Source organism: Fluviibacter sp. (genome assembly GCF_057744235.1).
Genome location: NZ_JBIJFP010000010.1, coordinates 1 through 57,671, shown reverse-complemented (window position 1 = coordinate 57,671; position 57,671 = coordinate 1). Strand labels below are relative to the sequence as shown.

The 57,671-nt window shown below is 56.4% G+C and carries 51 protein-coding genes and 2 tRNA genes (1 of these 53 running past the window's edge); 30 read left to right on the top strand and 23 right to left on the bottom strand.

Features of this window, described 5'->3' with window-relative positions; translation table 11 throughout:
* The 3 genes in view from eno to AC3GOJ_RS06775 are tightly spaced (at most 22 nt apart) and all read left to right on the top strand, a layout consistent with a single transcriptional unit that may run on beyond the window.
* A protein-coding gene (gene eno, locus AC3GOJ_RS06785) for a phosphopyruvate hydratase (protein WP_488236705.1) crosses the window boundary here: on the top strand, window positions 1-761 show its 3' portion. Its footprint begins 523 nt before the window's first position; the window shows 761 of its 1,284 coding nt (coding positions 524-1,284); its start codon lies beyond the left edge, outside the window; it ends in the stop codon at window positions 759-761.
* Window positions 762-783: 22 nt separating this feature from the next.
* Window positions 784-1,182 (top strand): cell division protein FtsB, encoded by a 399-nt coding sequence (gene ftsB, locus AC3GOJ_RS06780; RefSeq protein WP_488236704.1) that lies wholly within the window; start codon window positions 784-786, stop codon window positions 1,180-1,182.
* Window positions 1,179-1,694 (top strand): FKBP-type peptidyl-prolyl cis-trans isomerase, encoded by a 516-nt coding sequence (locus AC3GOJ_RS06775; protein ID WP_488236703.1) that lies wholly within the window; start codon window positions 1,179-1,181, stop codon window positions 1,692-1,694. Before ftsB ends, AC3GOJ_RS06775 begins: the two co-directional genes overlap by 4 nt.
* Here AC3GOJ_RS06775 and AC3GOJ_RS06770 read toward each other — a convergent pair.
* From AC3GOJ_RS06770 to AC3GOJ_RS06760, 3 genes are read right to left on the bottom strand one after another with little or no spacing between them, the layout of a single operon-like run.
* Complete coding sequence (locus tag AC3GOJ_RS06770; protein ID WP_488236702.1) at window positions 1,691-2,695, bottom strand: hypothetical protein; 1,005 nt, start codon at window positions 2,693-2,695, stop codon at window positions 1,691-1,693. The genes AC3GOJ_RS06775 and AC3GOJ_RS06770 overlap by 4 nt on opposite strands.
* A gap of 5 nt (window positions 2,696-2,700) precedes the next feature.
* The gene (gene mutS / locus AC3GOJ_RS06765) at window positions 2,701-5,388 is read right to left on the bottom strand and encodes a DNA mismatch repair protein MutS (protein ID WP_488236701.1); all 2,688 of its coding nucleotides are present in this window, start codon (window positions 5,386-5,388) and stop codon (window positions 2,701-2,703) included.
* A gap of 27 nt (window positions 5,389-5,415) precedes the next feature.
* Window positions 5,416-6,213, bottom strand: a complete 798-nt coding sequence (locus tag AC3GOJ_RS06760) for an inositol monophosphatase family protein (protein WP_488236700.1) — start codon at window positions 6,211-6,213, stop codon at window positions 5,416-5,418.
* 105 nt (window positions 6,214-6,318) lie between these two features.
* Here AC3GOJ_RS06760 and AC3GOJ_RS06755 point away from each other — a divergent pair, with 105 nt between their 5' ends.
* The 12 genes from AC3GOJ_RS06755 (at window position 6,319) to AC3GOJ_RS06700 (ending at window position 15,164) form a co-directional block, all read left to right on the top strand.
* Window positions 6,319-7,152 (top strand): RNA methyltransferase, encoded by an 834-nt coding sequence (locus AC3GOJ_RS06755; RefSeq protein WP_488236699.1) that lies wholly within the window; start codon window positions 6,319-6,321, stop codon window positions 7,150-7,152.
* 109 nt (window positions 7,153-7,261) lie between these two features.
* Window positions 7,262-8,014: a serine O-acetyltransferase gene (cysE, locus tag AC3GOJ_RS06750; RefSeq protein ID WP_488236714.1), complete on the top strand. Its 753-nt coding sequence runs from the start codon at window positions 7,262-7,264 to the stop codon at window positions 8,012-8,014.
* A gap of 109 nt (window positions 8,015-8,123) precedes the next feature.
* Window positions 8,124-8,597, top strand: coding sequence for a Fe-S cluster assembly transcriptional regulator IscR (gene iscR, locus AC3GOJ_RS06745; protein ID WP_488236698.1), 474 nt, complete (start codon window positions 8,124-8,126; stop codon window positions 8,595-8,597).
* On the top strand, window positions 8,578-9,795 hold the full coding sequence (locus AC3GOJ_RS06740) for a cysteine desulfurase family protein (protein WP_488236697.1): 1,218 nt from the start codon (window positions 8,578-8,580) through the stop codon (window positions 9,793-9,795). The genes iscR and AC3GOJ_RS06740 overlap by 20 nt, the downstream gene beginning before the upstream one ends.
* Window positions 9,796-9,813: 18 nt before the next feature.
* Window positions 9,814-11,025: an IscS subfamily cysteine desulfurase gene (locus AC3GOJ_RS06735; protein WP_488236713.1), complete on the top strand. Its 1,212-nt coding sequence runs from the start codon at window positions 9,814-9,816 to the stop codon at window positions 11,023-11,025.
* 36 nt (window positions 11,026-11,061) lie between these two features.
* Window positions 11,062-11,445 (top strand): Fe-S cluster assembly scaffold IscU, encoded by a 384-nt coding sequence (gene iscU, locus AC3GOJ_RS06730; RefSeq protein WP_488236696.1) that lies wholly within the window; start codon window positions 11,062-11,064, stop codon window positions 11,443-11,445.
* Between the two features lie 26 nt (window positions 11,446-11,471).
* Complete coding sequence (iscA, locus tag AC3GOJ_RS06725) at window positions 11,472-11,795, top strand: iron-sulfur cluster assembly protein IscA (protein WP_488236695.1); 324 nt, start codon at window positions 11,472-11,474, stop codon at window positions 11,793-11,795.
* Window positions 11,788-12,396, top strand: coding sequence for a Fe-S protein assembly co-chaperone HscB (gene hscB, locus AC3GOJ_RS06720; protein ID WP_488236694.1), 609 nt, complete (start codon window positions 11,788-11,790; stop codon window positions 12,394-12,396). Before iscA ends, hscB begins: the two co-directional genes overlap by 8 nt.
* Before the next feature lie 31 nt (window positions 12,397-12,427).
* Window positions 12,428-14,335 carry a Fe-S protein assembly chaperone HscA gene (hscA, locus tag AC3GOJ_RS06715; protein ID WP_488236693.1) on the top strand — a complete coding sequence of 636 codons (1,908 nt, stop codon included), beginning with the start codon at window positions 12,428-12,430 and terminating at the stop codon, window positions 14,333-14,335.
* A 19-nt stretch (window positions 14,336-14,354) separates the two neighbouring features.
* Window positions 14,355-14,696, top strand: coding sequence for an ISC system 2Fe-2S type ferredoxin (gene fdx / locus AC3GOJ_RS06710; RefSeq protein WP_488236692.1), 342 nt, complete (start codon window positions 14,355-14,357; stop codon window positions 14,694-14,696).
* A 9-nt stretch (window positions 14,697-14,705) separates the two neighbouring features.
* Window positions 14,706-14,897, top strand: coding sequence for a Fe-S cluster assembly protein IscX (gene iscX, locus AC3GOJ_RS06705; protein ID WP_488236712.1), 192 nt, complete (start codon window positions 14,706-14,708; stop codon window positions 14,895-14,897).
* A gap of 27 nt (window positions 14,898-14,924) precedes the next feature.
* Window positions 14,925-15,164, top strand: a complete 240-nt coding sequence (locus AC3GOJ_RS06700; protein ID WP_488236691.1) for a DUF2789 domain-containing protein — start codon at window positions 14,925-14,927, stop codon at window positions 15,162-15,164.
* A gap of 36 nt (window positions 15,165-15,200) precedes the next feature.
* On the opposite strand, the gene serB is transcribed toward AC3GOJ_RS06700, so the two are convergent.
* The 3 genes from serB to mfd are packed head-to-tail and all read right to left on the bottom strand — an operon-like array spanning window position 15,201 to window position 20,593.
* Window positions 15,201-16,046, bottom strand: coding sequence for a phosphoserine phosphatase SerB (serB, locus tag AC3GOJ_RS06695; protein ID WP_488236690.1), 846 nt, complete (start codon window positions 16,044-16,046; stop codon window positions 15,201-15,203).
* A gap of 4 nt (window positions 16,047-16,050) precedes the next feature.
* The gene (locus tag AC3GOJ_RS06690) at window positions 16,051-17,121 is read right to left on the bottom strand and encodes a 3-deoxy-7-phosphoheptulonate synthase (protein ID WP_488236689.1); all 1,071 of its coding nucleotides are present in this window, start codon (window positions 17,119-17,121) and stop codon (window positions 16,051-16,053) included.
* A 52-nt stretch (window positions 17,122-17,173) separates the two neighbouring features.
* On the bottom strand, window positions 17,174-20,593 hold the full coding sequence (gene mfd, locus AC3GOJ_RS06685; RefSeq protein WP_488236711.1) for a transcription-repair coupling factor: 3,420 nt from the start codon (window positions 20,591-20,593) through the stop codon (window positions 17,174-17,176).
* A gap of 204 nt (window positions 20,594-20,797) precedes the next feature.
* Between mfd and ispD the strand changes: the two genes are divergently transcribed.
* Genes ispD through AC3GOJ_RS06660 form a run of 5 tightly spaced genes read left to right on the top strand, consistent with a single transcriptional unit; the run spans window position 20,798 to window position 24,057 of the window.
* Entirely contained in the window at window positions 20,798-21,520 is a 723-nt protein-coding gene (gene ispD, locus AC3GOJ_RS06680; RefSeq protein WP_488236688.1) for a 2-C-methyl-D-erythritol 4-phosphate cytidylyltransferase, read from the top strand.
* A 4-nt stretch (window positions 21,521-21,524) separates the two neighbouring features.
* Window positions 21,525-22,046 (top strand): 2-C-methyl-D-erythritol 2,4-cyclodiphosphate synthase, encoded by a 522-nt coding sequence (ispF, locus tag AC3GOJ_RS06675; RefSeq protein WP_488236687.1) that lies wholly within the window; start codon window positions 21,525-21,527, stop codon window positions 22,044-22,046.
* 8 nt (window positions 22,047-22,054) lie between these two features.
* Complete coding sequence (gene tsaB, locus AC3GOJ_RS06670; RefSeq protein WP_488236686.1) at window positions 22,055-22,792, top strand: tRNA (adenosine(37)-N6)-threonylcarbamoyltransferase complex dimerization subunit type 1 TsaB; 738 nt, start codon at window positions 22,055-22,057, stop codon at window positions 22,790-22,792.
* A complete protein-coding gene (gene rimI, locus AC3GOJ_RS06665) occupies window positions 22,793-23,296 on the top strand; it encodes a ribosomal protein S18-alanine N-acetyltransferase (RefSeq protein WP_488236685.1) in 504 nt (167 codons plus the stop codon).
* Entirely contained in the window at window positions 23,296-24,057 is a 762-nt protein-coding gene (locus AC3GOJ_RS06660) for a uracil-DNA glycosylase (RefSeq protein WP_488236684.1), read from the top strand. Before rimI ends, AC3GOJ_RS06660 begins: the two co-directional genes overlap by 1 nt.
* A gap of 49 nt (window positions 24,058-24,106) precedes the next feature.
* Here AC3GOJ_RS06660 and lplT read toward each other — a convergent pair whose 3' ends face one another.
* On the bottom strand, window positions 24,107-25,372 hold the full coding sequence (gene lplT / locus AC3GOJ_RS06655; protein ID WP_488236683.1) for a lysophospholipid transporter LplT: 1,266 nt from the start codon (window positions 25,370-25,372) through the stop codon (window positions 24,107-24,109).
* Window positions 25,373-25,493: 121 nt separating this feature from the next.
* On the opposite strand from lplT, the gene alr reads away from it, so the two are divergent.
* The 3 genes from alr to AC3GOJ_RS06640 all read left to right on the top strand — a co-directional run bounded on the left by alr (window position 25,494) and on the right by AC3GOJ_RS06640 (window position 30,269).
* Entirely contained in the window at window positions 25,494-26,621 is a 1,128-nt protein-coding gene (gene alr, locus AC3GOJ_RS06650; protein ID WP_488236682.1) for an alanine racemase, read from the top strand.
* A 3-nt stretch (window positions 26,622-26,624) separates the two neighbouring features.
* The gene (gene radA / locus AC3GOJ_RS06645) at window positions 26,625-27,989 is read left to right on the top strand and encodes a DNA repair protein RadA (RefSeq protein WP_488236681.1); all 1,365 of its coding nucleotides are present in this window, start codon (window positions 26,625-26,627) and stop codon (window positions 27,987-27,989) included.
* Between the two features lie 96 nt (window positions 27,990-28,085).
* The gene (locus tag AC3GOJ_RS06640) at window positions 28,086-30,269 is read left to right on the top strand and encodes a YgiQ family radical SAM protein (RefSeq protein ID WP_488236710.1); all 2,184 of its coding nucleotides are present in this window, start codon (window positions 28,086-28,088) and stop codon (window positions 30,267-30,269) included.
* Here AC3GOJ_RS06640 and mscL read toward each other — a convergent pair.
* Window positions 30,255-30,707, bottom strand: coding sequence for a large conductance mechanosensitive channel protein MscL (mscL, locus tag AC3GOJ_RS06635; protein WP_488236680.1), 453 nt, complete (start codon window positions 30,705-30,707; stop codon window positions 30,255-30,257). The genes AC3GOJ_RS06640 and mscL overlap by 15 nt on opposite strands.
* 63 nt (window positions 30,708-30,770) lie before the next feature.
* On the opposite strand from mscL, the gene AC3GOJ_RS06630 reads away from it, so the two are divergent.
* Both AC3GOJ_RS06630 and typA read left to right on the top strand, forming a co-directional pair.
* On the top strand, window positions 30,771-31,169 hold the full coding sequence (locus tag AC3GOJ_RS06630) for a group II truncated hemoglobin (RefSeq protein WP_488236679.1): 399 nt from the start codon (window positions 30,771-30,773) through the stop codon (window positions 31,167-31,169).
* A 154-nt stretch (window positions 31,170-31,323) separates the two neighbouring features.
* A complete protein-coding gene (gene typA / locus AC3GOJ_RS06625) occupies window positions 31,324-33,165 on the top strand; it encodes a translational GTPase TypA (RefSeq protein ID WP_488236678.1) in 1,842 nt (613 codons plus the stop codon).
* A gap of 93 nt (window positions 33,166-33,258) precedes the next feature.
* Here typA and efp read toward each other — a convergent pair whose 3' ends face one another.
* From efp to sorA, 12 genes are all read right to left on the bottom strand, one after another.
* Window positions 33,259-33,819: an elongation factor P gene (gene efp, locus AC3GOJ_RS06620; RefSeq protein ID WP_488236677.1), complete on the bottom strand. Its 561-nt coding sequence runs from the start codon at window positions 33,817-33,819 to the stop codon at window positions 33,259-33,261.
* A 72-nt stretch (window positions 33,820-33,891) separates the two neighbouring features.
* Entirely contained in the window at window positions 33,892-35,058 is a 1,167-nt protein-coding gene (earP, locus tag AC3GOJ_RS06615) for an elongation factor P maturation arginine rhamnosyltransferase EarP (RefSeq protein ID WP_488236676.1), read from the bottom strand.
* Window positions 35,030-35,212, bottom strand: coding sequence for a DUF1289 domain-containing protein (locus AC3GOJ_RS06610; RefSeq protein ID WP_488236675.1), 183 nt, complete (start codon window positions 35,210-35,212; stop codon window positions 35,030-35,032). The genes earP and AC3GOJ_RS06610 overlap by 29 nt, the downstream gene beginning before the upstream one ends.
* Window positions 35,213-35,230: 18 nt before the next feature.
* A complete protein-coding gene (locus AC3GOJ_RS06605) occupies window positions 35,231-38,365 on the bottom strand; it encodes an efflux RND transporter permease subunit (protein WP_488236674.1) in 3,135 nt (1,044 codons plus the stop codon).
* Window positions 38,365-39,714, bottom strand: a complete 1,350-nt coding sequence (locus AC3GOJ_RS06600) for an efflux RND transporter periplasmic adaptor subunit (RefSeq protein WP_488236673.1) — start codon at window positions 39,712-39,714, stop codon at window positions 38,365-38,367. Before AC3GOJ_RS06600 ends, AC3GOJ_RS06605 begins: the two co-directional genes overlap by 1 nt.
* Window positions 39,711-41,117: a TolC family protein gene (locus AC3GOJ_RS06595; RefSeq protein WP_488236672.1), complete on the bottom strand. Its 1,407-nt coding sequence runs from the start codon at window positions 41,115-41,117 to the stop codon at window positions 39,711-39,713. Before AC3GOJ_RS06595 ends, AC3GOJ_RS06600 begins: the two co-directional genes overlap by 4 nt.
* 153 nt (window positions 41,118-41,270) lie before the next feature.
* Window positions 41,271-41,346: transfer RNA gene (locus AC3GOJ_RS06590), tRNA-Asn, on the bottom strand.
* Window positions 41,347-41,394: 48 nt separating this feature from the next.
* Window positions 41,395-42,705 carry a Y-family DNA polymerase gene (locus AC3GOJ_RS06585; protein WP_488236671.1) on the bottom strand — a complete coding sequence of 437 codons (1,311 nt, stop codon included), beginning with the start codon at window positions 42,703-42,705 and terminating at the stop codon, window positions 41,395-41,397.
* Entirely contained in the window at window positions 42,702-43,322 is a 621-nt protein-coding gene (locus tag AC3GOJ_RS06580; protein ID WP_488236670.1) for a LexA family protein, read from the bottom strand. The genes AC3GOJ_RS06585 and AC3GOJ_RS06580 overlap by 4 nt, the downstream gene beginning before the upstream one ends.
* 72 nt (window positions 43,323-43,394) lie before the next feature.
* Window positions 43,395-44,753 carry an amino acid permease gene (locus tag AC3GOJ_RS06575; protein WP_488236669.1) on the bottom strand — a complete coding sequence of 453 codons (1,359 nt, stop codon included), beginning with the start codon at window positions 44,751-44,753 and terminating at the stop codon, window positions 43,395-43,397.
* An 11-nt stretch (window positions 44,754-44,764) separates the two neighbouring features.
* Entirely contained in the window at window positions 44,765-45,076 is a 312-nt protein-coding gene (gene sorB / locus AC3GOJ_RS06570) for a SorB family sulfite dehydrogenase c-type cytochrome subunit (protein WP_488236668.1), read from the bottom strand.
* Window positions 45,073-46,272, bottom strand: a complete 1,200-nt coding sequence (gene sorA / locus AC3GOJ_RS06565; protein ID WP_488236667.1) for a SorA family sulfite dehydrogenase catalytic subunit — start codon at window positions 46,270-46,272, stop codon at window positions 45,073-45,075. The genes sorB and sorA overlap by 4 nt, the downstream gene beginning before the upstream one ends.
* A gap of 234 nt (window positions 46,273-46,506) precedes the next feature.
* Here sorA and AC3GOJ_RS06560 point away from each other — a divergent pair, with 234 nt between their 5' ends.
* From AC3GOJ_RS06560 to AC3GOJ_RS06545, 4 genes are read left to right on the top strand one after another with little or no spacing between them, the layout of a single operon-like run.
* Window positions 46,507-47,826, top strand: a complete 1,320-nt coding sequence (locus AC3GOJ_RS06560) for an efflux RND transporter periplasmic adaptor subunit (protein ID WP_488236666.1) — start codon at window positions 46,507-46,509, stop codon at window positions 47,824-47,826.
* Window positions 47,823-50,954, top strand: a complete 3,132-nt coding sequence (locus tag AC3GOJ_RS06555; RefSeq protein ID WP_488236665.1) for an MdtB/MuxB family multidrug efflux RND transporter permease subunit — start codon at window positions 47,823-47,825, stop codon at window positions 50,952-50,954. Before AC3GOJ_RS06560 ends, AC3GOJ_RS06555 begins: the two co-directional genes overlap by 4 nt.
* Window positions 50,900-54,142: an efflux RND transporter permease subunit gene (locus AC3GOJ_RS06550; protein WP_488236664.1), complete on the top strand. Its 3,243-nt coding sequence runs from the start codon at window positions 50,900-50,902 to the stop codon at window positions 54,140-54,142. Before AC3GOJ_RS06555 ends, AC3GOJ_RS06550 begins: the two co-directional genes overlap by 55 nt.
* Complete coding sequence (locus AC3GOJ_RS06545; RefSeq protein WP_488236663.1) at window positions 54,139-55,704, top strand: efflux transporter outer membrane subunit; 1,566 nt, start codon at window positions 54,139-54,141, stop codon at window positions 55,702-55,704. The genes AC3GOJ_RS06550 and AC3GOJ_RS06545 overlap by 4 nt, the downstream gene beginning before the upstream one ends.
* Here the strand turns inward: AC3GOJ_RS06545 and AC3GOJ_RS06540 are convergent.
* Complete coding sequence (locus AC3GOJ_RS06540) at window positions 55,633-56,130, bottom strand: disulfide bond formation protein B (RefSeq protein ID WP_488236662.1); 498 nt, start codon at window positions 56,128-56,130, stop codon at window positions 55,633-55,635. The genes AC3GOJ_RS06545 and AC3GOJ_RS06540 overlap by 72 nt on opposite strands.
* A gap of 38 nt (window positions 56,131-56,168) precedes the next feature.
* Here AC3GOJ_RS06540 and AC3GOJ_RS06535 point away from each other — a divergent pair, with 38 nt between their 5' ends.
* Window positions 56,169-56,795, top strand: a complete 627-nt coding sequence (locus AC3GOJ_RS06535; RefSeq protein ID WP_488236661.1) for an RluA family pseudouridine synthase — start codon at window positions 56,169-56,171, stop codon at window positions 56,793-56,795.
* A 141-nt stretch (window positions 56,796-56,936) separates the two neighbouring features.
* Here the strand turns inward: AC3GOJ_RS06535 and AC3GOJ_RS06530 are convergent, their stop codons facing one another.
* A complete protein-coding gene (locus AC3GOJ_RS06530; protein WP_488236660.1) occupies window positions 56,937-57,233 on the bottom strand; it encodes a hypothetical protein in 297 nt (98 codons plus the stop codon).
* A gap of 88 nt (window positions 57,234-57,321) precedes the next feature.
* Window positions 57,322-57,397: transfer RNA gene (locus AC3GOJ_RS06525), tRNA-Gly, on the bottom strand.
* Between the last annotated feature and the right edge of the window lie 274 nt (window positions 57,398-57,671).

Genomic DNA, 57,671 nt, shown 5'->3' with positions numbered 1-57,671 from the left:
TCCGGGAAGCCCTGCGTTGCGGTGCCGAGATTTTCCACGCGCTGAAGAAGCTGCTGGACAAGAACGGTCACTCGACCGCCGTGGGTGATGAAGGTGGTTTTGCGCCGAACCTGGGTAGCCATTCGGAAGCCCTGGAAGTGATCATGCAAGCCATCCAGAACGCCGGTTATGTGCCGGGTAAGGATGTGCTGCTGGCACTGGACTGCGCCGCTTCGGAGTTCTACAAAGAAGGTAAGTACCAGCTGTCGGGCGAAGCTCTGCAGCTGACCTCGGCGCAGTTTGTCGATTATCTGGCGACGCTGGTCGACAAGTTCCCGATCGTGTCGATCGAAGACGGTATGGCCGAAGGTGACTGGGATGGCTGGAAGCTACTGACCGAACGTCTGGGCAAGAAAGTCCAAATCGTGGGTGACGACCTGTTCGTGACCAATACCAAGATCCTGAAAGAAGGCATCCAGAAGGGTATCGCCAACTCGATCCTGATCAAGATCAACCAGATCGGTACGCTGAGTGAAACCTTTGCGGCCATCGAAATGGCCAAGCGCGCCGGTTACACCGCCGTGATTTCGCACCGTTCGGGTGAAACGGAAGATTCGACGATTGCCGATATCGCGGTTGGCCTCAATGCCGGCCAGATCAAGACCGGTTCGCTGTCGCGTTCGGATCGCATCGCCAAGTACAACCAGCTGCTGCGTATTGAAGAAGATCTGGGCGACACTGCTACCTATCCGGGTCGCGAAGCCTTCTACAACCTGCGTTAATTTTTAGTCACTGTTCATCCCCATGCGTCCTTCAACTGGCATTCTGCTTGGCCTGGTTGTGCTGCTCCAGTACCCGCTTTGGCTGGGTAAGGGTGGCTGGTTGAAGGTATGGGAAAGTGACCGTCAGCTGCGTCAGCAGCGTGAAGTCAACCGTCAGCTGGAACTGCGCAATGCGGGGCTGGAAGCGGAAACACGCAATCTGAAATCCGGCCTGGAAGCGGTGGAAGAACGTTCCCGTTTCGAACTCGGTATGGTGAAGGCTGACGAAGTCTTCTATCAGTTGTCGGCGCGCAAAAAAACTGCCGCACCAGCTTCTGTGCCTGCCGCTGGTGTGGCTGAACCGGTGGCCAAAACCGAACCGGCTGCGCCCCCTTCGGCAACTGCTGCGGACGCACCTGCACCTCCTAAGGAAAATCAATGACTGCTGAACTCGTACATCGCAACACGGTAGTGACACTGGATTACAGTGTGACCGATTCGGATGGCCAGGTGGTTGATGATGGTCGTAACCCCATTCGTTACCTGCACGGTGGCTATGGTGATATTTTCGACCGTATTGAAGAAACGCTGGAAGGCAAGCACGTGGGTGATTCGGTCACCGTCAAGTTGCAACCGGATGAAGCCTATGGCGATTATGATCCGGAGATGGTACAGATCGAACCCGCTTCCCGTCTGCCTAAGGAAACCAAGGTGGGCATGCAGTTTGAAGGCGCTCCGGAAGGCGCCGATGAAGACGATATCGTTATTTACCGTGTGACCGATATTGCCGACGGCAAGGTCGTGCTGGATGGCAATCATCCGTTGGCCGGCATTTCACTGGTGTTCACGTGCACGGTGCGTGATGTGCGCCCGGCCACGCCGGAAGAGATTGAAGAAGAGTCGGTTGCCGACGATGACGAGGCTGACGACAGCAGCCCGGTCATTATCCACTAACTTTGGCCAGGGTCTTCGGTGGGGTCGTCGTTGAGCGGCGGCCACGGAAAAGATTCAAAACGGAATTCCGTGCGGGTGACCGGGTCGTCGCTGCCCTGTTTATTTTTAGCGATACTGACCTCCACCCAACCCTGTTGTAGAGCGCCATAGGTCTCGACGCGGGTGAAGTTCTGATAGGGCAGATCGTTCTGCGGGTTAATCAGCGGGTGATCAATGCGGTGAACGCCTGATCCGCCATGCACCAGCAGGACCTGGCCCTTGAACTGTTCAGTCGCGATTCTCAGCTGATCAATCAGTGGCCGATAGCCTTTGGGGGCTTCGGTTTCACCGGGAATGTTGAACTCCGGGTCACCATGCATCACGATCACCAGCATGCCTATGCCTTTGTCGGCCGCGATGCGGAAGGTGTCCTGCAACCACATTAGGCTCGCGGCATTGCGATCCAGATATTCGCTGCTGGCATCGGCCTTGTTGCCCCAGCGATTGTTGTTGCCGGTGACGTTGAGCGTGGCAAAGATGGCCTTGCCACCGTCCAGTTCCCAGCGCATCAGTTCAGGGTAATCGGGCTGGCGACTCAGAGGCAGGCTGGGCTCGCCCAGGCTGGTGTTGCTCTGGTAATACGTTTTGCGCAGTAGCGCCAGACGATCTTCCGGTGTGAATTTGGTGCAGAGTGCCCATTCGGCATCACCCGGCACGTAAAAGGTGGGTAGCGGTGCCTGTGCAAAGATGGGGAAGGCCGCCAACAGATGCTTGTCTTGGCAACCCTGATCGGTGGGCTTGAGACCGCCGGTAAAAATGGCCAGGGCTTCATTCTTGTCCGCCATGTCGGCCAGCATGCCTTTGAGGTAGCCCTGGTGTTCCGGCGTCATGTAGACATCACCGAAGAGGGCAAAGCTCAGGTTGGCGCTATAGGCCGGGGCTGCCATGAGCAAGCCGGCGGCAATCACGTTGGCGATAACTGCGGCCAGTCGTTTATTGAAGATCGAGGCAGATTGCGTCATGGGTTTCAACTTCTGGCGCGGGCTTTGAGTTGATAGAGCAGATCAAGGGCCTGGCGCGGGGTCAAGCTGTCCGGGTCCATGGCCGACAGTTCGGCCAGTAGCGGATGCGCTTCGGTTGCGGGCTCGGGTTCAGTCACTGCTGGCGCATCCGGGATGTCGAAGAAATCGTTCTGCGGGTGCTCACCGCTGGCCGGTTGATGACGCACGGACTGGGATTCGAGTTCGAGCAGAGTGCGGCGTGCATCGCGCACTACGGCCGAAGGAATGCCGGCCAGCGAGGCCACTTCAATGCCGTAGCTCTGATTGGCTGGGCCAGCCTGCACCCGGTGCATGAAGACAATGCGGTCGTGATGTTCCACAGCATCTAAGTGCACGTTTTCCAGTTGTTTGAATTTTTCGCTGAGACGGGTGAGTTCAAAGTAATGGGTGGCGAACAAGGTTAGCGATTTGTTATGGCGCAGCACTTGTTTGAGTACGGCGGAGGCCAAGGCCAGGCCATCAAAGGTGGAGGTACCGCGACCGATTTCATCCATCAGCACCAGGCTGCGTTCGTCGGCCTGGTTCAGGATGGCGGCGGTTTCGGTCATCTCGACCATGAAGGTGGAGCGTCCAGAGGCCAGGTCATCCGAGGCGCCGATACGCGTGTAGATAGCGTTGATGCGGCCAATGCGGGCTGAGGTGGCGGGGACGTACGATCCGATGCGGGCCAGCAGCACGATGAGTGCGGTCTGGCGCATGTAGGTGGATTTACCGCCCATGTTCGGGCCGGTGATGAGCAGACACTGGCGATCCGGGTGCAGACGGGTGTCGTTATCGACAAAGGGTTTGCCTTCCCGACTCAGAGCTTGTTCCACCACGGGGTGGCGACCTTCGCTGATGTCGATTTCCGGGATCGGGCTGAACGTCGGTCGGCACCAGTTGCGGTCAAGGGCTGTGTGAGCAAAGCTGGCCGTCAAATCCAGTTCGGCAATATCCATGGCCAGTGATTTGAGGGCGATGAGGTCAGGCTGTAGTTGCTGAAGCAGGGCTTCGAACAGCATTTTTTCCCGGGCAAGGGATCGGTCCTGGGCGGAGAGCGCCTTGTCTTCAAAAGTCTTGAGCTCCGGCGTGATGTAGCGCTCGGCGTTTTTCAGCGTCTGGCGTCGACGATAGTGCTCGGGCACTTTGGCCGACTGCGCCTGCGAGACTTCGATATAAAAGCCATGCACCCGGTTGTATTCCACCTTCAGTGTAGAAATGCCGGTGGCCTCGCGTTCACGCGTTTCCAGGGCCAGTAGAAAATCGCCGCAATGGGTCTGGATGTTTCTTAGTTCGTCCAGTTCGCTATCAAATCCGTCGGCAATGACGCCGCCGTCACGGATATGGTTACCGGGTTCCGGGCGGATGGCGCTGGTCAGTAGCTGCCCCACCTGTAACGGCGTTACTGTGTTGGCGAGGCGATCTGCCAGCTGTGACAAGACCAGGCTTTCATCGTTGAGGCTGGCGGCGGCCAGCTGCTGCACCAGTGTGGCGAGCGCCGGCCACTGGATTAAGGTGTCGCGCAATGCGGCCAGTTCACGTGGTCGGACCGAGAGCAGGGCGATGCGCCCGGCGATGCGCTCGATGTCACAAAAGCCATTGAGCAGATCGCGCAGCTCGGTGAGCAGATCTTGACGAGCCAGTAGACTGTCGATCACCTGATGCCGACTGGCTGGCAGATGATCGTCAGCCGACGGGTGATGCAATGCGTGGCGTAGTGCCCGCGAGCCCATAGCGGTGCGGGTGCGATCCAGAATGCTGTACAGCGTGGTGCTCTCGGCACCTGGCTGGCTGGCCAGGCGGAGGGACTCGGTGAGCTCCAGATTGCGACGAGTGATGGCGTCCATCCGCAGATACTGGTTGGGGCGCTCGACAAGGATTGTGCTGATGCCGAGCATTTCCGGTTTGCGGAACTGGGTGGCCTGAATATAGTCGAGCAGTGCACTGCATGCGGCCAGGGCCGGCTGATCTTCGTTCGGATCGATGCCGTAGGCGCTGAGTGCACCCACCTTCAGGGCATGGCACAACGAGCGGTTACCAGTCTCGGCATCAAACAGCCATTCGGCCCGACGCGTGGGATGGCTGAGGACATCCGATAGGGTGTGGTTTTCCGGGACGAGCACTTCAGAGGGGTCGATGCGACCCAGCAGCGTGCCGAGTTGCTCAAGGCTGACTTCTGCCAGCGTCAGTCGGCCGGCGGCCAGCGAGATCCAGGCGGCACCCAGACGGGTGCCTGCCGGATAAATGGCCATGAGATGGTTTTCACGGCGCTCATCCATGAGCGAGGCATCGCAGACGGTACCGGGGGTGACGATGCGCGTGACAGCCCGTTCGACAGGGCCTTTGCTGGTGGCGGGGTCACCAATCTGTTCGCAAATCGCGACGGATTCGCCGGCTTTGACCAGGCGGGCCACATACTGATCGGCTGCATGAAACGGGACGCCGGCCATGCGGATGGGTTCACCATTAGATTGGCCACGGCTGGTGAGCGTAATATCAAGCAGACGGGCGGCCTTGACCGCATCGTCAAAAAACAGCTCGTAGAAATCGCCCATCCGGTAAAACAAGAGGGTATCCGGTACCGTCGCTTTTAACGCGAGATACTGGATCATCATGGGGGTATAAGCGGCGGGCTTTTTATTCCCAGCGGCGTCCGGTGTGGATTTTTTGCTCATGACTGAACGCCGCGCATGACTGGCGTATTAGGCGGCAGGGGCCTTCAGGTGCTTCTGAACAATCTGCAGCAACGGGGTGTGCACTTTGGGGGTGCCGGCCACGATGTCGCCTGACTTGAGGTAGTTACCGTCGCCCTTGAGATCGGTGGCAAATCCACCCGCTTCCAGTATGAGCAGTGTGCCGGCAGCCATGTCCCAAGGGGCCAGGCCGAACTCCCAGAAGCCATCCAGGCGACCGGCGGCGACATAAGCTAGATCCAGCGAGGCGGCACCAGGGCGGCGCATGCCGGCCGTTTTGCTGGTGAGTTCCTTGAAGGCATCCATGTACTGATCAACACGATCAAAGATACGATAGGGGAAACCGGTACCGATCAGCGAGTCGTTCAGGCGGTCGCAACGGCTGACGCGAATGCGGCGGTCATTGAGGAATGCACCGCTACCTTTGCTAGCGGTGAAGATTTCGTTACGCATCGGATCGTAAACCACGCCATGGGCCAGCTGGCCGTTCTGGGTGAGGGCGATGGAAATGGCGTACTGCGGAAAACCATGAATAAAGTTGGTGGTGCCGTCGAGCGGATCGATAATCCACTGGAACTCGGCTTCCGGCGCAGTGGCACCCGATTCTTCGGCTAGAATGCCGTGGCTCGGATAGGCTTCGGTCAGGATTTCCTTGATGGCATCCTCAGCAGCGCGGTCTACCTGGGTAACGTAATCACTCTGGCCCTTACGGGCAACCTGCAGATTTTCGATATCGAGCGCGGCTCGGTTGATGATTTGACCGGCACGACGTGCGGCCTTAACGGCAACATTAAGAAAGGGATGCATATCAGGGACACAGAGCAAAATGGCAAACAGGTTTGTTTGCGCGAATACCCGTATTGTACCTGCTGGGCGGCTGTCGGTCGACCTTGTCTGCATCAATGAATCGATATGAACACAACTTTTTCTTCCGCTGAACCGCCGGTTCTGGCCATCCCCGGCGACACATTCCTGGCGTGCCAGCGCATCGTGTTGTGCCGCCCATCGCATCCCGGCAATATTGGTGCCGTAGCCCGGGCGATGAAAACCATGGGGCTGGTCCATGGCGCGCAGCTGGTGCTGGTCAATCCGCTGTGCGAGATTGACGAGGTGGCGATCCGCCGTGCGTCGGGCGCCGCAGACTTGGTGGATAATTGCCGGGTCGTGAATGATTTGGCTACGGCGCTATCGGGTTGCGCCGGTGCCTTCGGGATGACGGTGCGCGCACGGGAACTCGGTCCCGAGCCGATGTCACCCCGTGCAGCTATTGATGCAGCCCGATTGTTGTGGGCGCAGGGTGAAAACGGAGATGGGGATAGCGGTAGCCATACCGGTTGCTCAGCTTTTGTTTTTGGCAATGAAACGAATGGCCTGACCAATGAAGAGCTGCAGCATTGCCGGGCTGAGGTGAGTATTCCGACGAATCCGGATTATGGTTCCCTGAACCTGGGGGCAGCGGTACAGATCATGACCTATCTGCTGCGCGAGGCCTCGGGTGTTCAGGCCGTGGTTGAGACAGGTGCCACGCGTTATGCCTCACCGGTAGCAACCGTGGGTGCGGTTGAAGGTTTCTATGCGCAACTTGAGGCCGCGTTGATTGAGGTGGGCTTTCATGATCCGCTGCGGCCGCGTCGTTTGATGCCCAAAATTCGTCGCATTTTCGAGCGGACCCGTCTGGAGACGGACGAAGTGAATATTCTGCGCGGCATTGTTACCGCCCTGAGTATGCCGCACAAGGTTGATTAAAAAACTCGGGATTAGTACAATTATCGAATAAATTCTTCTGCGACAGATGCAGCCATGTCTGAGGCAAAACCTGTCGAGAAACAACCTGTAAACAAGCTGTTAGATGCCTATTTTCAAAGCCATCCGTGAAGACATCCGGTCGATTTTTGATCGCGATCCAGCCGCCCGTTCGACGCTGGAGATTGTGACATGCTATCCGGGTGTCCATGCCATGCTTTTTCACCGTGTGTCGCATCGTCTGTGGCAGTGGCATTTTTACTGGCTGGCGCGATTCCTTTCGCATATATCCCGTTTTCTGACCGGGATAGAAATTCACCCGGGCGCGACGATTGGCCGTCGTTTTTTCATCGACCACGGCATGGGTGTTGTGATCGGTGAAACAGCCGTGATTGAAGACGATGTCACGCTGTATCATGGTGTCACGCTAGGCGGCACGAGCTGGAACAAGGGCCGTCGTCATCCAACCTTGCAGTCGGGCGTGGTTATTGGCGCTGGCGCTAAAGTCCTGGGGCCCATTACGGTGGGTGCTGGTGCCCGTGTCGGCAGTGATGCCGTGGTGGTTAAAGACGTCCCGGCAGGGGCAACGGCGGTGGGTAATCCGGCACGGATTATTGAAAACGACAAAGCCGAATCAGTGACGCCGCAAAGCGCCAAACTGGGCTTTACGGCCTATGCCATCAACCGTGATGCCAGCGACCCTTACGCTAAAGCCCTGCATGCGCTCCTAGAGCATGCGGCAGAAACCGATCAGCGTCTGGCGGCCTTGCTGAAGAAACTGGAAGCCTCCGGTGTACCGGTGGAAGAGGCGAATGCCGTGGCGGATAAATTTGATCCGCAATACCTGAGCAAAATAGTTGACTAATCAGTGCGCGCACTCTATAGTTGACTTTAATACTCAGGTTTAATAACGATTCCAAATCTTCCTGACTCGAATACTCCAGTCTTATTTCCCCATCCCCACGGGAGGCACCATGAGATTAACGACCAAAGGCCGCTTTGCAGTGACTGCCATGATTGACCTGGCCCTCAATGGTGGCGAGCGCCCGGTTACGCTGTCGGCGATCAGTGAGCGTCAGAACATTTCCTTGTCCTACCTCGAGCAGTTGTTCGCCAAACTGCGCCGCCATCAGATCGTGGAAAGTGTGCGCGGTCCCGGCGGTGGTTACTGCCTGGGTAGAGCTGCGGCAGAGATTTCCATCGCGGATGTCATTCTGGCGGTGGATGAACCACTGGATGCGACGCAATGCGGCGGCCGTGAGAACTGCAAATCAGATCACCGTTGCATGACGCATGATCTATGGGCCACACTGAATCGCAAGATGCTGGATTACCTGGCTTCGGTGAGCTTGTCGGATCTGGTAGAGAAACAGCGTCTCAAAGTCGCTGCGCAGAAAGACAAGCCGGTGAACCAGCCGGTGTCTTTTGGTGTCGCTCACGCTGCCTGATATCTGTATTGCCATGACTGCCGCTTACTTCGATCACAATGCCACCACACCGTTGGATCCGTGTGTGCTTGAAGCGATGCTGCCTTTTCTGAGCGCCAGTTTTGCCAATCCCTCGGCGACCTACACGGCTGGTCGTGAAGCCCGGCGTGCCATTGAACAGGCGCGCGAGCAGGTGGCCGCGGCGCTGGATGCCGCGCCCTCCGAAGTCATATTTACCGCCAGTGGTAGCGAAGCCAACAACCTGGTGGTTCGTGGTGTGGCGGATGCTTGGCTGGAAGCCGGACATCCGCCGGCTGCGATGGCCTGTTCGGCGATTGAACACCCGTGCGTGGCAGAACCTGTGCGTGCCCTGGGCCGGCGTGGCTGGTCGGTGAATCACCTGGCCGTAGATGCTGCTGGGCAGGTCGGTCATGAATCTGTTGCGGCTTTGCCGGCAGAGACGCGCTTGCTGACCGTGATGACCGCCAACAATGAGACCGGCGTATTGCAGCCCGTATCAGCGTTGGCAGCCGCTTTCCGCGACCGTGGCTATGCCGAGACCTATATGCATACCGATGCCGTTCAGGCACTGGGTAAGTATCCGCTCAGTTTTGACGCGTTCAAGGCGGCTGGTGGTCATGCCATGACGATCTCCGGCCATAAAATTGGTGGCCCCAAGGGGGCTGCGGCACTTATTCGCGACCACCAGGTGGTGTTGTCACCGCTGGTTTATGGCGGTGGTCAGGAGCAGGGTCTGCGTGCCGGCACCGAGAATGTGGCGGCCATTGTGGGGCTGGGTATTGCCTGTACCAAGGCGGTTGCTGATCTCGAACAACGTTCCCGCGTCGCCCGTGCACAACAGCAGCAACTGGAAAGCTGGTTGCAAGCCCGTGGCGCCGTGGTCTTTGCATCGACGGCTGCGCGTTTACCGAATACGATTTTTGCCGCGTTTCCGGGCATTGACGGTGAAACGCTGGTGGCCTTGCTGGATCGTCAGGATGTGGCGATTGCCAGTGGCGCGGCCTGCGGTTCGGGCAAGCAGGGTGTTTCACCGGTGTTGCTGGCGATGGGGGTTGACCCCGTGCTGGCCAAAGGGGCCATTCGCATCAGTCTCGGCATGATGGCCCATGTCGCCACCTCACAAAAGGATGTTGACCGTCTTACAGGTCAACTGGATAAGGTTTTGAGTCAGTTACAGCGCTTTGCGGCGGTGGCCTGACGGTTTTCTCTGGAGTTGATTATGAAGTTCCCTATTTATCTGGACTATTCGGCAACCACCCCTATCGACCCGCGCGTGGTCGAGGTAATGCTGCCTTATCTGACCGAAAAGTTTGGCAACCCGGCCTCGCGTTCCCACCAGTACGGTTGGGATGCTGAAGCCGCTGTTGAAAACGCGCGTGAGGAAGTTGCCGCGCTGGTGAATGCCGATCCCAAAGAAATCGTCTGGACTTCGGGTGCCACCGAAGCCAACAATCTGGCGATCAAGGGTGCTGCCAATTTCTACCAGGGTAAAGGCAAGCATCTGATTACGCTGAAGACGGAACACAAAGCCGTGCTTGATACGATGCGCGAGCTGGAACGTCAGGGTTTTGATGTTACTTATCTGGATGTGCTGCCGAACGGCCTGGTTGATATGGCTGCGCTGGAAGCGGCACTACGCCCCGATACCATTCTGGTGTCGATCATGGCCGTCAATAACGAAATCGGTGTGATCCAGCCGATCGCAGAGATTGGTGAACTACTCCGCGGCAAGGGCATTCTGTTCCATGTCGATGCGGCCCAGGCGACCGGCAAGATCGATATCGATCTGTCGAAGCTCAAGGTTGATCTGATGAGTTTCTCGGCCCACAAGACCTATGGCCCGAAGGGCATCGGTGCGCTGTACGTGCGTCGTAAGCCACGTGTGCGCCTGGAAGCCCAGATGCACGGTGGTGGTCATGAGCGCGGCATGCGTTCCGGCACGCTGGCCACCTTCCTGATTGTCGGCATGGGCGAAGCCTTCCGATTGGCCCGTCTGGAAATGCATGAAGAAAATAAGCGTATTACGGCGTTGCGTGATCGTCTGCTCAAGGGTTTGTCGGATATGCCGGAGATTTACGTCAACGGCGATCTGGAACACCGTGTGCCGCACAACCTGAATCTGAGCTTTGCTTATGTGGAAGGCGAGTCTATGATCATGGCGGTCAAGGATATCGCTGTATCATCCGGCTCGGCCTGTACGTCAGCTTCTCTGGAGCCGTCCTATGTGCTGCGCGCACTGGGTCTGACCGACGAGTTGGCACATTCGTCGATCCGCTTCTCGATCGGCCGTTTCACGACGGAAGAAGAGATCGACTACACGGTGGATCTGCTGCACAAACAGATTGGCCGCCTGCGTGAACTATCACCTTTATGGGAAATGGTTCAGGAAGGCGTCGATCTCAACACGGTTCAGTGGGCCGCGCACTAAGCGCCCTGATTCAATAGATTTTGAAGGAGTCAAAAAATGGCATACAGCGTCAAAGTGATTGATCACTACGAGAATCCCCGTAACGTCGGTTCCTTCGACAAAGAAGAAGCCGGTGTCGGTACCGGCATGGTCGGTGCGCCGGCCTGTGGCGACGTGATGAAACTACAGATCAAGGTCAACAAAGAAGGCGTGATCGAAGACGCCAAGTTCAAGACCTACGGTTGCGGTTCGGCGATTGCCTCCAGCTCGCTGGTGACCGAATGGGTCAAGGGCAAGAGCGTGGACGAAGCGCTGGAAATCAAGAACACGGCGATTGCTGAAGAGCTGGCATTGCCACCGGTGAAGATTCACTGTTCGATCCTGGCGGAAGACGCTATCAAGGCGGCGGTTGCCGACTATAAGAAGAAGCAGGGTTCCTGAACCGGTCACGACTTGGAGAGTGCATCATGAGTGTGACGATGACAGAAGCCGCCGCTAAGCATGTTGGTAAGGCGCTGACGCAACGCGGTAAGGGCATCGGCCTGCGCCTCGGTGTGCGCACGGCCGGCTGTTCGGGCATGGCCTACCGCTTGGAATATGTGGACGAACTCAACGACGAAGATTCGGTCTTTGAGACGCATGGCGTCAAGATCGTGATTGATCCAAAGAGCCTGGCTTATCTGGACGGTACCGAATTGGACTTCGTGCGCGAAGGCCTTAACGAAGGATTCAAGTTCAACAACCCCAACGTCAAAGATGAGTGTGGTTGTGGTGAGTCTTTCCATGTCTGATGTGGCCTCGGCCCCCAGCATTACACCGTTGATGACGGCTGCAAACGCCGTCACGGCAGACTTGTTGGGTGCTGACTATTTCACGCTGCTGAGCCTGCCCAGACAGTTTAAACTGACCACGGCCATGCTGGATGATCGTTTCCGCCTGTTACAGCGGGAAGTGCATCCGGATCGCTTTGCGGCATCGGATGATGCCTCACGTCGGGCATCCATGATGCTGGCGACGCAAATCAATGCCGCCTATCAGACTTTGCGTTCGCCGCTCAAGCGAGCGATGTATCTGCTCGAGCTGGCTGGCGTTGATGTTGCTGCCGAATCAAACACAGCCATGTCAGCGGACTTCCTGATGAGTCAGATGATGTGGCGGGAGCAGGTGGCGGATGCCCGCGCCGCCAGAGATACTGGCGCGCTGGAAGCGCTACAGTCGGCAATCGCCGATGATATCCGTGATGCCTATGCCGATCTGGGCCACGCACTGGATCACGCTGCAGGCGATAAAAATCTGATGCAATCAGCGGTTGAGGGTGTGCGCCGCCTGATGTTTCTGGAAAAATTACGGGATGAGATCGAAGACGCCATCTTTGCGCTGGAAGATCTCTGAGCCTGCATTCATGAACGGTTGTTGAACTTATATGGCACTACTGCAAATCGCCGAACCCGGCCAAAGCCCTTTACCACACCAGACACGCCACGCCATCGGCATTGATTTGGGCACCACCAATTCTCTGGTGGCCAGTGTACGTCAGGGCATGTCGCATGTGATGAATGATGCGGAAGGCCGTGCACTGGTACCGTCGGTGGTACGTTACCAGGAAGATGGCTCAGTAAAGGTTGGCTACGATGCCCTGAAGGCAATCGCTAAAGACCCCAAAAACACCATTGCTTCGGTCAAGCGCTTGATGGGCCGATCAATCTCAGATATCGCGCACCGTGAGAATCTGCCGCTGGATCTGGTCGATGTGCCGGGTATGGTCAGCGTTAAAACCCGACAGGGCGTCAAGACACCGGTCGAGGTGTCGGCCGAGATTCTGCGGGTGCTCAACGACCGCGCGCAACAGACCTTGAAGCAGGATATTGTGGGCGCGGTGATCACCGTGCCCGCCTATTTTGATGATGCACAACGCCAGGCGACGAAAGATGCCGCACGTTTGGCCGGCCTGAATGTCCTGCGCCTGCTCAATGAACCGACGGCGGCCGCCGTCGCTTACGGTCTGGATAACGCTGCTGAAGGGGTGTATGCCGTGTACGATCTGGGCGGCGGCACCTTTGATATTTCTATTCTGCGGCTGACCCGAGGCATTTTCGAAGTGCTGGCCACGGGCGGCGACTCCGCTCTAGGGGGCGACGACTTCGACCGCCGTATCTATTGCTGGGTGCTGGAACAGGCACAGCTCAAATCACCGCCGGCCATTGAAGACACGGCATTGCTGTTGCTGCGATCGCGCGAAGCCAAGGAATACCTGTCGACCCATCCGGAGGCTCCGATTACAGCGCGGCTGGCGTCGGGCGAAATTGTCGACGTGACCATTGATATGGCCACCTTTGCCGAGATCAGCCAGACGCTGGTTTCCAAAACCTTGCAACCCGTCAAGAAAACCCTGCGTGATGCCGGACTACGCCCGGAAGACATCCAGGGCGTGGTGATGGTGGGGGGTGCGACGCGCATTCCGCTGATTCAGCGGGCCGTCGGCGAGTTCTTCAAGCAGGAACCGCTGAACAACCTGGACCCGGATAAAGTGGTGGCCCTAGGAGCGGCCGTGCAGGCCAACCTGCTGGCGGGTAACCGTGCACCCGGTGAAGACTGGCTGCTGCTCGATGTGATTCCGCTGTCGCTGGGTCTGGAAACCATGGGTGGCCTGGTCGAGAAAGTGATTCCGCGCAACTCCACATTGCCCGTGGCAAGGGCCCAGGAATTTACGACCTATCGTGACGGTCAGACCGCCATGATGGTGCATGTGGTGCAGGGTGAACGAGAGCTGGTGGATGACTGCCGTTCATTGGCGCGTTTCGAGCTGCGCGGTATTCCGCCGATGGTGGCCGGCGCAGCACGCATTCGCGTGACCTTCCAGGTGGATGCCGATGGGCTGCTGTCTGTGACGGCGCGTGAGCAGACCACCGGGGTTGAAGCCCATGTGGAAGTAAAGCCATCCTATGGCCTCTCCGATGATCAGATCACCGGGATGCTCAAAGCCTCAGTCGATCACGCCCGTGATGATGCACAGACGCGTGCGCTGAAAGAAACTCAGGTCGATGCCCAGCGTCTGATCGAGGCCGTGCGCTCGGCGCTGACGGAAGATCGTCATCTGCTGGATGATAGTGAGTTTAAACACATCGAATCCGGCATTGTGAAATTACAGACGGCCATTCTTTCCGGTAACCGTCGTCAGATCACCATTGCGATGGATGACCTGGATGCCGACTGCAAGGAATTCGCGGGTCGCCGCATGAACCAGGCAGTGAACCGTGCGCTGGCTGGTAAAACCATTGATTCGGTGGAAGAGGCGATCCAGGATCTCCATACGCCATCAAGTAAGCCATAAGGCCCCAAGGAAACAGAGCATGACCCAACTGATTGTTCTCCCCCATAGCGAATACTGTCCGGAAGGCGTGGTCCTTGAAGCGCCTGTCGGCGAATCGATCTGTGAAGTGCTGCTCAATAACGGCATCGAGATTGAGCATGCCTGCGAGTGCTCCTGTGCGTGTACGACCTGCCACGTTATCGTACGTGAAGGCTATGATTCGCTGAACGAACCTGAAGAGCTGGAAGAAGATCTTCTCGATAAGGCCTGGGGCCTGGAGCCGGAATCCCGCCTGTCGTGTCAGGCGATTGTGGCGGAAACGCCACTGGTGGTTGAAATTCCGAAGTATTCGATCAATATGACCCGTGAAGGCAAGAGGTAAACCATGGCTTTGAAATGGACCGATACGCTGGATATTGCGGAAGCGCTAATCGAAGCGCAGCCGGATCAGGATCCGACCAAAATTAATTTTGTAGACCTGATGCAATGGGTGATGGCACTACCTGAATTTGACGATGACCCGAAGCGTTGCGGCGAGCGTATATTGGAAGCGATTCAGCAAACCTGGATCGACGAACGATAAACCCTGAGCTTCATCAAGGAGGCAATCATGGAATCTCCCATCCATTCAATCAACAGCCTGTTCGCCCAGTTAGGCTTGCCCAGCAAGACGGAGGAAGTTGATCTCTTCATTGAACAGCACCGGCCATTAGCTGATCATTTTCTGCTGCATGAAGCCCCTTGCTGGTCGGCTTCTCAGGCGACTTTCCTGGCGGAAGAAATCGAAGACGATGCCGATTGGGCTGAAGTGATTGACGAGCTTAACGCCCGTTTGCGCAATCCGGTTTAATGCATCTCCGCTGAACTCTGCCTGTGTTGCCTCAGCTCAGGCGGGGTAGAGCGTCAGAATGCCATCCAGGCCGCCATGGTTGATGGCGTGTGTGGCCTTGGCCTGGGTAGCCGGTTTAGCGTGATACGCCACGGAGGTGCCGGCCTCGGCCATCATCAGTAGGTCATTGGCACCGTCACCAACGGCCATCACCTGATGCTGCTGCAGGCCGAATTCTGACATCAGCGCTTTAAGCGTGTCAGCTTTGGCCTGGGCATCGATAATCTTGCCGACCACATGTCCGGTGAGTTTGCCACCCACAATTTCCAGTTCGTTCGAGGTGGCGAAGTCGAGTCCAAGCTCGATACGGAGGCGCTCTGTAAAGTAGGTAAAGCCGCCAGAGAGCAGGGCCGTGTGAATATTCGCAGCTTGCAGGGCTTCCAGCAGTTCTCTTGCACCCGGATTCAGGAGCAGACGCTCGGAAAATACACGGGCAAGCACGCGTGCATTCAGACCCGCCAGCACGCCGACACGCTTCTTGAGACTTTCGCGATAGTCCATTTCACCGCGCATGGCAGCTTCGGTAATCTCCGAGACTTCCGCCTTGCGACCGGCAAAATCCGCCAGCTCATCAATACATTCGATATTGATCAGCGTGGAATCCATGTCGAAGACCACGAGTTTGAAGTCGTTGATATTGCGATCGGAGGGCACAAATGCCCAGTCCAGCCGCTCGTTGGCCAGACCGGATCGTATTGAATCCGGCAGGTTGTCACTGGCGACACCTGAAAAACGAATGGCCTGGACGCCTTGTGCCTTGGTCGCCGCCGGCTTGAGTTGTGTCTGGACCGATTCGATCAGATAGGTCGGTACCGGGCCGCCGTAAACAACAAGATCCCCCATCGATTTAGCCTACGCGTTGGGTCAGGATAGGACGCAGACGTTCTGCCGCGTCTCGGATCATTTTTTCGGTGGTGGCCCAATCGACACAGCCATCCGTGACCGAACAACCGTAAGTCATCTGGTTGCGATCCGCCTGGATCGGCTGGTTGCCGGCGACGATGTTGGATTCGATCATCAGACCGGTAATGTTCTTGTTGCCGGCAACGATCTGGCTGATGACATCGGCCATGACCAGCGGTTGTAGTTCAGGGTTCTTGTTACTGTTGGCGTGGGAGCAGTCGACGATCACGTTCGGAAGGAGCTTGGCTTTGGTCATGGCGTTTTCTGCCAGAGTCACCGAGACGGTATCGTAGTTCGGGCGGCCGTCACCGCCGCGCAGCACGATATGACCATAAGGGTTGCCTTTGGTACGGACGATGGCAACGCGGCCATCACTGTTGATACCGAGGAAGCTGTGGGGACGGCTGGCCGAGAGAATGGCGTTGATGGCAATGGTGAGATCGCCGTTGGTGCCATTCTTGAAGCCGACCGGGGTCGATAGGCCGGACGACATTTCGCGGTGGGTCTGTGATTCAGTGGTACGGGCACCAATGGCGTTCCACGCAATCAGATCGCCCAGGTACTGCGGCGAGATCGGATCGAGTGCTTCGGTACCGGCCGGCAGGCCGAGCTCGTTGACGGCTAGGAGGAATTCGCGGGCCTTGGCCATGCCGGCATCAACCTTGAAGGAATCGTCCATATCCGGGTCGTTGATATAACCCTTCCAGCCCACGGTCGTGCGCGGTTTCTCGAAATAGACGCGCATAACAATCATGAGCGCATCAGAGACCTCATCGGCCAGCGCCTTGAGGCGGCGGGCATAGTCGAGCCCGGCGACGGGGTCGTGAATCGAGCAGGGACCGACGACCACAAAGGGGCGTGGATCACGGTGTTCCAGAATACTGATCAGTTCAGCACGACCGCGCGACACCGTGTTGGCCGCCTGATCGGTGAGCGGTAGCTGTGCCTGAATGGCCTCGGGTGTAGGCATCGGATCAAAAGAGGCGATGTGCAGGTTGCTGGTGCTCTGGGTCATGATCGTGTTTCCGGACGGACGTAAATTCAGATTTCGACGAAATTGTCGGGGGTTAGCGGTTTTTCTTCTGGGCAAATGCCAACTTGGCCAGCTCGGCGGGGGGCTTTTCCAGCGTGGCGCAGAGCTCGCGGAATGCCTGGAGCCGTAGGGCGAGGGCAGGCATGTGCCGTGAAAGGATAATTCTATCCTGACCGGCCAGTTTCAGGTCACGTCGGTTCTGGATCAGCCAGAGCAGGGTCATTGGATCCGCCGGGGTTTGCGGGCCAAACTGGATCACCATCTGGTCTTGCGATAGATCAACTTTGGTCATGCCCCAGGTTTTGGCCTGTAGACGTACCTGGTGGGTTGCCATCAACGATTCTGCCTGCGGCGGCAGTGCTCCAAAACGGTCAATCAGCTCTTCCTGCATCTCGGTCAATTCTTCAGTGCTGTCACTATTGGCGAGTCGTTTGTAGAGGTTGAGGCGCTCATGGACGTCAGGGCAGTAGGCGTTCGGCAATAGGGCGGGAATATGCAGGTTGATCTCGGTGCCGATACCCAGTGGCTGACTGAGATCGGGGGTTTCGCCCGCCTTCATGGCTTTGACCGCACGATTGAGCATTTCGGTAAAGAGGGCAAAGCCCACCTCCAGGATTTCACCGGACTGCGAATCGCCGAGCACTTCACCGGCGCCGCGGATCTCCAGATCATGCATCGCCAGATAGAAGCCGGAACCCAGCTCTTCCATCATCTGGATGGCTTCCAGTCGTTGCTTGGCTGCCTTGGTCAGGCCTTTCATTTCCTGCACCATCAGATAGGCATACGCCTGATGATGGGATCGGCCAACGCGACCACGCAGCTGATGTAGCTGGGCCAGGCCGAACTTATCGGCCCGGTTGATGAGTATGGTATTGGCGTGCGGGTTGTCGATGCCGGTTTCGATAATCGTGGTACAAAGCAGGACGTTGGCGCGCTGCTGCGTGAAGTCACGCATGACGCGTTCCAGTTCGCGCTCATTCATCTGTCCGTGGCCAATGACAATGCTGGCTTCCGGTACCAGTTTGGCCAGCCGTTCCCGCATGTTTTCGATGGTGTCGACTTCGTTGTGCAGGAAGTAGACCTGGCCACCGCGGTTCAGCTCGCGCAGCACGGCCTCCCGGATGATGCCGTCCGACAGATTGTGCACAAAGGTTTTAATGGCGAGGCGTTTCTGGGGTGCCGTGGCAATCACCGAGAAATCGCGCAGCCCCTCCAGCGACATGGCCAGAGTGCGTGGAATCGGCGTGGCGGTGAGCGTGAGCACATCCACTTCGGCACGCAAAGCCTTGAGCTGTTCTTTCTGTTTGACGCCAAAACGGTGTTCTTCATCAATGATGAGCAGGCCCAGACGAGCGAACTTGATGTCGTTCTGAATCAGCCGATGGGTGCCAATCACAATGTCGGCCCGGCCATCCGCCATCTCGTCCAGCGCAGCCTGACTTTCCTTGGCGGAGCGGAAGCGCGACAGCTCGACCACCTTGACCGGCCATTCGGCAAAGCGGTTGCGGAAGTTCTCGGCGTGCTGTTCGCAGAGCAGGGTGGTCGGGCAGAGCACGGCCACCTGTTTGCCGCCGGCGACGGCAGCAAAGGCTGCGCGCAGGGCGACCTCGGTTTTACCGAAACCGACATCACCACAGACCAGACGGTCCATGGGCTGACCCGAGCGCATATCAGACAACACGGCATCAATGGCGACGGCCTGATCGATGGTTTCTTCAAAACCGAAGCCATCGGCAAAACGTTCATAGTCATGTTCGTCGAAGTGGAAGGCATGGCCCTGTCGTGCCGCACGCGCGGCATAAAGTGCCAGCAGCTCGGCAGCCGTATCGCGTGCCTGCAGGGCGGCTTTACGTTTTGACTTCTCCCACTGACCACTGCCCAGCGTATGCAGTGGGGCATGATCCGGATCACCGCCGGAATAGCGGCTGATTAGATGCATCTGGGCAACAGGCACATAGAGCATGGCTTCGTTGGCGAACTCCAGCACCATGAATTCGGTATCACCATCGCCCAGGTCGAGGTGGGTTAACCCTTGATATCGGGCAACACCATGCGTTTCATGAACGACCGGGTCGCCAATGCGCAGTTCAGTGAGATCGCGCAGCCAGTTGTCAGCACTGGCTTTCTTGCGGGTCAGTTTTTTACGCCGGGGCGTGCCGGCGAACAGCTCGCTCTCGGTAACAACGGCCAGGTCTGGCAGCAGGAAGCCCTGGTGCAATGGTCCGGTCAGTAGCTGCAGACGGTCATCGGCATCCAGTGCATCAGTGAGCGTTTCGGCAATGCGGACGGCGAAGCCGCCTTCCTGCAGTAGGGCGAGGATGCTTTCGCGGCGGCCCGGGCTTTCGGCCAGAACAACGGCTTTACCGTTAAAGCCGTCCATGAAGGCGCGGAATGCCGCGAGCGGATCTTCGAGTCGCCGATCCACCGCCATCGGCGGCAGATTGTTCATTAAGGCGGTTTGCGGATCATATACCCCAAGCAACAGGCGTGGCGCATGCTGCAGCTCGGTGAAGAAGGTTTCTTCATTAAGGAAGAGGGCTTCCGGCGGCAGCAGGGGACGTTCGCGATCACCCTGGTGGAATGTGAAGCGTGAGCGGACTTCCTGCCAGAAGCCCTGAATAGGCGCGCTCAGGTCGGCGGTATACAAGACCAGCGGAGGAAGATCCGGATGCTGACCGTCTAGGTAGTCTATGAGCGTGGCAGTCTCGTTATCTTCGAAGAAGAGCGGAAGGTAATACTCGATCCCTGCCGGTAGCGTGCCCTGCGAGACATCGCGATAAATACCTGTCTTGGCGGGATCGCCTTCGAAGACTTCGCGGAATCGCTGGCGGAACAGCGTACGGCTGCGATCATCGGTCGGAAATTCGCGCGCTGGTAGCAGCTGGATTTCAGACACCGGGAACAGCGTGCGCTGGGTGTCGACATCAAAAGTCTTGATACTTTCGATCTCACGGTCGAATAGATCGAGCCGGTAAGGGAGGGCGCTGCCCATCGGAAAGAGATCGATCAGACCACCGCGAATGGAAAACTCACCCTGGGCCAGAACATGGGTCACTGCCTGATAGCCGGCCAGCGCCAGCTGGGCGCGCAGCGCCGCTTCGTCGAGTGCCTGCTTCTGACGGAAACTGAAGGAATGAGCCGCCAGAAAAGACGGCGGCGGTAAACGATGGAGTGCCGTCTGGACGGAGGCCAGAAGAATGTCGCACTCGCCACGCTGGAGTGCGGAGAGCGTCGCTAACCGTTCCGAGATCAGATCATGGTGCGGCGAGAAAGGATCGTAGGGCAGGGTTTCCCAGTCGGGAAACTGGCGAATCCGCGCATCGGGTGCCAGCCATAGCAGTTCTTCAAACAGACGTTGCCGTTCCAGGGCGTCCGCCGTGAAAACGACTAGCAGCGGCTGCGTTTTCGTGCGCAGCAGTTCTGCTATGAGCAGGCTCTGTGCCCCTTGGGCCATACCGCCAAGCGTGTGCCGATGCCCGACATCCGGTAAGCGTGGCGGCAAAACGCCGGCGGGAAGCTGCGGCAAACGGATCAAATGGGTCTTTGGGGGTGATGCGCTGGGCACGACGGCAGAATCCTGGGGCAAACGATCAAAAGGTCAGGTCACGACTAAAAATCATGACAGGCCGAGATTATAGGTGACTGATAGAATTCAGGGATGTCCAGACAATACTTTGCCATTGTTCCTGCTGCCGGTTCGGGCAGTCGGTTTGGTGCCCCCAGACCCAAGCAGTATCTGACACTGAATGGCGTGCCTTTGATCCGGCACACCATTGCGGCGTTGCTGGCGGATGCCCGCATCGCCCGTGTGGTGGTGGTGCTATCGCCAGACGATACCGACTGGAGCGCGGCCTGCCTGCCTGAGTCCGCGGCTAAGCGGGTGGTGATGGTGCCGCAGGGGGGCACCTCACGCGCAGAGAGTGTGCTCAATGGAATCCGTTGGTTGCAATCGCAACCGGATGTAAAACCGGATGATTGGGTACTGGTCCATGATGCTGCCAGGCCATGTCTGGCGCCGGCCCAGCTGGACCACCTGATCAATACCTTGCGTAACGATGCCGTGGGTGGGTTGCTGGCTATTCCAGTAGCAGATACCATGAAACGGGCGTCAACCGGTGACCGGGTTGATGAAACCGTTGACCGCCGCCAGCTCTGGCAGGCGCAAACCCCGCAGATGTTTCCTTTGCAGCGTCTCATTGAGGCATTACATGCCGTGGACCCGGCGATAGCGACTGACGAGTCGTCGGCCATCGAAGCGCTCGGCTTGCAACCCCGGCTTGTGGCCGGCAGTTTGTCCAACCTTAAAGTCACCTATCCGCAGGATCTGATACTGGCGTCTGCCATTCTCGGTGCTGCATCCACTTTTTCTGAAGGCGAGTAACTTCATGATTCGAATCGGCCAAGGCTATGATATCCACGCACTGGTACCCGACCGCAAACTCGTCATTGGCGGTGTCGAGATTCCACACACTCACGGACTGGCCGGCCATTCCGATGCCGACGTGCTGCTGCACGCCATTACCGATGCCTTACTGGGTGGCGCCGGACTGCGCGATATCGGCTTTCATTTTCCAGATACGGATGCCGCTTTTACCGGTGCCGATTCGCGCGGTTTGCTGCGGGAAGCCATGAAGCGCGTTGAGGCAGCCGGTTACGGTGTCCTCAATATCGACAGCACCGTCATCGCGCAAAGCCCCAAGCTGTCGAGCTATGTGCCGGCGATGGTCGCGAATATTGCCGCGGACCTGGGCTTGCCCGAAAAGGATGTCAACGTCAAAGCCAAAACCAATGAGCATCTCGACGCCGTTGGTCGCAAGGAAGCCATTATTGCTCAGGCCGTGGTGTTGCTCGGCGAGCTGGCAGACGAAGAAGACCATGATCATGATGACGACCACCATCACCATTGATGCAGCCGATGATACGTATTCTGAGTCTTGAGACCTCGACGGACCGAGGTGGTTTTGCCCTCTGGTCGGGATCTGTCAGTGTTGATGGTGCTCAGACGGCTCTCTGCGAGAGCTTTGTCTGTCCGGCCGGGCAACCACATGCAGAAACGCTATTGCCGGCGGTGCGCACCGCCTTGACTACCCTGGGCTGGGCAATGGACACGCTGGATGCCATTACCTTTGATGCCGGTCCCGGCATGTTTACTGGGCTGCGTGTTTCTGCCGCGATAGCCCAGGGGCTGGCTGTGGCACTGGATAAGCCCTTGTTGCCGGTATCGTCGCTGCAGGTGCTGGCTGAAGCCGCTTCTGAAACCAGCGGTGCAACCCACGTATTGAGTCTGCTCGATGCACGGATGAATCAGATTTATGCCGGTTACTGGTTTCTTAAGGGCGGTGTATGGCACAGCGGTGGCGAGGCTTGCCTGGTCAACCCGAGCGCGCTGGACGAGCTACCCTATGACGTCAACGTCGGCCTGCATGTTGCCGGCACCGCACTGGATGAATACCCGGACGCGGCTGCCTGGTGCGCTGCCCGGCAACTGATTGACACACAGGTTCGTTATCCGACGCCTGAGGCTTTGGCGCGCCTGGGTGCCATGGGTTTTGTGGCCGGTACCGCGGTTGACCCGGCCGAGGCTTTGCCCGTTTATGTGCGTGATCGGGTGGCGTTGACCACCGCCGAACGGGCCGCTGGCGAAATGCTGTAAATGCTTGTTTTACAGACGGTCATGATCCTGCCCATGTCCGAGACGGATGTCCCGGCGGTGGCCGCTATCGAGGCCATGCAGCACCATGCCCCCTGGTCTTCGACCAGTTTTATGGATGCCCTGCGGGGTGGCAGTTGCTGGCACAGCCGTGTGCTTAAAAATGAGGCGGGTTATGTGCTCGGTTACACCATGTCGATGACGGCCGGTGATGATGAAGAACTGCTGACGATCACGGTGCATCCGGAGGCCGTCGGTCAGGGGCTGGGCAAACGCCTCCTGCAAGATCTGGAGGCGAACGCCCGGCTGCGGGGTGCGGCACAGATTTTTCTGGAAGTTCGTGAAAGCAATACCCGAGCGATCAGTCTTTATGAGCAAATGGGCTTTAGAATGTCCGGCATGCGCAAGAATTACTATCCCGTTCCTGCCAATCTGCAGACTGGGTCACCAGCTGGCCGTGAACACGCCTTGCTGATGTGTCTGTCGCTGAGTGGCGCATCTGTCTGATGAACCGCCGTCAGCTGACTCAGGCTCAATGGCTGGACGCCATGGGCATCGATCCTTTCTGGATCTCAGCAGCACCAGTGCCAGCGGGGGTGCCAAACTCCGAAGTCACCCCGCCAGCAAAAACCGAACGCGTTAGCGACTCGGCCGCAAAGCCTGTGGTGGTGCCATCTTCGCTTTCAACCATTGAAGCAACCGACTGGACGACTCTCGAAAACGAGATTCGTGAATGCCGCGCCTGTAGCTTATGCCTTGGGCGAAAGCAGGCCGTACCGGGTTCCGGAGATCGCTCGGCGACCTGGCTGATGGTCGGTGAAGCGCCGGGTGCCGATGAGGACATCGCCGGACTGCCCTTTGTTGGCAAAGCCGGGAAGCTGTTGGATGCCATGCTGGCCGCACTGAATCTGCAGCGAGATCAGGGCGTTTATATTGCCAATGCCGTGAAGTGCCGCCCACCGGAGAACCGGACGCCGGAAACCGGGGAAATTGATGCCTGCAACGGATTTCTGAATCGCCAGATTGCCATGATTCAACCACAGGTCATCGTGGTGCTTGGGCGGCCTGCCGCCTATGCGGTGCTGGGCCAGGAAGCCTCAATTCAAAGTCTGCGTGGTTCGGTGCATTACCGGGAGCTGGGCGGCCGCCGGACGCCCGTGATCGTGACTTACCATCCGGCATACCTGCTGCGTCAGCCGGCTGAAAAATGGAAAGCCTGGCAGGATCTACTCCTGGCTGACAGGACACTGAAAGCCTCGTCGGCATAAAAAAACGGGCTTAAAAGCCCGTTTCGCAAAAGCCTCTCTGATCAAAGCCTTAGTGACAGATGTTGTCGTCCAGATGGCTGGCATCGTCGCGGATACGCTGATTGGCTTCGAAGCGGCGTTTGACCAGATACATCGTACCCGCAACAAATAGTCCGAAGGTGACGATCACCGTGTAGATGCTGAAGTCAGCCCAGATCATGACGGCGTAAAGGCCTGTCATAATCAGAATTGCTAGGTTTTCATTAAAGTTCTGGACGGCGATCGAATGACCGGCACCCATCAGAATATGGCCGCGATGCTGCAGTAGGGCATTCATTGGTACGACAAAGAAGCCTGACAGAGCCCCGATGATAATGAGCAGGGGCACCGCGGCCCAGAAAGAGGTGACAAAATTCATCAACATGACGACAAAGCCCATGGCAATGCCCATCGGGATCACGCGCACTGATTTACGCAGGGTGATCATACGGGCGGCCATTGCGGCACCGGCAGCGACACCAATGGCGGTAACCCCCTGCAGCATGGATGCCTGTCCGAGGTCATAACCGAGGGCATCGGCCGCCCAGCGGATCACAATAAACTGCAGGGTTGCGCCGGCACCCCAGAACAGGGTTGTGGTAGCCAGCGAGATCTGACCCAGCTTGTCACGCCAGAGCAGCTTGAGGCAGTGATTAAACTCGTGAAACAGGTGGGCGGGGCGCAATGATAGCGGCACATGGTCCACGCCAGTGTCCGGGATGTAGAGGTTGAAGAGGGCTGCCAGCAGGTAGATGCCGGTAATGATGAAGAGCGAGATCTCGAGCACCGAATCAATGGGCGTTTCTATGACCGGCATGTCGAAGCTGAGCAGTGCCTGGGCAATTGTCGGATTGATCAGTGCACCGCCAGCGACGGTGCCCAGAATAATGGCCAGTACGGTGAGGCCTTCAATCCAGCCGTTGGCGACCACCAGCAGCCGGTGCGGCAGCAGCTCAGTCAGAATGCCGTATTTGGCCGGTGAATATGTGGCAGCCCCCAGGCCAACGATGGCATAGCCGATCAACGGATGGACCCCCAGAAAGACCATCAGACAACCGCCGATTTTGATGGTGTTGGAAATCAGCATGACTTTGCCCTTGGGCATGGAGTCGGCGAAAGCCCCTACAAAACCGGCCAGAACCACGTAAGAGACTGTGAATAAGAGTTTAAGCATCGGGTCGAACCACAGCGGCGATTGCATTTCATGAAGTGCGTAAATCGCGGCAATCAGTAGTGCGTTATCGGCCAGCGCGGAAAAAAACTGCGCCGCCATAATGATGTAGAACCCGAATGGCATGCTTCTCGCCCGTAAAAATCACATGGCTTTATAGCATGAATCTCATGACAATCGCTTGTGCGTTGCAGCGAACAAGATGCGAAAGCCCACGGCAAGAGCAGTACAGGTAGAATCCACCCCTATGAATTCTCTTGCCACGCCGCGTCCTACACCGCGTCCAATTGTTGCCGAATTTTCCGGTCGAGCACTTCGTCAGAATGTCGAGCGGGCGAGGGGGCTGATGCCATCGGGCGGCCGTACCCTGGCGGTGATCAAGGCGGATGCTTACGGCCATGGTTTGATGGAAGTCGCCGAACGTTTGATACCGGTGGTGGATGGCTTTGCCATTCTGGAACTGGCTGCTGCGCGCCAGTTGCGTGCTCAGGGATGTTTGCTGCCGATCGTGATGCTCGAGGGTTTCTTTACACCGGACGAGCTGCCTGCGTTCAGTACCTTGCAACTCTCTACGGTGATCCACCGGGCGGATCAGATCCGTGCGCTGGCGGCAACGCCGCTGCCCCAACCTCTGGATGTCTACCTGAAGCTCAACACCGGCATGAACCGGCTGGGCTTTTCACTGGATGACGCGCCAGCAGCGTTTGCTGCGTTGCAGGGGCTGCCGCAAGTCCGCAGTCTGACCGTCATGACGCATTTTGCCGATGCCGACAATGCACGGGGTACGTTGTGGCAGCTGGATCGTTTGCAAGCGGCATGGCCTGAAGCCCTGGTTCATAGAACCTCATTCGCCAATTCGGCGGCTTTGTTGTCCGGGCCTGCAGCCCGGTCAGCGCTGGGTGATGATGTCCGCCCGGGCATCATGCTCTATGGCGCTTCGCCCTGGGGTGGGGCAGCGCCTGCCAGAACGGCGACTGCATTGGGTCTGGCCCCCGTGATGACGCTGAAAAGTAAAGTCATTGCCATACAGGCGTTACAGCCCGGAGAACGGATTGGTTACGGTGGCACCCTGGTTGCCGAGCAGCCCATGAACATCGGGGTGGTGGCTTGTGGCTATGCCGATGGCTATCCGCGTCATGGCAGCAATGTGGCGCCCATCCTGGTTAATGGTATCCGCACGCGAGTGGTTGGCTGGGTGTCAATGGATATGCTCTGCTGCGACCTGACTCGCGTACCGGAGGCGCAAGTTGGTAGTCCGGTCACCCTCTGGGGTGACGGTTTGCCGGCTGACGAGGTTGCTGATGCCGCAGGCACCATTGCCTATGAACTGTTCTGTGCGTTGGCACCCCGTGTACCCAGAGTCTGGCGGGATTGAAATATGGCGAAGCCTAAAACCCTCTACATCTGTACCGAATGCGGTTCGACCCAGCCCAAATGGCAGGGCCAGTGCCCGGATTGCAATGCCTGGAACACCCTGGTTGAAACCGTGGCCGAAAAATCGGCGGCCAGTGCGCATCGCTTTGCCAGTCTGGCACCGGCCAGTGGCGTGCAGTCGCTGGGGAAGGTCGAGGCGCGCGAAGCGCCGCGCCTGACCTCGGGTATTGATGAATTTGACCGAGTGCTGGGCGGTGGCCTGGTTTCCGGCGGTGTTGTGTTGATTGGCGGTGACCCCGGCATTGGTAAAAGTACGTTGCTGTTGCAATGTTTGGCCGCGCTATCGGCCAAAACGCCTGTGCTGTATGTGAGCGGGGAAGAGTCGGCCGAACAGATTGCCCTGCGTGCGCAGCGCCTGGAAGTCGCGGCACCTGATCTGCCGCTCTATGCCGAAATCAATCTGGAAAAGATTCTGGCTACGCTGGAAGCGCGTCAGCCACGGGTGGCGGTGATCGACTCCATTCAGACCCTATGGTCCGATGCGCTGACTTCGGCGCCCGGTTCGGTCGCGCAGGTACGAGAATGCGCTGCGCAGCTGACCCGTTTTGCCAAGCAAAGCGGTATTACGCTGCTCTTTGTGGGCCATGTCACCAAAGACGGTACATTGGCCGGCCCCCGAGTGTTGGAGCATATCGTTGATACGGTGCTGTATTTCGAAGGCGACTCGCACTCCAGCTTCCGCCTGGTGCGCGCCTTCAAGAACCGGTTCGGCTCTGTGAACGAGCTGGGCGTCTTTGCCATGACAGAGCGGGGCTTGCGCGCCGTGACCAACCCCTCGGCACTGTTCCTGTCGCGCCATCCTGAGCCTGTACCCGGCTCATCCATTGTGGTGACCCAGGAGGGTTCCCGTCCATTGCTCGTGGAAGTGCAGGCGCTGGTGGACCAGGCCAATGCCGGTCACCCCAAACGTCTGACGGTAGGTTTAGAGTCGCAGCGGCTATCGATGCTGCTGGCGGTGCTGCACCGCCATGTGGGCATTATGGTGGGCGACCAGGATGTTTATGTGAATGCGGTTGGTGGGGTGCGTATCAACGAGCCGGCCGCCGATCTTGCCGTGATTCTTTCGATTCTTTCCTCTTTTAAAAACAAGCCATTGAACGATAAACTTTGCGTCTTTGGTGAGGTTGGTTTGACGGGTGAGTTGCGACCCTGTCCGCGTGGTCAGGAGCGCTTGAAGGAAGCTGCCAAACTCGGTTTCAGCCAGGCCCTTGTGCCGGCCGCGAACGCCCCCAAAACACCGATACACGGACTGGAAGTCATTGCCGTCCGGCGCCTTGAAGAAGCCGTTTCCAAGGCTTTCGGACTCTAATTCATGACCACGATTGATTTCTCCACGGTTGCAAAACCGCTCTTCAGCTATCGTAAGTACTGGGCGCACCGTTTCGGGCCAGCGCCCTTTCTGCCCATGTCGCGTGCCGAGATGGATCAACTGGGCTGGGATGAGTGCGACATTATTCTGGTGACGGGCGATGCCTATATCGACCATCCGAGCTTCGGTATGGCGCTCGTGGGTCGTTTGCTGGAAGCCCAGGGCTTCCGGGTCGGCATCATCAGTCAGCCCGATTGGCATTCCGCCAAAGATTTTCAGCGGCTTGGTAAGCCCAAACTTTTTTATGGCATTACCGCCGGTAACATGGACTCCATGGTCAACCGCTATACGGCTGACCGCAAGATCCGCTCGGACGATGCCTACACCGCCAATGCCGAACCGAACAAGCGGCCGGACAGGGCGGTGGTGGTGTACAGCCAGCGCGCCCGTGAAGCCTATCCCGATACCACGGTGATTATCGGCTCGATTGAAGCCAGCTTGCGGCGTATTGCCCACTATGATTACTGGTCGGATAAAGTCCGGCGATCAGTGCTGCCCGATAGCAAGGCCGATCTGCTGATTTTTGGCAATGCCGAACGGGCGCTGGTCGAGGTGGCTCATCGGCTGGCCAAGGGCGAGAGCGCCAGCCAGATCCGTGATGTGCGTGGGACGGCCTTCATGACACCGCTCAACTGGTTACCGGGCGACGATTGGCAGGTGGAAAATTCGACCCAGATTGATCGTCCGGGTCTGATTGAACCGCATGCCGATCCCTATGCGATGGCGGATAGCACGCCATCAACACCTAAAGACGGCCAACCGGCAACGGCAAAACCAGCCGCGGTGCAGCCTATCAGGATCATGCCGCGTGCCGAGAAAATTGCCGCCAACAAGCTTGCACGCCAACATACGGCGATTTGCTTACCCGCCTATGAGCAGGTGAGTGAAGATCCGGTGCTCTATGCCCATGCCTCGCGCGTGTTTCATCTGGAATCCAACCCGGGTAATGCTCGACCGCTGATGCAGGCACACGGTGAACGTAACGTCTGGCTGAATCCGCCACCACTCCCGCTCACCACGCCTGAAATGGATGGCGTGTTTGACCTGCCTTACGCCCGCGCGCCGCATCCGTCTTATGGCGACGCCAAAATTCCTGCCTGGGAGATGATCCGCTTCTCCGTCAACATCATGCGAGGTTGCTTCGGTGGTTGTACCTTCTGCTCGATTACCGAGCATGAAGGCCGCATCATCCAGAGCCGCTCGGAGGACTCGATTCTCAAGGAAATCGAGGCGATCCGCGATAAGACGCCGGGCTTTACCGGCATTATTTCGGACGTTGGCGGCCCGACGGCCAACATGTACCAGCTGACCTGCAAGGACCCGAAGATTGAGGCCTCCTGCCGCAAGCTCTCCTGCGTCTATCCGGACATCTGCGACAACCTCAACACCGATCACGGGCCACTGATTCAGCTTTACAGAAAAGCGCGTGCGCTACCGGGCATCAAGAAAATTCTGGTCGGATCGGGGCTGCGTTATGATCTGGCCGTCCGCTCGCCGGAATACATCAAGGAGCTGGTGACGCACCATGTGGGCGGCTACCTGAAGATCGCTCCGGAGCATACCGAAGAGGGGCCACTCTCGAAGATGATGAAGCCGGGCATGGGGGCCTATGACCGCTTCAAGCAGTTGTTCGAAGCGGCATCTAAAGCCGCCGGCAAAGAGCAGTATCTGATTCCGTATTTCATTGCCGCCCATCCGGGAACACGCGATGAAGATATGCTGAATCTGGCGCTCTGGTTGAAACGCCACAATTTCCGGCTGGATCAGGTCCAGACCTTCCTGCCGACCCCGATGGCGCTGGCTACCACCATGTATCACAGTCGCAAGAACCCGTTGCGCGGTCTGAAGGGTGGGGGAGAAGATGTCGATGTGATTCGCGAAGGGCGCCGCCGCCGACTGCACAAGGCGTTCCTGCGCTACCACGATCCGGCCAACTGGCCGATGTTACGCGAAGCCCTCAATGCCATGGGACGTGCCGATCTGATCGGCAATGGTAAGAAACAGCTGATTCCGGCCTGGCAACCCAAAGGGGAAGGGGGGCGCACCACACGATCTTTGGCATCTCCGGCAACAGCGACACCACGATCAGGGTTGATGCGACCCGGTGCCCGATTGGCCGGTGGGACTGCAAATGCAGCCCAAAGAAAAGGGACGCCCGTGGGCGCCCCTGTCGCAAATCGGCCGGCCAAGACAGCCGTTAAACGTTCAATCAAGCGTTGAGGTGCAGGCCGGGCAGCGTCTGGCCGCCTTCGGAATCTGGGTGCAGCACTGGGGACAGGCTCTGGTGCTGGGCGCGGCATCCTCTTTGGGAATCAGGGTGTCTGCTGCCTTGTTATACCCCTTAACGACCCAGTAGACGGCAAAGGCGATAATGAAAAAGCTGACCATGGCGTTGGCAAACAGGCCGTAATTCAAGGTCACGGCACCGGCGGCTTTGGCAATGGCCGGTGTGGCGTAGGGCCCGGGTGTGCTGCCTTCCTTTAGGACCACGAAGAGGCTTGAGAAATCCAAGCCGCCTAGTAAGAGGCCTAAGGGTGGCATCAGCACATCGTTAACAAGGCTGGTGACGATGGTGCCGAATGCGGCACCAATCACAATACCGACCGCCATGTCGACCGCATTGCCGCGCACTGCAAATTTCAGAAAGTCTTTGAGCATCGTTTTTCTCCCGTAACCGGTAAAATTAGCATCTCACATCAAGCATCATACAAAGGATCAAGGATGGTTGTCCCGCATATGGATCATAGCTACTACGACATGCTCGGCGGCGAAGCCGGGGTACGCTCGCTGGTGGATGGTTTTTACGATCTCATGCAGCTGGATGAGCGCTTTGCCGGTATCCGCGCCATGCACCCACAGGATATGAGCACCTCGCGTGACAAATTGTTCTGGTTTCTGTCCGGCTGGCTGGGCGGCCCGCCGCTCTTTGAAGAGAAGTTCGGGCATCCACGCCTACGGGCCCGTCATCTGCCGTTTTCGATTGGCGTTTCCGAGCGGGACCAGTGGATGACGTGTATGTCCGAAGTCATGGAAAAGTCTGCGCTCAGCCCTCAAGCCCGAACTGCGCTGATCGGTGCTTTATTTAAAACAGCCGACTGGATGCGCAATAACGACGTTTAAAGCATCCGCACCGGGGATTGTTCCCCGAAATCAACGGCTTTTTGCTATAATTTAAAGATTATTTCGGCCTGCTGCATCGCATCAATGTAATTCATCGATGGGGTGTCGGCAAGCTCTCCTACCGCTTTCATAATCCCCCTCCGGTTGAATACACATGTCTGCACGTCCGATTCGTAACATTGCCATCATTGCCCACGTTGACCACGGTAAAACCACCCTGGTTGACCAGCTCCTGCGCCAATCCGGCACCTTTGCTGCCCACCAGCAACTGGTTGAGTGTGTCATGGACTCGAATGACCTGGAAAAGGAACGTGGCATTACGATTCTTTCCAAGAACACGGCGGTTGAGTACAACGGTGTGCACATCAACATCGTCGATACCCCGGGTCACGCCGACTTTGGTGGCGAAGTCGAGCGCGTTCTGGGTATGGTTGATGGCGTGGTGCTGCTGGTGGATGCCGCCGAAGGCCCGATGCCGCAAACCCGCTTTGTGACCAAAAAGGCACTCGCACTGGGCTTGCGTCCAATCGTTCTGGTCAACAAGGTAGACCGTGACGGTGCCGATCCTGACCAGGCCGTTAACCTGACCTTCGACCTCTTCGACAAACTGGGTGCCACCGATGAACAACTGGATTTCCCGATTGTTTACGCCTCAGGTCTGAACGGTTGGGCGGCGGACGAGCTGGATCAGCCGCGTGAGAACATGAAGCCGCTGTTCGATAAGATTCTGTCTCATGTACCGGCACCGGATGCCGATATCGACGCACCGTTGCAGCTACAGATCACCGCACTGGATTATTCGTCGTATGTCGGTCGTATCGGTGTGGGCAAGATCATTCGTGGTCGCGTAAAGACCGGCCAGAACGTGATGGTGATGTTTGGTACCGATGAAGAAGCGGCTGAGCATGATCGTAGCCCGATCAAGGCCAAGATTGGTCAGGTGTTTGGTTACAAGGGTCTGAACAAGGTCGAAATGGCCGAAGGTCTGGCCGGCGACATCGTTCAGATCACCGGTATTGAAGATCTGGTGCTGGGCTGTACAGTCACCGATCCAGAAAACCCGGAAGCGTTGCCGCTGCTCAAGATTGATGAGCCAACACTCGAAATGCAGTTCATGGTGAACACCAGCCCGCTAGCCGGTACCGAAGGTAAATTTGTTACCAGCCGTCAGGTACGTGACCGTCTGCACAAAGAACTGTTAACCAATATGGCACTGCGCGTTAAAGATACCGCCAACGGCGATATTTTCGATGTAGCAGGTCGTGGCGAACTTCACCTGGGCATCCTGTTGGAAAACATGCGTCGTGAAGGTTACGAGCTGGCTGTGGGTCGTCCACGTGTAGTTAAGAAGATGATCGATGGTGTTGAGTGCGAACCCTACGAAATGCTGACGGTGGACGTGGAAGAAGACACCCAGGGCGGCGTAATGGAAACGCTGGGTATGCGTAAGGGCGACCTGCAGGACATGGTGCCGGATGGTCGTGGTCGTGTCCGTATCGAATATAAGATCCCGGCACGTGGCCTGATCGGTTTCCAGGGCGAGTTCATGAACTTGACCCGCGGTAACGGCCTGATGAGCCACGTGTTCGACGAATACGCACCGGTGAAAGAGGGTGGTGTGGCCGAACGTCGTAATGGTGTACTGATTTCGCAGGATGACGGTGAAGCCGTGGCCTATGCGCTGTGGAAACTGCAGGATCGCGGCCGCATGTTTGTGAACCCGGGTGAGAAGCTGTACGAGGGCATGATCATCGGTATTCACAGCCGTGAAAACGATCTGGTTGTAAACCCGATCAAGGGTAAGCAGCTGACGAACGTTCGTGCATCGGGTACCGATGAAGCCGTTCGTCTGGTACCACCGGTTCAGCTGAGCCTGGAATCCGCCATCGAGTTTATCGCCGATGACGAACTGGTTGAACTGACACCGAAATCGATCCGTCTGCGCAAGCGCTACCTGAAGGAACACGAGCGTAAGAAGGCGTCGCGCGAATCCTGATTAAGATTCGTAGCCAACAAAAAACCCGCCGAAATTCAGGCGGGTTTTTTGTTGGGGTGAACCCATTAAAAGTTCACCCAGATAAAGCGCTGGTTACTTAACGCGCGCACGGTACTCGTGGGTACGGGTATCGATTTCGATCTTGTCACCGATTTCCACGAAGGCCGGAACGTTGATCTCGAAGTTGGTCGGCTTGATGCGGGCCGGCTTCATGACCTTACCTGAGGTGTCGCCCTTGACGGCCGGCTCGGTGTATTCAACTTCACGGACAACGGATGTCGGCAGTTCAACCGAAATCGCCTTACCGTTGTAGAACACGACTTCGCAAGGCATGGCGTCGTCGAGGTAGTTCAGGGCTTCGGTCATGTTTTCGCCTTCGACTTCGTACTGGTTGTACTCGGCATCCATGAACACGTACATCGGGTCGGCAAAGTAGGAGTAGGTGACTTCCTTACGATCCAGCACAACGACTTCGAACTTTTCATCCGCTTTGTAGACAGACTCGCTACCGCTGCCGGTTAGCAGGTTCTTCATTTTCATTTTGACAACAGCGGCATTACGGCCGGACTTGTTGTATTCGGCCTTCAGAATCACCTGTGGCTCAGTGCCCACCATGATGACGTTACCAACGCGTAAATCCTGTGCTGTCTTCATACGATCCAACTTTCAGTTAATTAATCCGGTGGCGAAATGGCGGTGAATGGCGGCGCCAGTTCGCGAAACCTATTATTTTACCAGATGAGCGACGAATTCCCGGAGTTGGGAAACCAGGTCCACCTGCTGGAGCAGCAGATGACGCCACTGGCGCGCATTTTCAAGCATCGACGGCATCTGTTTTACAAAAGCCGGCCAATGATGCCTCAGGTCACTACGTGCACCCGGTGCCGAGGGATTGTTCCAGGCCTCGATAACCTTCCGGTAGGTATCCTGTTCGGTCGCCGTCAGCACTTCAAGGCCGAGATAACGGTCATAAAAGGCGCGGAGCTTCACCTGGTGCGCATCATCTGTCTGCGGATAGATGTGCCAGATGAGCGGTTTGCCCGCCAGCTGCGCTCGCACAAAGGAATCCTCACCGCGGACAAAGAGCAGATCATGATCATCGAGCAGATGATCGAAATCGGGCTGGGAGACGAAAGGGATTTCCCTGATGTTGGGTAGCGTTCTGCTGCGTGGTTGCTCATGACCGATGTGCGCTGATTGCCACTGGCGGATCTGTGCCCGGGCCGGGCATGGTGTCACGTCCAGCACAACCGTTGACGTATTTTCGGCCAGTGTCGAAAGCCATGCCGGGATGAGCGGCTGTTCGTAGCAGAAGAGCAGAATCCTTAAGCTTTCTGTCGGATTCACGTTGACGGCGTTCGGCCCAGAGGCCTGAACCTGCCGCTGTGTTTGTTCAATGATGTCGGCTGTGCGCGAGGGCTCCCGCAGAATGCCGCCGGTGCCCGGAGTAAAGCCGGGAAAGAAGAAATGTTTGGTCAGTGCATAGCGGGGATGGGGCGATGGCAGACGATGATGCGTTTCGACCCAGTCTTCCGCCGACATATATTCCAGATTAATCCAAGCTGGTCGGGTAGTTCGCTGACTCATGGCTTCTATATAGGCAGCCGGCGGATCACAGGCAAAGGCTTCGACAACGACATCCGCTACATCGTCTGCGGTAAATCGGGCGTCTACGCTAGGCCAGGGGCAGATATCGATGTGATCGAGCGGCGTTGGACCTTGTAACTGAGCCAGGAGATCCGGTTGGTCGATAAAAAGGCGGACAGCTTCACCCCGACTGGCCAGATCAACCGCTAGTCGCCAGCAGACACCGGCATCACCGAAATTGTCGATGACGCGGCAGAAGATATCCCAGCGAACGAGGTTAGACGGGGATGCGACCAGGGAGTTCATCCAGTACCCGGTGCCGCTCATTGGCGGTCATGCCGGACCACTGCTTGATTTCATCCAGCGTACGCCAGCAACCGATGCAGTAATGATTCTGCTCGTCCATACGACAGATGTTCACACACGGGGATTCGGGTTCTGGTCGGATTCGGCAAGCCATGATGTCTTCAGCATGAAATTAGACGGCAGGTTTATCCTGCTTGAGCAGGCGGGAGAATAGCACCGGCAGCAGGAATAGGGTACAGATCGTGGCGGAAATTATGCCGCCAACAATGACGACCGCGAACGGCCGCTGGGTTTCGGACCCGATGCCGTGGGAGAGCGCAGCCGGCAGCAAACCCAGGCCCGCCATGAGGGCCGTCATGATGATCGGACGCATGCGCAGGACGGCACCGTCCCGAATGGCCTGCTGGAATGGCTTGCCGTTGCGCAGCATCTCGACAATTTCTTCAACCATGATGACCCCATTCTGGATGGCAATCCCTGACACGGCAATAAACCCGACGGCAGCAGAGATGGAAAGGTGCATGCCGCTCAGGGCCAGGCCGAGCAACCCGCCGATGAGCGTGGTGGGGGCAATAGCAAGAATCACGGCGGCAATCTTATACGAGCGGAACATCCAGAACAGCAGTCCGAAAATAGCCAGCAAGCTGGCCGGCACGATGAGCTTGAGGCGTGCCATGGCGCGTTGCTGGTTTTCGAACTGGCCGCCCCAGGTCATGGTATAGCCCGGCGGCAGACCGACATCACGCTTCACCTTGCGTTGGGCTTCTTTGACAAAGCCACCTTGATCCCGGCCATAGAGATTGGCCTTGACGGATACGGCGCGCATCCCAGCTTCCCGCGAGATTCGTGACGCCCCTTGTTTGACTTCAATAGTCGCTATTTCGCCCAGCGGAATCGTGCCGCCCTCCGTACCGGGAATCTGAATGGCCAGACTGGCGATGTCATTGATAGATCCTCGGTAGTCGGCACCCATGCGCAGCGTGACATCGTAGCGGCGATCACCTTCATAGAACCCCGTGGTTTCTAGCCCCCCCATAGCGGTTTCAAAGGTGCGGTTGACCTCCGCAATATTGATCCCCAGACGCGACATGCGTTGACGGTCCGGAATGACGGTGATTTCCGTTTGTCCGCCGACCTGAATGGCTGCGACTTCAATGGCTCCTGGAATACCGGCCAGAATGCCAGCCACGTGGTTGGCTTTTTCCTGAAGGATATTCAGATCCGGACCGAAAATCTTGACGGCGATCTCCCCTTTGACACCCGACAGCGACTCTTCGACGTTATCCTGAATCACCTGTGAAAAATTGGTCGGCACACCGGGCATGGCATTCAGGCCCTCACTCATGTTGTGTACCAGTTCTTCCTTGGTTGAGAAGCGCCAATCCGAGCGAGGTGCCAGATCAACAAGCACTTCAATGTTATTGGGGCCTTTCGGGTCGGTACCTTCGTCGGGGCGCCCGACATGTGTAATGACTTTACGCGCCTCAGGGTAACTGATCATGTATCCGCGCACCGAGCGTTCAACCTCGCGTGTCTGCTCCAGATGTGTCGATGGCGGCATCATGATGGTCAGCCAGATGTTGCCCTCATCCAGTTTAGGCAGAAACTCGGTGCCGACGACGGGAATCAGGCACAGAGAAGCGAGGAGGGCGCCAGCGGTTCGGGTGTAGACCTTGCGTGGTTGCGCCAGCATGGCCTCAAGCTTTTCGCGGTAACGTTGCTGAAAGCGGGACATCCATTCCAGATGGGGCTCTAGTAACGGCCCTTTGTCCGCCATAAAAGCGAGTAGCGTTGGCACATACGTCAGCGTGAGCAGAATGGCGCCCAACAGGGCACAGGAGAGTGTGAGCGCCACAGGTGAAAAGATTTTTCCTTCAACCCGCTGGAAAGTGAAAATCGGAATAAAGGCCAGGATGATGATGGCCTTGGAGTAAAGAATCGGGGAGGCCAGGCCGGAGACGGTGTTTTTCAGGGCATTAAGACGCCATACCGGGCGGTTGTGACCCAGGTGATCGTATTCGGGGCCTGTTTGTAAGGTCATGCGAACCATCAAGGCTTCCACGACCACGACGGCACTATCGATGATGATGCCGAAGTCAACGGCACCCAGTGAAATCAGGTTAGCCGAAACCTTGAACAGGTCCATCATAATGAAGACGAAGAGCAGTGTCAGGGGAATCAGGCTGGCAACAATCAGTGAGACTCTCCAGTTGCGCAGAAACACGATCAGTACGCCGACCACCAGCAAAGCCCCCAGAATGAGGTTGTGCGTGACGGTGTGAACGGTATGGTTGATCAGCTCGGTACGATCATAGAGCGGTTTCAACTGGACGCCGCGAGGTAGATGCTCCTGACCATTGAGCCACTCGATCTTTTCTCGCAGGTCTTCAATCACAATGGCCGGGTTTTCTCCCTTGGTCATCATGACAATCCCTTCGACCACGCCTTCATGTTGCGTAACCTCACCGGTCTCATTACGAACGGCCACCGATACGCTACCAGAGGGGGGGTGATCGCCGATGCCGACTTGGGCCACATCTCCGACCAGGACGGCCCGGCCATTCAGCGAACGGATAACCGTACTCTGGATGTCTTCGATGTTCCGGTAAAGACCGGTGCTGCGCAGGACCAATCCTTCGTTACCACGACGCAGAATGCCGCCGCCTGTGCTGTCATTATTGGCGGCGAGGGTATCAGCCAGCTGATTGAGTGTGACACCATAACGTCGCATCAGGATCGGGTCGGCATTCACCTGAATCTCTTTGACCGTGCCGCCAAAGCTGGTGACATCGGCCACACCCGGCACCCTGCGCAAGGCGGGGCGAACAACCCAATCCTGTATTGCCCGGATTTCATTGAGCGGCGTTGTCGCAGGCGCTTCGATCACATAGCGGAAGATCTCTCCCACGGCCGTCGTTAACGGTGCCAGCGTTGGCGTGACACCGGGTGGCAACGTCACGCCCTGCAGCTTTTCCAGCACCTGGCTACGAGCGAAGCGGTCCTGGGTGCCATCGCTGAAAATCAGCGTGACGACTGACAGCCCCGTAATGGAGACGGAACGTTGCTGGGTGACGCGGGGTACGCCGCTCATTTCCCGTTCGATCGGCAGGGTCACGCTACGTTCGACTTCTTCCGGTGCCTTGCCTGGTACCTGGGTAATGACCTGTACCTGCACATCCTGGACATCGGGGAATGCCTCGATCGGTAGGTCTTTCAGCGCACGCAACCCGACCACCGACATGATGGCAAACACCAGCAGGATAAATGCCCGCTGACTGACGGCAAAGTTAATGAGCTGACGTAGCATCAGCGCGCGCTCTGACTAAACTCGGAAGCAAGGAGCAGGGCGCCGGTGGTAACTACCCGGTCATCAGCACGAATCGATTCATCGGGTAGCAGCCACGCCCACTGGCTGTCCTGGAAGGCCACCTTGACACGCTGCCGGCGAAACAGCCCCGGTTCAGCCTCAATAAACACGGTGGTGTAGATGCCATCCGTACTGAGCGACGATAGCGGAACCCGTAATCCATTGACCGCATTCGGGTCGGCCACCTGCGCACGGCCGTACATTTCAGGCCGCAAGCGCAAATCACTGTTGTCGAGTTCGGCACGAATCTGCACACGTCGCATCTGAGCATCCAGAACCGGCGAAACACGCGTGACATTTGCTTTGAAGACCTGCCCCGGTAGGCTGTCAAAGGACACCAGAAGGACATCACCCACGCGAATGCCGCTGGCTGCCTGTTCCGGTGCATCAACCAGCACCCAGAGATGGTTCAAATCCGTCACCACAAACAGGGGATCAGGTTGATCGGCTCTGATTTCACGGCCAGGATTAACGTTGGCAGTGGCCACCACGCCGGCAACCGGCGCGCGTAGGGTCAGGCGCTCACTCTCAGGGTCCGGCTTGCCATATGGCACCAAGTTGGCGATGCGCAAATAGGCTCGACGCGCTTCGGCATCGGCGATGCGGAAATCACTTTCTGCCACTTCATAATCCCGCCGGGCAATGGCCTCTCCAGTGAGCAGTTCTTTGGCCCGCGCAAAGGCAGCACGTTTTCGTTTGGCATCGGCATCTGCTTTTTGCCAATCGGTGAGTGCAGTACCGTAATCAGGGGAATCAATAGTGACGAGGGCATCACCGGCTTCTACACGATCACCCAGCTGGGCATGCAGCTGGACGACTCGGCCGTTCAGCGAGGGGCTAACGGGCGCCGTGCGGGTATCATCCATGGCAACCCGCGCCGGCACAGGAGCGCCGGTGGGCAGGGGTGAGAGTGCTATGGATTCACTACCGATGAACGCCAGTTGCGGCGAACCGGCTTTGAAGCGGATCTCGTTCTGATTAATTCTGAAGTTCGGAACATCCGGTGCACCACCGATCGAGAGCCACAACACGATCCCCAGAAAAATCAGGAAGATGCCGGTATACCAGACTTGATCCTTGAACTGATGGGATTCGCGGTAACGCGCTTTCCAGACGGGCAGGTTGGTTTTGAGATAGGTCTCCGGACCCACAACCATCGGGTCACGGCGTAATCGATCTACCAAGCGGCGGAGTCGTCCTGATACCGCGTCGGAACGAAACCATTCTAGGCTTCCCGCAATCAACAGATTCCAGGCGCGTTGTAGTTTGTTTTTGCGTTGTTGCATCATGGTTTGGCCCCGGGGAGGTCGGGCAGCTGGCGGGCTTTATCCGGCATGTTCGCCGGGATCAGCGATTGCACGGGGGAATCGTAATGGGTGGGCTTGTTGGTAGTTACCGCAGCATCAGAAACCACTGCCAGAATACGTATAGCACTTGCGGCTCGGGCAGCATCGGCGCGAGCAGACACAGTTTCGATTTCAGCCAGACGTAAAGACCGTTTGGCTTCCAGATATTCGAAGGTGCTCATCGCACCGCGTGCATAGGCGATATCGGCAGCTTTGTCGGTGCGTTTGGCGGATTGGAGTGCCTGATCCTGCAGGCTACGCAGTCGAGCATTCGCCTGATCCAGTTCCTGTAAGTAAAGCAACGATTCAGAACGGGCTGTCCGTTCAGTTTGCAGCATGGCAATTTCTGCCTGCGTCATCTCCGCCATGCTGCGGCGAATGTCGCCTTCAAAATCGTTACCCGTAAATAGTGGTATTGCGATGCCAGCACCAACCGAGTTTACGACGGTTGGGTTGTTGCGCTCATACTGCAGGCCTACCGAAAAATCCCGTGTCCGTTGGGCTCGCGCCAGTTCCACGGCCTGCTTGGCGGCTGACAGCCGTGCACGAGCTGCCTGAACGTCCGGGCGGCGTTCAGCCAGGGTACTTGTCAGTTTATCGGCTTCCTGATGCGACATGATCGATGGCCATTCGCCGCGTGTGGCCATGTGTTCGCGCTGCATTTCTGCCCCGAGCAGATTGGCCAGCAGGGCGCTGGCACGCACACGATCACGCTGGGCTGATTGTGTTTCAGCCTGAAGGCGGGCATGGTCTGACTCGATACGGCCGAGATCGGCACCTGACAAATCACCGGTTTTGAAGCGTAGACGGGCTTTTTCAAGGACCAGATCTGCGTGTGCCATATTGGATTCGGCGATCTGATAACGCTGCTCGGCCACGCGCAGATCCAGCCAGGCACTGACGACCCGGAATCGCTCCTGACGAATCGTGTCATGCATATCCCAGACGGTGGCCTGACCGAGATCGGTAGCCTTAGCTAGGCGCAAACCCCGCTTGTTACCGCGTTCGAAGGGCTGGTCGATGCGCACAATCGTATCCAGCGCATTCAGCGTTGTACCATATTGATACTGGGATTTATCCACCCCGGAAGTATTCACCGACATGATGGCATTCGGGCGGGCACCGGCCGTAATCAGATCGGCTTGTGCGCCTTCAAGCGCTGCCCGCGCATTCTGAATCTGCGCGTTATGTTTCAGTGCGACATTTTCTGCTTCTAAATAACCAATAGACACGGGTGCCAAAGGGCTGGACAGCACCAACGATGCAGAGAGCCACAGCAGACATGCCGGCAGCAACAGGCTGAGCCGGAGTGGACGAGAAGTCAACGATGAATGCAGTTTAGGCATGGTCCGTCATCATGCCTTAAGGTTTTCTTAAGGTCTACCCGCAGTGCACCAAAACAGAGAGCGCCGGACTGTTAATCCGTAAGTCATGACGCAACCGACCCTGAAAGAAGAAAAGCCCCGCAAGTCGTTAAACTTGCGAGGCTTTATATACTCTGGCTCCTCGACCTGGGCTCGAACCAGGGACCTACGGATTAACAGTCCGGCGCTCTACCGACTGAGCTATCGAGGAACAGCGGAGCGAATTATAGGTGAGACAATCGCAGAGCGCAAGTATTTTTTACGAGCGCATGCCGATTGAGGAAAAAACCGGCAGCTCCGAAAGGCTGGTGGTGTAACGCGGCGATCGACGGGAGCAACTCATGTGCCAATCGGCTTCGTCCCGATTGCCGACGCTGGCCACACGGATGCGGTCACGGCCATAGCGCTGATTGATGCGGTCCATGGCTTGCATTAACTGCGGTGAGGGTTGCCGGTACTTTGTTGCCGTTGCGAGCAGATCCGGCTGGTAACACGTTGCAGCGACAATACCTCCCAGTACAACGCCAGCTTTCTTATAGCGATAGGTCGGGCAGTAGATTTCCTGCAAGCCATTCAATGCCGCACCCACAATATCGCGCGTGTCATCTGTTGGGCTATCGAGCATGACCATAATGGCGCGGTCAGCTTCTTTTTCTGCAGCCTTGAACCGGTTTCCGGTGATGTAAACCTGTACCGAACCCGCCAGCGAACCATCTTCGCGCAAACGCTCGGCGGCGCGGGTGGCAAAGGTCGATAAGGCTTCGCTCAAATCCTCAAGACGGCTGACAGTCCGGCCAAAGGAACGTGAGGCAATAATTTGCTGTCGCCGACGAAAAGCCGTTTCCAGGACGAAGCATGATTGCCCGGCCAGTTCAGCCCGGGTTCGGGTCAGAGTGACGGCAAAGCTTTTGCGCAACAGGCTTTCCGGGGCACGTAGGAGGTCACCCACGGTAACAATGTGCTTATCGGCCAGAGTCTGCGCTGTACGACGGCCAATGCCCCAGACACTGTTGACTGGCATGGCTTGCATTTCGTTCTGCCGTAATGGCGCAGTAGCGACGCCAAGGTCGCAGATGCCGGAGGGCTCCTTAAAGTCTTTCGCCATCTGGTTGGCCAGCTTGGCCTGGGTCTTGGTTGCGCCAAGGCCGATGCACACAGGCAGGCTCAGATGCTGCCAGAGCATCCGGCGAATGGCTAAAGCCTGATCCAGGGCCCGTTCATGGCTGAAACTGCTGAAATCCAGAAAGCACTCGTCAATCGAGTAGATTTCCTGGCTGTCGGCCATGTCCTGCATCAGGCGCATGGCCCGTCGACTCATGTCGGCATAAAGCGCATAGTTCGACGACAAAGCCACACCGCCGAGTGCCTCAAAGGAATCACGGATCTTGAAGTAGGGTACGGCCATCGGCACACCCACCGCTTTGGCTTCGGCTGATCGCGAGACAACACAGCCATCATTATTAGATAGCACCAAGACGGGCTTGTGCCGCAGCGCAGGATTAAAAGCCTGTTCGCAACTGACGTAGAAGTTGTTGCAGTCCACCAGTGCGAGGCGGCTATGAGCAGTCACTGGGCAGGGACTGCGGCACGCTTACGACGGCCGCTGGCACGGAGATCATGAATCACCCGCACGACAACACCCCAGATACGGATTTCGTCGGTTGGCCTAATGGGAATCGGTGGGTAATCCGGGTTGGCTGGCATTAGAAAATCTCCCTGGGCTTTGCGGACGAGCCGCTTGACAGTAAATGCACCGTTCATGTCGGCCACCACCACATCGTCATGCCTCGGGGTCAATGAACGGTCAATAACCATCAGGTCACCATCCAGAATCCCGAGATCCCGCATGCTGTCGCCCTCTGCCCAGGCGCAGAAGGTGCTGGCAGGGTTGTCGACCAGTTGATTGAGATCAAGCCCCGGCTCGGCATGATCATCGGCGGGACTGGGGAAGCCGGCACGGACCCCGGAAGAAAATACCGGCAGGGTCAGGGGAGCGGCGTCAGGGCTGACCGACAGCGGCGTAATCGAAGGTTCCGGATAAACTTCCGCCAGTAGCAGAGCTCGTACTGCGTCAATGCGGCTGACGGGAATGCGGATGGGTCGGGTGGGTTCTTTGAAAACCGCTTTGCGGCCAGCGCCGATGCGCGCACCCCCATGTTTTCCGGGTATTTTTATTGTCGAGGTCATACCAGTATGCTTGAATCCGTAACACTTCCAAGAATACCGGCTCCGCTATCAATTGGCAACTGCTACGTAAGCTCAAACAGTTTTCAAACGATACAGAACCGCGAGGAGGCTAAACCAAAGCGGCATAACATAAAGTGCTATCCGTGTGACCTCATCCAAGGAGAGGGCATAAATCACAACGGCAAAGAAGGATAGAACCAGATAGGTCATCGGTTTGCTCAAAGGCATCTTAAATGATGAATGAGCGTGGGCCGTAGGATATTTTTTTTTATAGGCAGCATGTGCCGCGAGAATCATGGTCCAGATAAAAATGAATATGAGCGCAGCCACCGATCCGACCATCAGAAATGCTTGCATCATTGAATCGACAAACGTCAGCAGCATAGATACCAGAAGCATCAGAATCGTTGCTAGAAAAACGCCACCCGTGGGTACTTTATGACTGGAAAGCTTGCCAAACACTTCAGGGGCCTTGTGTGATTTTGCCAAGCCATAAAGCATTCGCGAAGTTGCGAAAATACCACTATTGCTCGAGGAGGTCGCTGAACTTGCCACTACAAAATTAACCACAGAGGCAGCGCTGGCGAGCCCGGCGAGGGAGAACATCCCCACAAACGGACTTTGGTCGGGAGAGATATTGTTCCATGGGGTCACCATCATCAAGACCGTGACTGTTCCAATGTAGAAAATCATAATTCGCCAGGGAATTTTTCTGATAGCGTCCGGTAATGTTTTCTCCGGGTTTTCCGCTTCGGCTGTCAGGGTCCCAATAATTTCCATGCCCGCAAATGCGAAAATCGTTGTTTGAAGTGCTGCCATAATCCCGGTGCCGCCATGAGGAAAAAAACCGTCATGTAGCCACAAGTTACTGACCTGTGCTCTAGCACCTTCTGGAGAGACATGTCCGGATAGGGTGAACCAGAGACCCAGACCGATCAACCCGAGAATGGCTGCCACCTTGATAATCGCGAGCCAGAATTCAAGTTCCCCGAAAAACCGGACCGCAAGGAGATTGATCGTTAATAATAAGAAAATCGTCGAAAATGCGGTAACCCAAGGGGGAAGTTCAGGCCACCAGAAGGCCATGTAGCCTGTAATTGCAATAATTTCTGCGATGGCAGCGACAATCCAGGCAAACCAGTAGGACCAACCGACAAAAAATCCCGCAGCAGGCCCCAGAAGGTCTTCGGAGAAATCGACAAAGGACTTGTAGCTGAGGTCATGGAGCAGCAACTCTCCCATGGCCCGCATGACAAAATAAAGCATCAACCCCGTCACCGCATAAACCAATATGATCGACGGCCCCGCCAGAGAAATGCTCTTTCCCGAGCCCATAAACAGGCCCGTGCCAATGCAACCGCCGATGGCAATCATTTCCATCTGCCGTTGATTCAGGCCGCGATGCAAAGACTCCGCAGGGTTTTTAGACATAAGCCGATGGATTATTTTCTGTTAGGACCATAAGTCGAATTTAAATATTCAACAATCAAAGGGACCTCTTCATCAGTCACGGGCGCATTGAAGTTGTTTTTCATGCGTAGTACCTGTGCAGTCCAGTACGCTTTCGGCGTGTTCGGTGGTTGGTACTCTGCATACTGTGCAGAGTGGCAGATGGTGCACTTCTGAAGTGCCAGGGTATACCCCGCCTGATTTGAAGGGCGCCATGCCACCGTGTCTGGTAACAGCTGAATTTCCTTCCCGGTAACGGGAATGCTTGCAAGCAGGAGCATCGCAATCAACGATAGTTTTTTCATGACGATCCTTTACGAGCTTCAACGGTCACGGTTTCTACAACGTTCCGCATATAGCCCCCAGGGTTCCAAGTTTGAGACATGGGTTGTTTCTCACCGGTTACACCAAAGGCTCTAGCCTGAAGCAGCAACGGCCCGGTTTGCTGAGGGACAAACTCAGTAGACCACTCACGAAAAGAATAGCGACCGATCATTTTGCCTAGTTTAGTCGGTTGCCATGTCTGACCATCATCTTGGGAAAATAGGACCTTTTCGATACCGTTGCCGCAATCAAAGGCAAACCCTCTTACCGTGGTCGGTTGGCCAGCAACCACCGTGCTACCGTTTTCCAAATTGGTAATAAATGAGCGGATCGCCAGTTTGGAGATGGGGACTGTTTTATCTGGTTTAACTCCCACCGGTTCACAATGACAATCATTATCTGGCACTCGATAAGCTGACTGCATCCAATATCCGTTGAACTCCTGGTTTATAACATTGATTTCTGCCAGGTGCTTGACCCAGTATGTGCCGTAATACCCAGGCACAACCAACTTGACAGGAAAACCATTCAGAAACGGTATATCTGTGCCATTCATCTGATAAGCGACTAATACCTCTCCATCGTTGGCGTGCGCGATATCCAGACTTTTAATAAAGTCGGCATCACTCGTCATCACAGGTTGATCAAGGCCATTGAAAGTCACTTGTTTGGCGTTTTTACCAACCCGTGCGACAGAAAGAATGTCGCGGAGCGGAACGCCAACCCACACTGCGTTACCCATGGCGCCATTGCCCAGTTGGCCGCCTCCGTTAATTCTAGGGTTCGCTAAGCCGCGGCCATTGCCGGAACATTGATTCACAGCAACAATTCTTTTCGGTTTGAATTTTGTTTTTAAATCGTTAAAAGACAGTTCTAGAGGATTTGAAACGTTTCCACTGATTTTTAACCGATAGGTTGATATGTCGATTTCCGTCGGAATTCCCGCCAGGTGATAACGCACAAAGAACTCATCGTTTGGCGTGATCAGTTGCCTGTCAAAGTAGCGAAAAGGGGTTTCTAGTTGTGGCGGTCGTGTCGTCTGAACGATCAGGGGCTTCTTTTCAGGAAATGCAACCAGATCACGTTCGCCATATGCGAACGGTAAGTGGACCTCAGTAGCGCTTGAAGCCGCTTCAGGTATCAGCAGGCCGACGCTTCCACCGCTGATGAGTTTCAAAAAATCTCGCCGATTGGGTTTGTATGACATGCAATCACCGTTACGTTTTGTAATAATCCGCATTGTTTGGCTTAATGCTATAAAACCAGCATTAAGTTGAATGTTTCACTATCATACTCATGGAAGTCTCACAGCAGTTAGCATTCAGAGAAATGTGAACGCTTCATTCGGGTTAAATATTAAAAGCGTAAAGTTCTTACACTACAATCAGTAGAGCAAGGGTAAAATTGTAGTATGAGTTTTTTTAAACATCACCGCATGCGTATTGCCGCAAAGCTGGAGTCTCTGGTCCGTGCGACTGAACAAAATCTATCGCGTTTGAAAACCAGGCTACACGAAACCGATTGGCCGGATTTAGCAAAAAAGACCCCCGGGAAAGTACATGCATCGGCGCGCCATCATGTCGCCCACTTTCGGGCGCGGCGTCCCCGTGATCAGTGGCTCATCGGTAGCGGTGCCTTTGTGCTGGTGTTGGCCGGCTTTGCGCTGATCGGCTATCTGAACGGTGACAGCAGCCCGTTAAAGCGCGGCAAACCACCGATCCCGGTGGCGGTACAGCCGGTCGTTGAAGGGGTGTTCCCGATTCTGGTGGATGGCTTGGGGACTGTCACGGCTCGGCGCGAAGTCGTGATCCGGACGCGGATCGACGGCCAGCTGGATAAGGTGTTGTTCCAGGAAGGGCAGATGGTCAAAGCCGGTGATCTGATCGCCGTGGTAGACCCCCGTATTTATGAAGCCAAGGTGATGCAGGCTAAAGGGAAGCTCGACCAGGATGAGGCTCTCTTAAAAGATCACCGCATCAAACTGAAACGTTATCAGACACTCTATAAGCAGGATTCGATTGCGCGTCAGGATTTAGATTCGCAGGCGGCACTGGTCCTACAGTTCGAAGGGGCGGTGGAAACGGACAAAGGATCACTGGCCGATGCGAAGACCCAGCTTTCGTATACCCAGATTACGGCACCCTTCGACGGACGGCTCGGTTTGCGTAAAGTGGATGCGGGCAATATTGTCAAAACCAGCGACACGATCGGCATCGTGACCCTGACCCAGGTGCAGCCGATCGATGTGCTGTTTACGATTCCGTCTGACCAGCTCCCGAAAATTCTTGCCCGCTTCAACGCCGGGGATGCTATGCCGGTCTCGGCGTATGACCGGAATTTCCGCACGGTCATTGCCACAGGCGTGCTCAAATCGATCGATAACGTGATTGATGCGACCACCGGGATGGTCAAGCTGAAAGCGGAATTCACTAACGACGATAACGCGTTGTTCCCGAACCAGTTTGTGAATGCACGCCTGCTGGTGGAGGATCGTGATCAGGCGATCATTGCCCCCAGCAATGCCATTCTGCGCGGCAGCCAGGGCACCTATGTCTATGTGGTCGGTGCCGACCAGGCCGTTGCTGCTAAAACTGTCAAACTGGGGGGGGTGCAGGGTCCCCAGGCAGAAATTCTGGAAGGTCTGACAGCGGGTGACTCGGTAGTGGTTGATGGTTTCGACAAGCTGAAACCTGGTGCCAAGGTCAACGTCGTACAGCGCCCGACCCGGTGAATCCCTCACGTCTGTTTATTCTCCGGCCGGTCGCGACCTCATTACTGATGGTGGCGATTCTGCTGGTCGGCCTGATAGCCTACAGGCTGCTGCCCACTTCGGCCTTACCGGAGGTGGATTATCCAACCATTCAGGTCAGCACCTTTTATCCGGGAGCGAGCCCCGAAGTCATGACCGGCTCGGTGACGGCACCGCTGGAACGTCAGTTCGGACAGATGCCGGGCCTGGAACAGATGACCTCGACCAGCTCGATGGGCAGTTCGGTCATCGTGCTGCGCTTTACGCTGGATATGGCGTTGGACGTTGCCGAACAGCAGGTGCAGGCCGCCATTAATGCGGCTACGAATCTGCTGCCCAAGGACCTGCCGACGCCCCCCATTTATAGCAAGGTGAATCCGGCGGATGCACCGATTCTGACCCTGGCGATTACTTCACCCACCTTACCGGTGACCAGGCTGCACGATCTGGTGGAAACCCGTCTGGCGCAGAAAATATCGCAGGTCAGCGGTGTCGGCCTCGTATCGCTGAGCGGGGGTCGGCGCCCGGCGGTTCGTATCCAGGTGAATCCGACCAGCCTGGCGGCGATGAATCTGAGCTTCGAGGATTTACGCACCGCCATCGGCAACACCAACGTCAATGACCCGAAGGGCAGTTTTGACGGTGAGCTCCGTGCGGTAACAATTGATGCCAACGATCAGCTCAAATCAGCAGATGATTACCGTAACGTGATTGTTGCCTGGCGTAACGGAGCACCGGTGCGACTGAACCAGGTGGCCGACGTCGGGGAGGGCGCCGAGAACGCGTATCTCTCTGCCTGGGTCAACCGACAGCCAGCCGTCATTGTGAACGTGCAGCGCCAGCCTGGCGCTAACGTGATCGAGGTGGTCGACCGCATTAAGACACTATTGCCCCAGCTGCAGGCCAGCCTGCCGGCTGCAGCCGAACTCAAAGTGCTGACCGACCGGACCATTACGATCCGTGCGTCAGTTGATGATGTTCGTTCCGAACTCATGATGGCCATTGCCCTGGTGGTGATGGTGATTTATCTGTTCCTGCGGAGTATCCCGGCCACGATCATTCCGTCGGTCGCCGTTCCGTTATCGCTGATTGGCACCTTTGCGGTGATGTATCTGGCCGGTTTCTCAATCAACAACCTGAGTCTGATGGCACTGACCATTGCCACCGGCTTTGTGGTCGATGACGCCATTGTCATGATTGAAAACATTGCCCGTCACCGCGAGCTGGGAGAAACGCCTCTCAACGCTGCCCTAAAGGGCGCACGAGAAATTGGTTTCACGATCATTTCGCTGACGATCTCCCTGATTGCCGTGCTGATCCCGTTGCTGTTCATGACCGATGTGGTGGGCCGATTGTTCCGTGAATTTGCCATCACACTGGCTGTGGCGATTCTAATTTCAGCGTTTGTGTCGCTGACACTGACGCCGATGATGTGCGCGAAGTTGCTGAAAGATGATGCGCATAACGTGAAACACGGGGCGTTCATGCGCTGGATCGAAACCGCATTTGATCGCCTGATTGCACAATACGAAAGGGCGCTCAACTGGGTCCTGGACCGGCAGAAGTTAACGCTTCAGGTGGCGATTGGCACCCTGGTGCTGACGGTATTGCTTTACATGCTTATTCCCAAAGGGTTTTTTCCAGTTGAGGACACGGGCGTCATCCAGGGGGTGACCGAAGCCGACCAGACGGTGTCTTTCCAGGCCATGTCGATTCGACAGCAATCGGTGGCAGATGCCATCCTGCAGGATCCGGCGGTAGAAAGCCTGTCGTCCTTCATCGGGATCGATGGCGCCAACACCACACTCAATAGCGGCCGTATCCAGATCAACCTGAAACCCATCGCCGAGCGAGATGACCGCGTTGAAGCCATCATTCACCGCCTCTTGGAAAAAACCCGCGAAATCCCCGGTATTAGTCTGTTCCTGCAACCGGTGCAGGATCTGACGATTGAAGATCGGGTCAGCAAAAACCGTTACCAGTTCACCCTGGAAGGGCCGGATGAAGCCTCCGTAATTCAGACGACGCAACGCCTGGTGGAGCGCTTACGGCAGTCGCGTCGTCTGGCCGATGTCAGTAGTGATCTGCAGACCCGGGGTCTACAGGTGTACGTCGACATTGACCGGGATACCGCCGGCCGCCTGGGCGTATCGGTGGATGCGATCGACAATGCCTTGTACAGCGCCTATGGTCAGCGCCTGATCTCGACGATTTACACGCAATCCAACCAGTACCGCGTCGTACTTGAAGCCTCTTCCGCCTTCCGGGTGAACCCACAATCGCTGAAGCAGCTCTATGTCCCTTCAATGAACGGGCAGCAGATTCCCTTAAATGTGCTGGCGCAGATCCGGGAAGCGGAGACGGCACTCGTCATTCATCGTTACAGCCAGTTCCCTGCTGCAACCATTTCGTTCAATCTACCGACCGGCATCTCATTGGGTGATGCGGTTGATGCCGTGCGTGAGGCGGAAGCCGAAATCGGTTTACCGATGGGGGTGCGCAGTCATTTCCAAGGGGCCGCCAGGGCCTTCGAATCTTCATTAACGAGTACGGTGCTGCTGATCCTGGCGGCCATTGTAACGATGTATATTGTGCTCGGGGTGCTGTACGAGAGCTATATCCATCCGATTACCATTCTTTCAACGCTGCCATCGGCCGGCGTTGGTGCCTTGCTCTCGCTCATGCTCACGGGAAACGATCTGGGTATCATCGGCATCATCGGCATTATTCTGCTGATCGGTATTGTCAAGAAGAACGCCATCATGATGATCGACTTTGCGCTGGATGCGGAGCGTAGGGAAGGGCTGGCACCGCGTGATGCGATTCATCAGGCCTGTCTGTTGCGCTTCCGCCCGATCCTGATGACGACGATGGCGGCGCTACTGGGTGCTTTGCCGCTCATGCTGGGGGGCGGAATTGGTAGTGAGTTACGCCAACCACTGGGCATTGCCATGGTGGGCGGCTTGTTACTGAGTCAGCTGCTAACACTGTTCACCACCCCGGTAATCTATCTGTATTTTGATCGACTGGCTCGTCGGATCAAGGACCGCACGGGGTGGGATCTGAATGCGGCACCGAACGCGGATCATCAGGGCAGCCCTCCGCTGTGAACTGGCTAAGACTCTTTGTTGAACGTCCGATTGCGACCACCTTACTGGTGGTCGCAATTACGATCTCGGGGATTATCGGTTTTCTGCAGTTACCGGTAGCGCCGCTGCCGCAGGTGGATTTTCCGACGATTTCTGTCCGGGCCTCGCTGGCTGGTGCCAGCCCGGAAACCATGGCGTCCAGTATTGCCACGCCCCTGGAACGCTCTTTAAGCCGCATTGCCGGCGTGACGGAAATGACCTCGATCAGTACTCAGGGGTCCACGAATATCACGCTCCAGTTTGATCTGGACCGCAATATTGATGGTGCGGCTCGCGATGTGCAGGCGGCGATTGTGGCAGCCCGAGCCTTGTTACCCACGGGGTTACCCTCGAATCCGACATACCGTAAGGTGAACCCGGCGGACTCACCGATCATGGTCATGGCGCTGACTTCGGAAACCCTGGGTGTTGAACGGATTTACGATGTCGCTGATTCCATACTGGCGCAGAAACTGGCCCAGGTCAGCGGCATTGGTCAGGTTACCGTCGGCGGTAGTGCACAACCGGCAGTCCGTGTCACTGTGGTGCCAGGGGTGATTCAGGCGATGGGCATTAGCACGGAAGACATCCGGAACGCGGTGCTCAAGGCCAACATGAACCTGCCCAAGGGCACGTTGGAGAACGAGCATCGACAGTGGCAGATTCAGGCCAATGATCAAGCTAAAACAGCGGCAGACTATAAACCGGTCATTGTGGTCTGGCGAAACGGTTCCCCGGTGCGGCTTGACGATGTGGCCACCGTCAGTGACTCGGTTCAGGATGTCCGAAATATTGGCCTGACCAACGGCAAACGCTCGGTCATGCTCATCCTTTACCGGCAGCCCGGTGCGAATATTATTGAAACCGTGGGGCGGGTCAAGGAAATCATGCCCCAACTAGAGTCCGCTATTCCTGCCGGCATTCGAATCCAGACCGTGATGGATCGCACACCAACGATTCTGGCATCCCTCAAAGAAGTCGAGCGAACGCTGGTACTCTCAGTCGCGCTAGTCATTCTGGCGGTTTACCTGTTTCTCAAGAACGTCCGGGCAACTTTGATCCCGGGCATTGTGGTGCCTGTGTCGCTGATCGGTACCTTCGGTGTGATGTATCTATGCAACTTCAGCCTTGATAATCTGAGCCTGATGGCATTAACCATCGCCACTGGTTTTGTGGTGGATGATGCGATTGTGGTGATGGAAAACATTATCCGTCACCGGGAGGCAGGCATGCCGTTGCGCCAGGCAGTCCTGCAAGGCACCCGCGAAGTTAGCTTTACCGTCATTTCGATCAGTCTGTCACTCATTGCCGTGTTTCTGCCGATTCTGCTCATGGGCGGCATCATCGGACGTTTGTTCCGTGAATTTGCTGTCGTGCTGTCGATCGCGATTCTGATCTCCATGGTGATTTCGCTCACCGTGACACCGATGATGACGGATATTCTGCTGCGTACCCATCAACCCAGGGATGGCCATGCCAGCAGAAAGCAAGCACTGACGACGATTCGCTTTGCATGGTTGCATCGCGTCTATGACTGGCTGACTCGTGCTTTACAGGCCATGCAACATGGTTTTGGGATCGGTTTTGATAAAACCTACGAGGCTTATGCCCGTACGATTGCCTGGGCACTTGATCACCGCAAGCTCATGCTGGCAGGGCTTTTTCTGACGATTGGACTCAACGTCTATCTCTACAAAGTCGTGCCCAAAGGTTTTTTCCCGCAGCAGGACACCGGCCGCATCATGGGCTTTATTCAGGCAGATCAGTCGGTATCGTTCAATACGATGAAAGACAAGCTCGGCAAGTTCATTCAGATCATCAAGGATGATCCTGCCGTTGACATGGTCTCAGGATTCACGGGTGGCTCGCAGCGCAATAGCGGTATCGTGTTTATTTCTCTGAAACCGCTCAAGGATCGCGACCTCTCAGCCGATGAAGTCGTTAACCGGCTACGACCAAAGCTGGGGCGAGAGCCTGGCGCGGGCCTTTTCCTGGTGCCGATGCAGGATATCCGCATCGGTGGCCGGCCTTCCAACGCTCAGTTTCAGTTCTCTTTGCAAAGTGATGATATCGAAGAGCTCCGTGAATGGGAGCCCAAAATCCGTGTGGCGCTCAGCAAGCTGCCGGTGCTGGCTGATGTGAATACGGATCAGCAGGATCTCGGTTTGCAGACCCGGGTCGAGATTGATCGGGATGCGGCATTCCGCTTAGGTATTACGCCCAAAATGATCGATGCGGCACTCAACAATCTGTTTGGCCAGCGCCAGGTTTCTGTAATTTATAACCCGTTGAATCAATACCGTGTTGTTCTGGAAGCCGCACCGGAATACACCGAGTCACCACAAACGCTGGAACGTATGATGCTGACGGTCCCTGCCACAGCAACTGCACCAGCAAAACAGGTGGCATTAAGCAGCATCGCCCATCTTGTTGCAGAAAAGACCCCTCTGGCAGTCAACCATGAGGGAGCCTTCGTCGTGTCAACGCTGTCGTTTAACCTGCCTCTGGGCGTATCGCTCTCCCAGGCAACGGAATCCATCCAGCAGACGCTGCTTGAGCTTGGTGTGCCGGATTCTATCCGAGGTACGTTCTCGGGTAGTGCCAAAGCCTTTCAGGCATCGTTGAAGTCTCAGCCCTTGCTCATTCTTGCGGCGATTATTGCGGTCTATCTTGTGCTGGGCATGCTCTATGAAAGCCTGATTCATCCGCTGACCATTCTTTCAACACTCCCCTCGGCCGGCGTGGGTGCCTTGATGGCGATTCTTCTAACGGGCACCGACTTCAATATCATTTCCTTGATTGGTGTCATCCTCTTAATCGGGATTGTGAAGAAAAATGCGATCATGATGATCGACTTTGCGATTTCGGCAAGGCGCGCCGGTGCTCAGGCACGTGAGGCGATCCATCAGGCCTGTTTGCGCCGCTTCCGTCCGATTCTGATGACGACCTTTGCGGCGCTCTTCGCCGCGATCCCTCTGGCGATTGGTCACGGGGAAGGTGCAGAATTACGGGTGCCGTTGGGTGTGGCGATTGTCGGCGGCCTCATTCTCAGCCAGGTGCTCACGCTGTACACAACGCCAGTAGTTTATCTGGCGCTCGACCGGTTCACGAAGCAGGGAAGGGCACAACGCCTTCCGGCTAAAATAACCGGTACGGAACTCTCAACATGAAAAATCGACGCTTAATCCTCCGTCAAACGCTCTGGCTCATTATGACCAGTGCACTCCTTTCCGGTTGTGCTGTCGGGCCAGATTACGTGCGCCCCGAAGTGCCGATGTCAGCCGAATTCAAACCGACCCCGGGCTGGAAAATCGCCGCGCCAGAAGATGATGTGACTAAGGGGGAGTGGTGGAAAATCTACCGCGACCCGGTGCTCAATGAGCTGATGGCCCAGATTGACCCGAACAACCAGAACATTGCGCTGTACGTTGCCCGTGTACGCCAAGCGCAGGCCCTTGCCAGTGGTGCGAGTGCCGCACGCTACCCCATATTCGGTCTCAATGCCGATGGCGGGCGGGATGCATCGGGAACCGGCAACAAATCCCAGCTGGTCAACCCGGATGGCTCAATTAACGATGGCAGCATCTACAATACCGTGAACCTTTATGGTGGCGTGAGTTGGGATGCCGATCTCTGGGGGAAACTCCGCCGCAACGTGGAATCCAAGGATGCCAGTTTTGTCGCCAGCGTGGCGGATCTGGAGAACGCCAAACTCTCGATTCAGGCCCAGTTGGCTCAGGCCTATTTTCTGCTGCGCTCCCTGGATTCCCAGAAAGTACTCCTGGAGCACACGGCCAAATCCAATTTGCGAGGCGTGACCCTTTCCAAAAATCAGTATGAAATCGGCGTCAAAGCACGTCAGGATTTCATCAACGCGGATGCGCAATATAAAAGCGTTCAGGCTCAACAGATTGATGTTGGCGTCAACCGGGCGGCTCAGGAAGCGCTGATCGCCGTACTGATCGGAAAACCGGCATCCGATTTTTCTCTAACTTTCAACCCGTTGCCAACACGCGGCGCACTGGTCGTCCCGGTTGTGCCGCCTGGCTTACCCTCTGAACTGCTGGAGCGCCGTCCCGATGTGGCGGCAGCGGAACGCCGCATGGCGTCGGCTAATGCCCAGATCGGCTTCCAGATGGCCGCCTATTATCCTAGCCTAACGCTCAATAGTAGCCAGAATAACATCGGTTATCTGGGTTCCTCGTTCAGCCAGTTGCTGACGACACCGTTCCTTTACTGGGGCCTGGGCCCGAGCCTGGCACTTACTGTGCTTGATTTTGGTGCGCGCGCTGCCAATGTCGAACAGGCGCGCGGTGTCTATGATGAAAATGTGGCGACTTATCGGCAAACGGTTTTAACGGCAATTCAGGAAGTTGAAACGCAGCTGGCCGCGTTGAGAATTTACCAGCAGGAATCAGTCATCCAGGATCAGGCTGCAGAACTGGGTGAGCTGGGCGTCAATATTGCGCTGAATCGCTACGAGGCCGGCATTGATAACTACACTAACGTGGTCGTTGCACAGAATAACGCGTTGAATTATCAGCAGAAATCGATCATCATTGCCCAGCAGCGCCTCAACGCAAGCGTGCTACTCATCAAGGCATTGGGTGGTAGTTGGTCGAGCCAGGCACCCCAAACAGCCGCCGCCGGCGACAAAACGCTAGCGACGACGCAAACCCAGCAACAGCAGGCTAACCAGAACGAACAAGCCAATCAGCGACCAGGCGGGTAAGGGCAGGCCAAGTAGCGGGGGAATCGGGTCCGAACAGAGCCCCAGCGCGACGAAAACCTTCGGAAACCACTGGGCCGGTGGTAGCCCATTCAGAAACAGCTCAATAGGATCGCGACCACAGAGGATCTCCGGATGACTTAGTACCCAGAGATTGCGAATCGCTGCGATGATACCAACCAATGCCCCTAGTACGCCGGTGCCCACCAGGAACACTCGAATAACGTGGAATGGCAACAGAATGCAAAGAAGGGCACTCAAACCAAGCAACAGGAAGGCATAACGCTGGATAATACACATCGTACAGGGCTGCATAGCTTTGCCGTGCTGCATATACAAAGCGGCACCCAGAGCAACAACGGCCCCTAAAACCACAAGTAGATTGCAAACAAACGTCCCTAGCAAATTGATTTTGTTTTGGTTTTTCATAGCAATTAGTATAAGCCTCAACCTGTTAGTACTGGACTATGCCACAGATCCTCTATAACAATAACGGCTTGCTCGTAGTCGATAAACCGGCGGGCTTATTATCGCAGCCCGGTCGCCGACCCGAAAAATGGGACAGCGTTATAACGAGGTTGAAACCGCAATTTCCTGATGCCGTAGTCGTCCATCGGCTTGATGAACCGACATCAGGTCTCATGATGCTAGCTCTGGGCCCGGCAATGAGCAGTGGGCTGAGCCGGGCTTTCCGCGAGCGCCAGGTTCACAAGCGTTATGAAGCGATTGTTGACGGCTTGATGACGGATGACCAGGGCAGCATCAACTTTCCGCTGATTGCCGATTGGCCAAACCGGCCACGACAGAAAATCGACTTTGAGACGGGAAAACCTTCGCTGACCCATTTTCAGGTGATAGCGCGTAACGTGCAAGAGCACTGGACGCGTGTTGATCTCGAACCCTTTACTGGGCGATCCCATCAACTGCGCATGCATCTGATGGCGCTCGGCCATCCAATCCTGGGGGATCCGTTATATGCACATCCTGAAGCCTTTAAACGCGCACCCCGGATGTATCTGCACGCGCGGCATTTATCCTTCGATCATCCGTTAACGGGCGAGCCTATGGTCTTTGATTTGTCTACGCCGTTTTGAGCCCCATATAAGAATTTCAGCTGTAACATTAATTCGCATAATTTATATTATGTAAAGTTAATAATGCGCTTAAAAGGGAGGCTTTAAAAACACCTCCCTTTTGGCTCCTGCAGCGCACTCGAAACCAAACAACCAATCTGGTTAATTGGATTCCTGAACGCAACTGAAGGTCATCGTAAACATACCCTGACGAATCACCGGATCCTGTGGCTGGTCATAGGTGCGCACTTTAACCTGCTGTTTAATCTGGGCGCAGTAGTCTTTCGCCGCTGCCTTGATGTCATCGATGGCCGGATCCGGAATATGCTCGGCGGCTGCTTGAGTCGGTTGGCTCTTTTCAGACACCGAATACAGGTTGTCACCGATTTTCTGGACTCCGGGGCTGGAACAGCCCACCAGACCTAACAACATGACCGAAAACAGATAACCGTGTTTCATCGTAGCACCTTTATAAATTAACATATGCTACTTTACCATCCGGACCAACAAAGAAAAAGGCCAGTACCGAAGTACTGGCCTTTCATTTTGGAGCGGCAGAAGAGTCTCGAACTCTCGACCTATACCTTGGCAAGGTATCGCTCTACCAACTGAGCTACTGCCGCAGAACTTCTCGCAAAATCCTGGAGGCGCGAGCCGGAGTCGAAGATTTACAACATCCGGGCGCTACGAAAGATCAATATTAAACACTAAATTTCCCAAAAACTCAAGGTCGATTGCAATCAATTCGCGGTAATCTTAGCCTCACCCCGCAGTTTATTAAGCAACTCAATTCGTTGCTGTTGGGCAATCTGCTGTCGCACCTGGTTTTGTGCTTCTGCGAGGGATGGGATTTTAAACGGGCGCTTGTCATCCACTTTGACGATGTTCCAGCCTGCC

What these genes read in the sequence shown, in the direction of transcription:
- ftsB (WP_488236704.1), top strand. Translation starts at nt 784, where the DNA reads ATGCGTCCTTCAACTGGCATTCTGCTTGGCCTGGTTGTGCTGCTCCAG.
- AC3GOJ_RS06775 (WP_488236703.1), top strand. Translation starts at nt 1,179, where the DNA reads ATGACTGCTGAACTCGTACATCGCAACACGGTAGTGACACTGGATTAC.
- AC3GOJ_RS06770 (WP_488236702.1), bottom strand. Translation starts at nt 2,695, where the DNA reads ATGACGCAATCTGCCTCGATCTTCAATAAACGACTGGCCGCAGTTATC.
- mutS (WP_488236701.1), bottom strand. Translation starts at nt 5,388, where the DNA reads ATGAGCAAAAAATCCACACCGGACGCCGCTGGGAATAAAAAGCCCGCC.
- AC3GOJ_RS06760 (WP_488236700.1), bottom strand. Translation starts at nt 6,213, where the DNA reads ATGCATCCCTTTCTTAATGTTGCCGTTAAGGCCGCACGTCGTGCCGGT.
- AC3GOJ_RS06755 (WP_488236699.1), top strand. Translation starts at nt 6,319, where the DNA reads ATGAACACAACTTTTTCTTCCGCTGAACCGCCGGTTCTGGCCATCCCC.
- iscR (WP_488236698.1), top strand. Translation starts at nt 8,124, where the DNA reads ATGAGATTAACGACCAAAGGCCGCTTTGCAGTGACTGCCATGATTGAC.
- iscU (WP_488236696.1), top strand. Translation starts at nt 11,062, where the DNA reads ATGGCATACAGCGTCAAAGTGATTGATCACTACGAGAATCCCCGTAAC.
- iscA (WP_488236695.1), top strand. Translation starts at nt 11,472, where the DNA reads ATGAGTGTGACGATGACAGAAGCCGCCGCTAAGCATGTTGGTAAGGCG.
- hscB (WP_488236694.1), top strand. Translation starts at nt 11,788, where the DNA reads ATGTCTGATGTGGCCTCGGCCCCCAGCATTACACCGTTGATGACGGCT.
- hscA (WP_488236693.1), top strand. Translation starts at nt 12,428, where the DNA reads ATGGCACTACTGCAAATCGCCGAACCCGGCCAAAGCCCTTTACCACAC.
- fdx (WP_488236692.1), top strand. Translation starts at nt 14,355, where the DNA reads ATGACCCAACTGATTGTTCTCCCCCATAGCGAATACTGTCCGGAAGGC.
- AC3GOJ_RS06700 (WP_488236691.1), top strand. Translation starts at nt 14,925, where the DNA reads ATGGAATCTCCCATCCATTCAATCAACAGCCTGTTCGCCCAGTTAGGC.
- serB (WP_488236690.1), bottom strand. Translation starts at nt 16,046, where the DNA reads ATGGGGGATCTTGTTGTTTACGGCGGCCCGGTACCGACCTATCTGATC.
- AC3GOJ_RS06690 (WP_488236689.1), bottom strand. Translation starts at nt 17,121, where the DNA reads ATGACCCAGAGCACCAGCAACCTGCACATCGCCTCTTTTGATCCGATG.
- mfd (WP_488236711.1), bottom strand. Translation starts at nt 20,593, where the DNA reads ATGGCCCAAGGGGCACAGAGCCTGCTCATAGCAGAACTGCTGCGCACG.
- ispD (WP_488236688.1), top strand. Translation starts at nt 20,798, where the DNA reads ATGTCCAGACAATACTTTGCCATTGTTCCTGCTGCCGGTTCGGGCAGT.
- ispF (WP_488236687.1), top strand. Translation starts at nt 21,525, where the DNA reads ATGATTCGAATCGGCCAAGGCTATGATATCCACGCACTGGTACCCGAC.
- tsaB (WP_488236686.1), top strand. Translation starts at nt 22,055, where the DNA reads ATGATACGTATTCTGAGTCTTGAGACCTCGACGGACCGAGGTGGTTTT.
- rimI (WP_488236685.1), top strand. Translation starts at nt 22,793, where the DNA reads ATGCTTGTTTTACAGACGGTCATGATCCTGCCCATGTCCGAGACGGAT.
- AC3GOJ_RS06660 (WP_488236684.1), top strand. Translation starts at nt 23,296, where the DNA reads ATGAACCGCCGTCAGCTGACTCAGGCTCAATGGCTGGACGCCATGGGC.
- lplT (WP_488236683.1), bottom strand. Translation starts at nt 25,372, where the DNA reads ATGCCATTCGGGTTCTACATCATTATGGCGGCGCAGTTTTTTTCCGCG.
- alr (WP_488236682.1), top strand. Translation starts at nt 25,494, where the DNA reads ATGAATTCTCTTGCCACGCCGCGTCCTACACCGCGTCCAATTGTTGCC.
- radA (WP_488236681.1), top strand. Translation starts at nt 26,625, where the DNA reads ATGGCGAAGCCTAAAACCCTCTACATCTGTACCGAATGCGGTTCGACC.
- AC3GOJ_RS06640 (WP_488236710.1), top strand. Translation starts at nt 28,086, where the DNA reads ATGTCGCGTGCCGAGATGGATCAACTGGGCTGGGATGAGTGCGACATT.
- mscL (WP_488236680.1), bottom strand. Translation starts at nt 30,707, where the DNA reads ATGCTCAAAGACTTTCTGAAATTTGCAGTGCGCGGCAATGCGGTCGAC.
- AC3GOJ_RS06630 (WP_488236679.1), top strand. Translation starts at nt 30,771, where the DNA reads ATGGTTGTCCCGCATATGGATCATAGCTACTACGACATGCTCGGCGGC.
- typA (WP_488236678.1), top strand. Translation starts at nt 31,324, where the DNA reads ATGTCTGCACGTCCGATTCGTAACATTGCCATCATTGCCCACGTTGAC.
- efp (WP_488236677.1), bottom strand. Translation starts at nt 33,819, where the DNA reads ATGAAGACAGCACAGGATTTACGCGTTGGTAACGTCATCATGGTGGGC.
- earP (WP_488236676.1), bottom strand. Translation starts at nt 35,058, where the DNA reads ATGAACTCCCTGGTCGCATCCCCGTCTAACCTCGTTCGCTGGGATATC.
- AC3GOJ_RS06610 (WP_488236675.1), bottom strand. Translation starts at nt 35,212, where the DNA reads ATGGCTTGCCGAATCCGACCAGAACCCGAATCCCCGTGTGTGAACATC.
- AC3GOJ_RS06605 (WP_488236674.1), bottom strand. Translation starts at nt 38,365, where the DNA reads ATGCTACGTCAGCTCATTAACTTTGCCGTCAGTCAGCGGGCATTTATC.
- AC3GOJ_RS06600 (WP_488236673.1), bottom strand. Translation starts at nt 39,714, where the DNA reads ATGATGCAACAACGCAAAAACAAACTACAACGCGCCTGGAATCTGTTG.
- AC3GOJ_RS06595 (WP_488236672.1), bottom strand. Translation starts at nt 41,117, where the DNA reads ATGCCTAAACTGCATTCATCGTTGACTTCTCGTCCACTCCGGCTCAGC.
- AC3GOJ_RS06580 (WP_488236670.1), bottom strand. Translation starts at nt 43,322, where the DNA reads ATGACCTCGACAATAAAAATACCCGGAAAACATGGGGGTGCGCGCATC.
- AC3GOJ_RS06575 (WP_488236669.1), bottom strand. Translation starts at nt 44,753, where the DNA reads ATGTCTAAAAACCCTGCGGAGTCTTTGCATCGCGGCCTGAATCAACGG.
- sorB (WP_488236668.1), bottom strand. Translation starts at nt 45,076, where the DNA reads ATGAAAAAACTATCGTTGATTGCGATGCTCCTGCTTGCAAGCATTCCC.
- AC3GOJ_RS06560 (WP_488236666.1), top strand. Translation starts at nt 46,507, where the DNA reads ATGAGTTTTTTTAAACATCACCGCATGCGTATTGCCGCAAAGCTGGAG.
- AC3GOJ_RS06545 (WP_488236663.1), top strand. Translation starts at nt 54,139, where the DNA reads ATGAAAAATCGACGCTTAATCCTCCGTCAAACGCTCTGGCTCATTATG.
- AC3GOJ_RS06540 (WP_488236662.1), bottom strand. Translation starts at nt 56,130, where the DNA reads ATGAAAAACCAAAACAAAATCAATTTGCTAGGGACGTTTGTTTGCAAT.
- AC3GOJ_RS06535 (WP_488236661.1), top strand. Translation starts at nt 56,169, where the DNA reads ATGCCACAGATCCTCTATAACAATAACGGCTTGCTCGTAGTCGATAAA.
- AC3GOJ_RS06530 (WP_488236660.1), bottom strand. Translation starts at nt 57,233, where the DNA reads ATGAAACACGGTTATCTGTTTTCGGTCATGTTGTTAGGTCTGGTGGGC.